A 56,364-nucleotide genomic window follows, 5' to 3' on the forward strand; every position below is an offset into this window, starting at 1 on the left:
CGCAATGCCGCTCGCGGCCGCCTTCTCGAGCCCGGCGGCATCGGCACGGTTCGAGATCACAGCCACGATCTCGGCCGGGAAATCCTCAGCCTTCGCAGCCTCGATCAGCGCGGCCATGTTGGAGCCGCGGCCGGAGATCAGGATGGCGACGCGGCGCTTCATCGCGAGAGATCGAGATGACCGTTATAGACCACGCGTTGCTCGCCTTTGGCCTCGATCACCTCGCCGAGCAGCGTCACGGTCTCGCCGCCGGCGGTGAACGCCTCGGTCACGGCGTCGACCGCATCAGCCTTGACGATCGCGATCATGCCGATGCCGCAGTTGAAGGTGCGCAGCAGCTCGAGCTCGGCGATGCCGCCCTGCTCGGCCAGCCATTTGAACACCGGCAGCACCGGCAGCCGCGCCAGATCGATGCCGACGCCGAGATGCTTCGGCAGCACGCGCGGAATGTTGTCGGTGAAGCCGCCGCCGGTGATGTGGGCGAGCCCCTTCACCGCGCCGGTGTCGCGGATCGCGCGCAGGCAGGATTTCACATAGAGCCTGGTCGGCGTCAGCAGCGCGGCGCCAAGCGTCATGACCGGCGCGAACGGCGCCGGCGCGTCATAGGCAACGCCGGACTGCTCGACGATCTTGCGCACCAGCGAATAGCCGTTGGAGTGCACGCCGGAGGAAGCCAGCCCGATCACGGCATCGCCCGCCGCGATATCCGCGGTCGGCAGCAGCGTGCCGCGCTCGGCCGCGCCGACCGCAAAGCCGCCGAGGTCGTAATCGCCATCCTTGTAGAGGCCGGGCATCTCGGCGGTTTCGCCGCCGATCAGCGCGCAGCCGGATTCGCGGCAACCCTCGGCGATACCAGCGACGATCTGCGCGGTGGCCTCCGGGTGCAGCTTGCCGCAGGCGAAATAGTCGAGGAAGAACAGCGGTTCCGCGCCCTGCACGACGAGGTCGTTGACCGACATCGCGACCAGATCGATGCCGATGCCGCCATGAATGCCGGTCTCGATCGCGATCTTCAGCTTGGTGCCGACGCCATCGGTCGCGGCCACCAGGACCGGATCCTTGAAGCCGGCGGCCTTGAGGTCGAACAGCCCGCCGAAACCACCGATCTCGGCGTCCGCGCCAGGCCGCGCGGTGGCCCGCACCATCGGCTTGATCAGATCGACCAGTCGATTGCCGGCGTCGATATCGACACCCGAATCCGCGTAAGTGAGCCCGTTTTTGCGCTCGGTCATGCCCAATTCCAGATGATCAGGGGCTGGTTACGAGGAATTCCGCCCCCGCGCAATGGCTCGCGGCGCTGCTGCCGCGATACTATGTAGATAACACAAGGCGGCTGCGCAAAAGAGCCGGATATCGAGTAAAATCAGGCTTCTAGCCGGGAAGCGATCCAAGTTGAGCATTCCGAACATCATCACCCTCGGCCGCATCATCCTGGTGCCGGTGATCGTCTGGGCCATCGTGTCCAGCCAGATGGAGATTGCGTTCGCGATCTTCGTGATCGCCGGCGTCTCGGACGCGGTCGACGGTTTCCTCGCCAAGCGCTTCAACATGACGAGCGAGCTCGGCGCCCTGCTCGATCCGCTCGCCGACAAGGCGCTCCTGGTGTCGATCTATGTCGCGCTCGGAATCTGGGGCGCGGTGCCGCGCTGGATCGTGATTCTCGTAGTGTCACGCGACATCATGATCGTCTCCGCCGTGATTGTGTCATGGTTGTTCGACAAGCCAGTCGAGATGAAGCCGCTGATGGTGTCGAAGCTGAACACGGTGGCGCAGGTCGCGTTCGCAGCGCTGGTGCTGGCCTCGCTCGGCTTCGGCTTTCAGCCGCACCCTTACGACCTGATCCTGATGGGCCTGGTCACGATCTTTACTTTGGGTTCGGTGTCCCTCTATCTCGTGGAGTGGGTGCGGCACATGAGCACGATCGAAGCTCGGTAGGCGGGATCCGGAAAAGTGGAAGCCGGTTTTCCCGCGACAAACGCAACGCGTTTACGCATAGCTAGATAAAGTGGTTTGGAGACCTGCGTGGCCAGTAGCGTTCAACCTCGTCAATTGGCCTTGGCCCTGCCGCACGAGGAGAAGCTGACCCGCGACGATTTCCTTGAGGGCCCTGCCAATGAGGCGGCGCTGGCGCTGATCGACGGCTGGCCGGACTGGCCGAACCGAATCATGCTGCTGGTCGGGCCTGGCGGCTCCGGCAAAAGCCACCTCGCCGCGATCTGGGCCGAGAGCGCCGGCGCGCGCTCGACCGCGGCGCATGCGCTGACGGCCGACACGGTGCCGACCGCGCTTGCGACCGGCGCGCTGGTGGTCGAGGATCTGAGACCGTCGGATTTCGACGAGCGCGCGATGTTTCATCTTTTAAATCTGGCGCGCCAGGACGATGCCTACGTGCTGATCACGGCGCGCATTCCGCCCTCGGCGTTCGAGACCGAATTGCGCGACCTGCGGTCGCGGCTCCGCGCGGTGCCGACCGTGACGCTGCTGCCGCCGGACGACCAGCTGTTCCGCGGCCTGATCGTCAAGTTCTGCGCCGACCGCCAGATGAGCGTGGACGAACCGCTGGTCAGCTATCTGAGCAACCGGATCGAGCGTTCCTACGTTGCCGTCCGGCAGGCGGTCGAGCTCCTGGATACCGAGGCACTCCGGCTCGGCCGTCCGGTCACGCGGGCGCTGGCGGCGGAGTTGTTGCGCGATGCCTGATCCATCCCCGCGGCTTGACGGCGCAGGCGAGCGGAACATCAATGTCATCGAAACGTCATCGCAATATCACATGGTCTCTGCGGCTCTCGGCTACACCGCCCGGGCCCCTGCCCTGAATTGGACCAGCACTTGATGGACTCGGCACAAGCTACTGAAATCAAAGAAAAAGAGGCGGAATTTCCCGCCATTCCCGCAATCGCGACCAGCCCCGAACGCTTCATCAACCGGGAGCTCTCCTGGCTGCACTTCAACCGGCGGGTGCTCGAGGAATCGGTCAATCTCGGCCATCCCGTGCTGGAGCGGGTCCGCTTCCTGTCGATTTCGGCGAATAACCTCGACGAGTTCTTCATGGTCCGTGTCGCCGGCATCAAGGCGCAGGTCCGCGAGGGCATTACCGAGCGCAGCCCGGACGGCCTGCTGCCGGCCGATCAGCTCGTGATGATCAACAAGACCGTCTCGCAGCTCGCCTCCGACCAGCAGGCGATCTGGAGCGACCTGCGGGATATCCTGGCCAAGGTCGGCATCCAGCTGGTCGACGGCCGCGACGTCACCAAGTCAGAGCGCAGCTGGATTGAGGATCACTTCCTCCACAGCATCTTCCCGCTGCTGACGCCGCTGGCGATCGACCCGGCGCATCCCTTCCCGTTCATCCCGAATCTCGGCTTCACGGTGGCGCTGCAATTGTCGCGGATCTCCGACGGCAAGGCGATGAACGCGCTGATCCGCATGCCCGGCAAGATCGACCGCTTCATCCGCATCCCCTCCACCAAGGAAGGCGCGCCGGCGCGGCTGATCACGCTGGAGCAGGCCACCGGTCTCTTCATCGGCCGCCTGTTCCCCGGCTACACCGTCAAGGGCCAAGGCGCATTCCGCATCATCAGGGACTCCGAACTCGAAATCGAGGAAGAGGCCGAAGACCTCGTTCGCCTGTTCGAGACCGCGCTCAAGCGGCGACGCCGCGGGTCGGTGATCCGGCTCGAGATCGAGGCCACGATGCCAGAGGAGCTGCGCATCTTCGTGCAGCACGCCTTGTCGGCCGCAGACGACGAAGTGATCCTGGTCGACGGCGTGCTGGCGATGAACGAGCTGTCGCAGCTCACCCGCCTCAATCGCCCCGACCTCGAATTCCCGCCCTATGTGCCGCGCCACCCCGAGCGGGTGCGCGATCATGGCGGCGATATCTTCGCCGCCATCCGCCAGAAGGACCTCGTGGTCCATCACCCCTACGAATCCTTCGACGTCGTGGTGCAGTTCCTGCAGCAGGCGGCACGCGATCCCGACGTGGTCGCGATCAAGCAGACGCTCTATCGCACCTCGAACAATTCGCCGATCGTGCGCGCGCTGGCGGAAGCCGCCGAGGCCGGCAAGTCGGTGACCGCGCTGATCGAGCTGAAGGCGCGCTTCGACGAGGAAGCCAATATCCGCTGGGCCCGCGACCTCGAACGCGCCGGCGTGCAGGTGGTCTACGGCTTCATCGAATTGAAGACGCATGCCAAGCTGTCGATGGTGGTGCGCCGCGAGGGCGGCAATCTCACGACCTATGTGCACACCGGCACCGGCAACTATCACCCGGTCACCGCGCGCATCTACACCGACCTCTCCTACTTCACTTCGGATCCGATCATCGGCCGCGACGTCGCGCGGGTCTTCAACTACATCACCGGCTATGCCGAGCCGAGCGACATCGAGAAGATGGCGGTGTCGCCGCTGACGCTGCGCAAGCGGATCATCGAGCACATCCACGGCGAGATCGCCCACGTCAAGCACGGCCGGCCCGGCGCGGTCTGGATGAAGATGAATGCGCTGGTCGACCCTGATATCATCGACGCGCTGTACGAGGCCTCGCAGGCCGGCGTCTCGGTCGAGCTCGTGGTGCGCGGCATCTGCTGCCTGCGGCCGGGGCTGCCGGGACTGTCGGAGAACATCCGCGTCAAATCGGTGATCGGCCGGTTCCTGGAACACGGCCGAATCTATTGCTTCGGCATGGGTCAGGGCCTGCCGAGCACAAAAGCTGCTGTGTATATCTCGTCCGCTGACATGATGCCGCGAAACCTCGACCGCCGCGTCGAGGTTCTCTGTCCGCTGCAAAATCCCACGGTGCATCAGCAGGTTCTCGAACAGATCATGGTCGCGAACCTGAAGGACACCGAGCAAAGCTGGCAATTGTTGCCGGATGGGTCGTCAACGCGTATGAAGGCCGCGAAAGGCGAAGAGCCCTTCAATCTGCATGACTACTTCATGACAAATCCGAGTCTGTCCGGCCGTGGTAAGTCTCTCAAGGAATCTTCACCGCGCCGTCTCACGCGTCGCAACGAGCGTCAGCAGCCATCGTCTTAAGGGGGCCTTACGGTGAAGCGGCCGCGGAAGCGCGCTTCCAGCGTCGCTGTCATCGATATCGGCTCGAACTCGGTTCGTCTCGTGGTCTACGAGGCGATGGCGCGCAGCCTCATCACAATCTTCAACGAGAAGGCGCTGTGCGGGCTCGGGCGCGAGGTGCAGAGCACCGGCCTGCTCGCAACCGATGCCGTCAACAAGGCGCTCACCGCGCTGCGCCGTTTTCGTGCGCTGTGCAGGATCCAGCAAGTCGGCCGCGTCTACGCGATCGCGACCGCGGCCTGCCGCGACGCCAAGAACGGTCCGGACTTCATCGCCAAGGCCGAGCGCATCTGCGGCGCCAAGATCGAGATCCTCACCGGGCCGCGTGAAGCGAAGCTATCCGCGCTCGGCGTCGTCTCGGGCGTGCACAATCCGAACGGCATCGTCGGCGATCTCGGCGGCGGCTCGCTTGAACTGATCGATGTCAAGGGCAGCCGCGTGCGCAGCGGCGTGACGCTGCCGCTCGGCAGCCTCGCGCTGCAGGACCTCTCCAACAAATCGCTCAAGCGCGCCGAACGCATCGTCAAGAACGAGCTGCTCGGCGTCGCCCAGCTCAAGACCGGCCGCGGCCGCACCTTCTATGCCGTCGGCGGCACCTGGCGTGCGCTGGCGCGCATTCACATCATCCAGAGCGGCTACCCGCTCAAGGTGATGCACGGCTATTCGATCCCGGCGGCCGACGCACTCGACTTCGCGCAGCGGCTGCGACGGCTGGCGGCCACCAACATGCTGGCCAATATCGAGTCGGTCGCCGACGCGCGGCGGCCGCTATTGGCCTATGCCGCGCTCGTGCTCGAATACATCATCCGCGTGGCCCAGCCGAAGACCATCGTGTTCTCGACCTTCGGCGTACGCGAGGGCCTGCTCTACGAGATGCTGCCGCAGGCCGAACGCGCCAAGGACGGACTGCTCTGCGCCGCGCAGAATCTCAACGAATTGCTGTCGCGCTCGGCCCGCCACGCCCAGGAGCTGACGGCGTGGACCGACCGGCTGGTGCGCGTCGTCAGGCTACGCGAGACCGAGGAAGACCGCAGGCTGCGGCACGTCGCCTGCCTGCTCTCCGACATCGGCTGGCGGGTGCATCCCGATCATCGCGGCGAGGAAACCCTCAGCCTGATCATGAACGGCAATTTCGGCTCGATCACGCATCAGGGCCGCGCCTTCGTCGCGCTCTCGGTGTTCTATCGCTACGCCGGGCTCAGCGAGGAAAACGAGCCGCCGCCGCAGATCCGCGCGCTGGTGACGCCGGCGATGGACGAGCGCGCCCGCGTGCTCGGCGCCGCATTCCGCGTCGCGCATCTGATCACGGCGGCGCGCACCGGCGTGCTGCCGGCAACCCATTTCCGCACCCAGGGCCGCAAGCTGATGCTGGTGTTCGAGCACCGGATGGTGGATCTGGTCGCCGACCGCGTCGGCAGCCGCTTCAAGCAATTGGCGCGGCTGGTCGGGCGCGCCGGCTCGATCGTGCGGCGCTAGACCTCACGCCGCCTTGGCGGCGTGCTTGGCCTTGCGGAGTGCGTGGCGGCGCCAGATCGACCCCACGACCAGCACCACGATGATGCCGAGCACCGCGAGCGCGATCTCGCCGCCATTGCCGCCATGGGCGAATTGCGGCGACATCCCGACCGACGTCAGCCAGGAATCGAGCTTGGTACCGAGCGGTCCGGCGAACAGCGCGTCCAGCTTCGGATGCACGGCGGGATCGGTCGCGATGACGTCGCCCGCGATCCAGCCGAGCAGCGCGGCGCCGGCCCAGACCAGGACCGGCAGCTTGGTGAGCAGCGCCATGATCAGCGCCGCGCCGGCAACGATCAGGGGAACGCTGATCGCAAGTCCGAGCACCAGCAGCGGCACGCTGCCGTTGGCGGCGGCGGCCACCGCGATCACATTGTCGAGGCTCATCACGATGTCGGCGACGACGACGATCTGAACCGCGGCCCACAGATGCGCGGCCGCGTGCACGCTGTCCTCGTCCTCCTGCTCCGGCACCAGCAGCTTGGCGGCAATCACGATCAGCGCCAGTCCGCCGACCAGCTTCAAATAGGGAAGCTCCATCAGGCTGGCGACGATGCCGGTAAAGATGACGCGCAGCAGCACTGCCGCGGCGGCGCCGAGAATCATGCCCCACAGGCGCTGGCGCGGCGCGAGCCCGCGGCAGGCGAGCGCGATCACGAGCGCGTTGTCGCCCGACAGCAGGACGTTGATCCAGATGATCTTGCCGACGGCGACCCAGAACGTCGGCGTCGCCATCTCGTTCTTGAATTCGGTGAAGAACGCGCCGATGTACGCCGGATCAAAGATCTGCCACAGCCAGTCCACAGCGAGTCCTATTCGGCCTTGCGGCCGCCCCTGGCGGCGGTCGTCCGCCGCTCCCCGGTTCTACTTCGACGCGGTCTCCTCGGCAGACCGCGCCACTTTCAGCAATACGGTGTCAGCCGACGATCTCGTTGCCGGCGAAGAACTGCGCGATCTCGATCACCGCGGTCTCCGGCGCATCCGAACCGTGCACCGAGTTCTCGCCGATCGACTTCGCATAGAGCTTGCGGATGGTGCCTTCAGCGGCCTTCGACGGGTCGGTCGCGCCCATCACGTCGCGATATTTCAGGATAGCGCCCTCGCCTTCCAGCACCTGGACCACAACCGGGCCCGAAGTCATGAAGTCGACCAGCTCGCCGAAGAACGGACGCGCCTTGTGGACGGCGTAGAAGGTCTCGGCCTGGCCGCGGGTCATGCGGATGCGCTTCTGCGCCACGACCCGCAGGCCCGCCTTCTCGATCACCGCATTGACCGCGCCGGTCAGGTTGCGCTCGGTGGCGTCGGGTTTGATGATCGAAAAGGTGCGTTCAATCGCCATGATTTCGTCCTTGTAAACTTGGCTGGGAGTTGCCGGGGCTTATATCGGCGCGATGGGATAACGGCAAGCGACCCTGTGACGCGTTAGCCTTTAGTTTTGACGCATTTTCACGACGAAAACCGTCGTTAGGGCGCCCTCCGGACAGCGGCCGGCTCGGCCAACTTACCGCGATTTCACCTAGGTGAACCCATTCTGTCAGCGCCGTGCCGCTGCCGTTCAGCTCAAGTCACATAGGCTCTGCAGCGATCGGACGCCTTGCTGGCCCCCCATCCGCAAGCCTCACAGGACGTCTCGGGAAATGTCACCGCGGGCGCGTCGCGCGCGCCCATACCTCGAGGAGACGATCATGTTACGCAAACTCTCGCTTGCCGCCGTCGCCGCGGTTTCGCTCGGTGCCGCCGCGCTCGCCCCGACCTCCGCTTCTGCGTGGGGTGGTTGGCATGGCGGCTGGCACGGTGGATGGCACCACGGCTGGTGGGGCGGTCCGCGCGTCATCGTCGGCGGCCCGGCCTATTACGGCGGTTATGGCTACGGCGGCGGCTGCTACGTGCGCCGCGTGGTGCCGACCCCGTGGGGGCCCCGCTGGCGCCTGGTCAACCGCTGCTACTGATCCATCGAATCTACGACTGCTCCCCTGACTTGCTTCTCGCCCCGGCCCTCGCGCCGGGGCTTTTTTCGGGTCCGCCGGGGGAACCCGGGCATATATGGGACCCACTACCTCAAGGCGAGAGCAAGGCGCGGAAACCAAATTCGGGGTCGCGACTTGTCATGGCGAGGAGCTACTCGAACATGCGAGGTGGAACTCGCCAAGAGACATGCCATGACGATGACAATGAGCAAGATCGACAAGGACGCCGATCAGATTGATCACAAGACCTGCCGTTACATCTGCGATGCCGTAGGCGAACGGCTTCAGCAAAGCATGCGGCCAGAGCCCCCACTTTCGTCTCGCCTGCAGCAACTCCTCGATGAGATGCAACGACGGGAAGGCGATCGCCATTAGATGTTGAGGGCTGACCAGCAGCCCAATTGCGTTTTTGCAACAGCTCCGGGAGAGATTTTACGAACAGACGGGGTTGCGTTTGGCGGCGGGTCCGGTGACAACGCTGCATGCTCTCCATCACTGACATCTCGGTCCGGATCGCCGGACGGCTGTTGATCGATCACAGTTCGGTGCAAATTGTACCCGGAGCCCGCGTCGGATTTGTCGGCCGCAACGGCGTCGGCAAATCGACGCTGTTTCACGCCATCCGGGGCGACATCCCGACCGAGAGCGGCAGCATCGCGCTGCCGCCGCGCTGGCGTATCGGCAGCCTCGCGCAAGAAGCGCCCGACGGGCCCGAAAGCCTGATCAACGTCGTGCTGAAGGCCGATCTCGAGCGCGACGCGCTGCTGCGCGAGGCCGAGACGGCGCACGATCCGCACCGGATTGCCGAAATCCAGACCCGGCTGGTCGACATCGACGCCCATTCCGCGCCCGCCCGTGCCGCGGCGATCCTCTCCGGCCTCGGCTTCTCGACATCAGACCAGGCGCGGCCGTGCGCGGAATTTTCCGGCGGCTGGCGCATGCGCGTGGCGCTGGCGGCGACGCTGTTCTCCGCGCCCGACCTCCTGCTGCTGGACGAGCCGACCAACTATCTCGATCTCGAAGGCACCTTGTGGCTCGAGAACCACCTCGCCAACTATCCGCGCACCGTGATCGTGATCAGCCACGACCGCGACCTGCTGGACACCTCGGTCGATCAGATCCTGCACCTCGATCGCGGCCGGCTGACGCTCTACAAGGGCACCTATTCCTCGTTCGAGGACCAGCGCGCCGCGCGCGAATTGCTCGACGCCAAGCACGCCAAGCGGCAGGCCGATGAGCGCAAGCGCTTGCAGGACTTCGTCGACCGCTTCAAGGCCAAGGCCTCGAAGGCGCGGCAGGCGCAGTCGCGCGTGAAGATGCTGGAGCGGATGAAGCCGATCACCGCGCTGGTGACCCAGGATGTTCATGAGATCTCGTTCCCGGCGCCGGAGAAGCTGCTGTCGCCGCCGATCATCGCGGTCGATGACGTCTCGGTCGGCTACGAGCCCGGCAAGCCGGTGCTCAATCGCGTGACGCTGCGCGTCGATACCGACGACCGCATCGCGCTGTTAGGGGCCAACGGCAACGGCAAGTCGACGCTGGTCAAGCTGCTGGCGGGCAAGCTCGCGCCGTTTGCCGGCCGGATCACGAGGGCCGACAAGCTGTCGGTCGGCTATTTCGCCCAACACCAGGTCGACGAGCTCAATCTCGACGGCTCGCCCTATGATCACATCCGCAAGCTGATGCCGGAGGCGCCGGAGAGCAAGGTGCGCGGCCGCGTCGGTGCGATCGGCTTCTCCGGCAAGGCCGGCGACACGCTGGTGAAGAGCCTGTCGGGCGGCGAGAAGGCGCGGCTGCTGCTGGGGCTTGCCACGTTCTACGGCCCGAACATGATCATCCTGGACGAGCCGACCAACCACCTCGATATCGACAGCCGTGCGGCGCTCGCGGAGGCGATCAACGAATTCCCCGGCGCCATCATCATGGTCTCGCATGATCGCTATCTGATCGAGGCCTGCGCCGACCGCCTGTGGGTCGTGGCCAACCAGACCGTCACGGCCTATGACGGCGATCTCGACGAATATCGACGCATGATCCTGTCGGCCAATGACGGCCGGCCGGCCTCGCGCGAGCGCGTCAAGGAGGCCGCGAAGCCGGAGCGCATCCGCAACGAGAAGCGTGCTTCACCCAGGCAGCGGGTCGCGCAAGCTGAGGCCGAGATCGAGCGCATCAACGCCATCATCGCCAAGATCGATACCGCACTCGCATTGCCCGATATTTTTACCCGCGACCCCAAGCAGGCCGCGCAACTGACCAAGGCGCGCGCCGGCGCCGAGAGCGCGTTACAGCGCGCCGAGGAAGACTGGCTGGAAGCCAGCGCCGAACTCGACGAAGCGGCGAGTTAGACCGGGCGGAGCCACATATCCGATGTCGTCCCTGCGAAAGCACTAGCGTATATACATATCCTCCGCAGTCTTTCCGGAGTCTTCTCAAAGAGTTGGCCGAAAACCGCAGAGAACTTACTCATCTGCACTAGGGTTGCGCCCGCCGATGCGAAAGCAGGGACCCATAACCACAGATGGTCGTTGCTGCACGATCGTCGAACGACGAGTCCCCATAACCACATCCGCCGCGGCGTATGGGTCCGTGCTCCCGTGCACAATTGCGCACTAGGCAGGGACGACCCGTGGAGGGAGCCGAGGCTCTCATTCTATCCGGTGTGATGTCCGCGCGTCCGGTATCATGCCCGCGCATGCAGGCATTGGCCTGCCGCTGCGGCGAAAACGCTCTAGCCGTGCGAGGTCTTTTTCTTCTTCGGCTTCGCCTGCTTCGGCTCGGGCACGGGATCCGGGCCGCGCTCGACGGACGACAGGCGCCCCGAGGTAAAGGTGTAGATGCCGGCGCGCGCGCCGCGCGACCAGGTCACGACCGCAACGCGCCCGCCGCCCGGAGCGCTGGACAGGTTGACGCTGTCGGGCGCGCCGATGCCGCGCACGACGTCGCATTCAGTGTGGCCGAGTGCAACGCTGCCGCCCGTTGGCTGCGGCGGTGGTGCACCGCCGGCCTGTGCGTTGGCATCGGTGGCGCCCGGCGGCGGTGCCATGCCTGGACAGCTGCCGTCGGCACTGACGAGATCGTCGTTCGTCACCGGCTTGTCCGGCGTCAGTGGCGGCGATTCGATCGAGATGTTGCGGATGAACACCCGCCCGGGACGCGAGAACCATTCCGCATCGCGCGAAAACAAGTCGGATCCGGCGCCCGAACAGCCGGCAAGTCCCGGTGCAAGCACCAGCAACGCCAGCAGCGACTTCCGACTGAATGTTCCGTCCCGCACGATCGACAAAGCTCCTACCCCTTACCTAAGGGCTTGTCCGAACATCACTTTGCGGCATGACCGTGGCCCGCCCCAAGAAACGTCGAATTATCATTAATTAGTAGCTATCGCTATTGGCGCCGCTGCCAGCGTCCCCGCTCGTCGGTCTGCCAATAGGTGACCTCGAAGCCGCGCGCCTTGCAAGCGGTCCAGCTTTCCCTGGCCGAGGCCACCGCGTCGGGGTCGTCGCCGTTGAACACGAGGACCACCCGCTCGTAGCTGTCGCAGTCGGCCGGCAGCGCCGCATTGTCGACCAGGAAGCGGACATTGGCCCGATTCGGGTTGCCCTCCTCGATCGACAGGATGATCGGCTGGTCCTGCGCGTCGGCAACGCGCGAAGTCGCGTGCGGCAGGAACGAATCGTCGCTGTAGGTCCACAGATGCGCGTCGAGCGTCTCGGCACGCTCCTGTGACGTCGATTGCACGACCACGCGCCAGCCGCGCTCGAGCGACTTCTCGAGCAGCGGCGGCAGCACGCTCTCCAGCGTCATGTTCTGCAGGTGGTAGAACAGAACCTCGGTCATGCGCCGGCCGACACTCTATTTCCTGGCTTCATAATAGTCGGAGACCAGCCGCTCGAGCAGCCGGACTCCATAACCCGAACCCCAGCTCTGATTGATCTCGGTCTTCGGCGCGCCCATCGCGGTGCCGGCGATGTCGAGATGCGCCCACGGCGTGCCGTCGACGAAACGCTGCAGGAATTGCGCTGCCGTGATCGAGCCGCCGTTGCGCCCGCCGGTGTTCTTCATGTCGGCAAATTGCGAATCGATCTGCTTGTCGTATTCGGGACCGAGCGGCATGCGCCACACCTTCTCGCCGGTCTCGAGCCCGACCTTGGCCAGCCGCTCGGCGAGTTCGTCATTGTTGGAGAACATGCCGGCGTGATCGGTGCCGAGCGCGACCATGATCGCGCCGGTCAGCGTGGCCAGATCGACCATGAATTTCGGCTTGAACTTCTTGGCGACGTACCAGAGCACGTCGGCGAGCACGAGGCGTCCCTCGGCGTCGGTGTTGATGATTTCGATGGTCTGGCCGGACATTGAGGTGACGATGTCTCCCGGACGCTGCGCATTGCCGTCGGGCATGTTCTCGACAAGGCCGATGGCACCGACCGCATTGACGCGGGCCTTGCGCGCCGCCAGCGCGTGCATCAGCCCGACCACGCAGGCCGCACCGCCCATGTCGCCCTTCATATCCTCCATGCCGCCGGCCGACTTGATGGAGATACCGCCGGTGTCGAAGCAAACGCCCTTGCCGACGAACGCGACCGGCGCCTCGCTCTTCTTGCCGCCGTTCCAGCGCATGATCACGGTGCGGCCGGGTCGCGCCGATCCCTGCGCGACGCCGAGCAGCGCGCCCATGCCGAGCTTGGTCATCGCCTTGACGTCGAGCACCTCGACGCTGACGCCGAGTTTGCGGAGCTGGCTGGCGCGGCGTGCGAATTCCTCGGGATACAGCACGTTCGGCGGCTCGTTGACGAGCTCACGCGCCAAATACACACCGTCGACGACGGACGCTTCAGGCGCGTAGGCCTTCCTGGCGGCGGCAACATCGTCGACGGCGATCGAGACGTCGGCCCGCAGGGCGCCGTCCTCGCCGTCCTTCTTCTTGGTCTTGTAGCGGTCGAACTTGTAGGCGCGCAGACGGATGCCGGTGGCGATCGCGGCGGCCTGGCCGGCGGCCATCGCGGCTTCGGGCAGTTCCGCGACCACGGTCATCGAACCGCTGCCGGCATTGAGCTTGCCGGCCGCCACGCCGCCAAACTTGAGAAAATCCTTCTCCTTGAGGTCGGCCGCCTTGCCGGTGCCGATCACGATCAGCCGCTCGACCTTGATTCCCTCCGGCGCCAGGATGTCGAGGACCGCCCCGCTCTTGCCCTTGAACTGGTTGGCGGCCGCGGCCCGCTTGACCGTCTCGGCGGCAGCTCCCAGCGCCTTCCGGGCGGCGGCTCCCAGCTTCAATTGGTCGTCGCAAAAGACCACCAGAATACCGCGAGCGGACGCGGAGATCGGAACAAAGCCGACCTTGACGGCGTCGGACATAGGAAAATCCTCCAGAACTCAGGGTGTTGCTCGGACCTGAGGCGGTCCTTCCGGCACGCGGGGTGAGCATTGCATGGCGGTCCGAAACCAGCCCGGACCGGGCTTGTCATACACTATGACCTGCCGGCTGCGCCGCTGCCAAGCGCCGGAGTGGCCGGAAGGCCACAAAAGCGATTAATTAACCATAAATTAAGCGTGCCTTGGCCCGGCCATTTTGTTGACGGATCAAAGGGATGGTAGTGAGAGAGTGACTAGAGAGTGAGCCGGACGGGTCCGCGGCTCGACCATAGGGGAACCCGGGTTGACGGGGATGGTCGAAGCCGTGCGTTTGGTTGCGTGCAGGGGGCCTTGGGGGTCGTGCGGTAGCGATGGGGTCGATCGACAAGTACATCTTTAAAACGACGCTGGCGTCGTTTGCGCTTGTCCTGGTCAGCCTCACCGGCGTGATCTGGATTACGCAAGCGCTGCGCGGCATCGACCTGATGACCAGCCAGGGTCAGACCATCCTCACCTTCCTTGGCATCACCGGTCTCGTGATTCCCGCCCTGGTGCTGATCATCGCCCCGATCGCGCTGATGATCGCGATCTCCCACACCCTGAACAAGCTCGCCACCGATTCCGAAATCATAGTCATGAACGCGGCGGGCTTCTCGCCGATCCGGCTGTTCCGGCCGTTCTTCCTTGCCACCTGCGTGGTGGCGGCGCTGGTCGCCTTCATCGGCGCCTATCTCGCCCCCGACGGCATGCGCCGAATCAAGCAGTGGGACGCCGAGATCACCGCCGACGTGCTGACCAACATCCTGCAGCCCGGCCGCTTCGCCCAGCTCGACCAGAACTTGACGATCCGGATCCGCGAGCGCCTGCCCGGCGGCGTGCTCGGCGGCGTCTTCGTCGACGATCGCCGCGATCCGCAGGAGCGCGTCACCATCATCGCCGACCACGGCACCGTGCAGAAGACCGACCGAGGCTCGTACCTCGTGCTCTATGACGGCAATCTGCAACGGTTCGAGGTTGGCAAGCGTGATCCGGCGCTGGTCGCGTTCGCCCGTTACGCCTTTGACATGTCGAAATTCTCGCAGGGCCGCGACGTCACGCTCGGGATTCGCGAGCGCTATCTCTGGGAGCTGATGTGGCCGGACGAGGAAGACAAGACCTATCAGCAGCTGTCGGGCCAGTTCTTCGCGGAGCTGCATGATCGCTTCATGGCGCCGATCTATCCATTTGCGTTCGCTGCCCTCACCTTCGCCTTCCTCGGCGCGCCGCGCACCACGCGCCAGAGCCGCAATTTCTCGATCGGCGGCTCGGTATTCGCGGTGTTCGGCCTGCGCATGGTCGGGTTCGCCTGCTCTGTCATGGCGGTGAAGACGCCGCTCGCGGCGCTGGTGCAGTATCTGATGCTGTTCGGCGGCATCGGCGTCGGCGTCTGGATGATCGTCGGCGGCGTGGTCGTCGAACCGCCGCCGCGGCTGATGGAAGCGATCAACAGGAACAACGAGCGCATTGCGCGCCTCTTCCGGAGGCCGGCAACCGCATGAGCATGGTCACAAACACGCTCGGGCGTTATTTCGCCGGCCGCTTCGTGGTCGCGGCGGTGGGCGTGTTCGCGGGCATCTTCGTGCTGCTCGTGCTGGTCGACTACATCGAGATGGTGCGCAAGACGTCGGGCCTCGTCTCGGCCTCCGCGATCACGGTCGCGGAAACTTCGCTATTCCGGGTGCCGCAGCTGCTCGAGAAGCTGATGCCGTTCTGCGTGCTGATCGGCGCCATGACCTGCTACCTCGCCTTGTCGCGTCGGCTGGAGCTCGTCGTGGCCCGCGCCGCCGGCGTCTCGGCCTGGCAATTCATCTCGCCGGCGCTGGCCAGTGCGATCATGCTCGGCATCTTCGCGACCACCGCCTACAATCCAGTATCGGCCAATCTGCGCGAGCTGTCCAAACGGATGGAAGCCGAGCTGTTCGGCTCGGCGCCCGGCGGCGGCATTCAGGACGCGTCCGGCTTCTGGCTAAACCAGATCAACGACGAGGGTCAGGCGATAATCAATGCGGCCCGCAGCGAGCAGCAGGGCGTCCGGCTGACCGGCCTCACCGTGTTTCGATTCGATACGGCGCTCCAGTTCAAGGAGCGAATCGAAGCGCGCGAAGCGGCGCTCGAAGACGGCCGTTGGGTGTTCAAGGGCGTGCGCCGATTCACCCTCGATAAGCCTCCGGTGGATCAGGACACCTTCTACCTGACCACCACCCTTACCCCGGCACAGGTGCGCAACAGTTTCTCCACCCCGGAAACTGTGTCCTTTTGGCAACTGCCGAACTACATCCGTTCGTCGGAGAGCTCAGGGTTCGCGACGGCTGGCTATCGCTTGCAGTATCACAAGCTCATCGCACAGCCGTTTTTGCTGGCTGCGATGGTGATGTTGGCGGCTTCTGTGAGCCTCCGCTTCTTTCGGATGGGCGGCGTGCAGAAGATGGTTTTGAGTGGCGTGGGCGCAGGCTTTCTGCTCTACGTGCTGTCGAAAGTAACTGAAGATTTGAGCAAGGCTGAGTTGATGCATCCCATCGCTGCGGCGTGGTTGCCTGTCGTTGTGGGCAGCCTCACCGGTTTCTTAGCCTTGCTGTACCAGGAGGACGGGTAGTGGCTATCGTCGCCGCCCGCCAGTTGAGGTCGCCTGCTCTCGGGCGGCGCAGTGTCCTGCGCCGTCAACGGAGCCGCATGGCCGCGTTTGGCGTTTCGATCTCAGCTCTCCTCGCCGCGTTCGTCGTGGTCAGCGCGCTCGATGTTGTCGCGTCGACGCCGGCTGCCGCGCAGGCCTTCACCTACAATCCGCGTCCGCCGAAGCCGCCCCGCCCGCCGGCCAAGAATGACGGGCAGATGCTGGTTCAGGCGACCGAGGTCGATTACGACTACAACAACCAGCGCGTCTCGGCCGTCGGCAACGTCCAGATGTTCTACAACGGCACCAGCGTCGAGGCCGACAAGGTCATCTACGATCAGAAGACCAAGCGTCTTCATGCCGAAGGCAACATCCGCATGACCGATGCGGAAGGCAAGATCACCTACGCCAACATCCTTGATCTCAGCGACGACTACCGCGACGGGTTCGTCGATTCGCTGCGCGTCGACACCGAAGACCAGACCCGCATGGCGGCGACCCGCGCCGATCGGTCCAGCGGCAATTACACGGTGTTCGACAACGGCGTTTATACCGCCTGCGCGCCCTGTAAGGATGATCCGAAGAAGCCGCCGCTCTGGCAGGTCAAGGGCGCGCGCATCATCCATAACCAGACCGAGAAGATGCTCTATTTCGAGAACGCCCAGCTCGAATTCTTCGGCGTTCCGATGGCGTATCTGCCCTATTTCTCGACGCCCGATCCGACCGTGAAGCGCAAGAGCGGCTTCCTGATGCCGGGCTTCACCACGTATTCGGCGTTCGGCGTCGGCGTCGAAATCCCCTATTACTTCGCGCTCGCGCCGGACTTCGACGCGACGTTCAATCCGCGCATCACCTCGAAGCAGGGCGTGCTGTTCCAGGGCGAATTCCGTCAGCGCCTGTCGAACGGCGCCTATCAGATCCGGCTCTACGGCATCGACCAGCTTGATCAAGGCGCCTTCGCCGGCCAGCCCGGTGACCGCCAGTTCCGCGGCGGCATCGAGACCAAGGGTCAGTTCGCGCTGAACGACAAATGGACCTGGGGCTGGGACGGCGTGCTGCTGTCCGACTACTACTTCATGTCCGATTACCGGCTGGCCCAGTACAAGGATCCGTTCGGATCGTTCCTGTCGCTGCCGACCGAGGCGATCTCGCAGCTCTATCTGACCGGCGTCGGCAACCGCAGCTTCTTCGACGCACGCGCGATCTATTATCTCAGCTACTCCGGCAACCAGAACCAGGTTCCGGTGGTCGCGCCTGTCATCGACTACAACAACGTGATCAACAGCCCGATCTTTGGTGGCGAGTTCAGCTACAAGGTGAACTTCACCAACCTGACCCGCGAAACCGCGGTGTTCGACCCGATCACGACGACGGCCAACACCAACGGCCTGTGCCTGACCACATCCGCGGACCCGATGGCGCGCACGCCGTCGCAGTGCCTGCTGCGCGGCGTGCCCGGCACCTACACAAGGCTGACCGCCGAGGCGCAGTGGCGTAAATCCTATACCGACCCGCTCGGCCAGATCTGGACGCCGTTCGTCGGTGTCCGCGCCGATGCCATCAACGCCGACATCTCGAACCAGCCGGGCGTTTCCAACTTCCTGCCGGTCGGCGACACCCAGACGGTCCGCCTGATGCCGACCGTCGGCTTCGAATACCGCTACCCCTTCATCAACGTGCAGCCGTGGGGCACGACGACCATCGAGCCGATTGCGCAGGTCATCATCCGGCCCGACGAACCCAGCGCCGGCAAGCTTCCGAACGAGGACGCGCAGAGCCTGGTGTTCGATACCTCGAACCTGTTCGCGATCGACAAGTTCTCCGGCTACGACCGCGTCGAAGGCGGCAGCCGCGCCAATGTCGGCGTGCAGGCCACCACGCAGTTCGATCGCGGCGGCAGCGTCAAGGCGATGTTCGGACAGTCCTACCAGATGTTCGGGTTGAACTCGTTCGCAGTCGCGGACGTCACCAACACCGGCATCGATTCCGGCCTGCAGAATCCGCGCTCGGACTATGTCGCGAGCCTCGCCTACTCGCCCAACCGCACCTACACGTTCAGCGTCCGCTCGCGGATGGACGAGGCGACCTGGAACATCAACCGGTTCGAGGCCCAGGCCAGCGCGAACTTCGACCGCTGGTCGGTCAGCCTGATGTACGGCGACTATGCCGCGCAGCCGGAGCTTGGCTATTTGACGCGCCGCGAAGGCATCCTCGCCAGCGGATCGATCAAGGTGGCGGCGAACTGGGTGGTTCAGGGCGCGGCGCGCTGGGACCTTGAAGCGAACAAAATCAACCAGTACGCGTTCGGCGCGGGCTATGTGGACGACTGCTTCGTGCTGGCCGCCAACTATGTCACGTCCTATACCTATCAGGCCGGCTCGACGCCGCCCGTCCTCAGCCACGCGTTCATGTTCCAGATCGGGCTGCGGACGATCGCGCAGACCTCCACGTCCAGCAGTTCGGCTGGCATGCAGTAGCGAGCGGTCTGGCGGGGTGCTTGGATTGCCTGCGGGCCTGTGGCTCCGGCTTGAATTGGTTTAAACGGCTGACATGACGATAATGACGACCGGTAGCCTGCCAACGCGCCGCCATCAGCTAGTGTTGAGTTCCCTGCTGGCTCTTTTCCTCCTGCTCGGAGGCGGTGCGCGACTGCATGCCCAGACCATCGCCGTGATGGTCAATGGCGAGCCCATCACCAATTACGACATCGAGCAGCGCGCCAAGCTGAACGCCCTGACCGGCGGCAAGACGCCTGATCGGAAGACCGTCCTCGACGAGCTGATCGATGAGAAGCTGAAGATCAAGGAAGCCAAGAAATTCGGCGTCGATCCCTCCGCCGGCGATATCGACCAGTCCTTCGGCGGCATGGCGCAGCGGATGCGGCTTTCCGGCGACCAGCTCACCAAGGTGCTCGAGGGCAAGGGCATCCGCCCGGATACGCTGAAGCAACGCATCAGGGCCGACATGGTCTGGACCAGCCTGGTCCGCGGCCGCTTCAAGGAAAGCCTGCAGGTTGGCGAAAAGGACGTGGCCAACGCGGTCAAGGAGGCCGGAGGCGCGGCTGAGGCCGAGGCATTCGAATACAGGATGCAGCCGGTCGTTCTGATCGTGCCCCGCGGCGCGCCGCAGTCGGAGTTCGAGGGACGCCGCAAGGAAGCGGACAGCCTGCGCGAGCGCGTCACCAGTTGCGAGGAAGCCAACACCTTCTTCAAGTCGATGCGCAACGCCGCGATCCGCGAGATCGTCGTGAAGACCTCGGCCGACCTGCCGCAGTCGCTGCGCGACATCCTGGACAAGACCCCGGTCGGCCACCTCACCCCTCCCGAGGTCACCAAGCAGGGAGTTGAAATGGTCGCCCTCTGCGGCAGGAAGGCAACCACCGTCGACACGCCGAAGAAGCGTGAGATGCGCGACAAGATGTACGTGCAGAAGTACGAGGCGAAGTCGAAGGCCTACCTGCAGGAAGTCCGAAAAGCCGCGATGATCGAATATCCAGGCGGGCGATGATCGACTATCGTTGACGCATGGCTCAACCTCTCGCACTTACATCCGGCGAGCCTGCAGGCATCGGCCCCGACATCACGCTCGCCGCATGGCTGCGCCGCCGCGAACTCGATCTCCCGCCGTTCTATCTGCTGGGCGACCGCGCCGCGCTTGCCGAACGCGCCAAGACGCTCGGGCTTGCCGTCGAGTTGGCCGAGGTCAGCGCCGCGGAGGCATCCACGACGTTCGCACGCGCCCTTCCCGTGGTTGCGACCGGCAAGACGGTGACGGCGCGACCGGGCCAGCCCGACGGCACGAGTGCCGATGCGGCGCTGGCATCGATCCGGCAGGCCGTCGCCGATGTCGCCGCCGGCAAGGCCAGCGCCGTCGTCACCAATCCAATCGCCAAGAACGTGCTGTACCGCGCCGGCTTCCGACATCCCGGCCATACAGAGTTCTTGGCCGAGCTTGCCGCAAACGGCGGGCGCGCGCCGCAGCCGGTGATGATGCTGTGGTCGCCGGCGCTCGCCGTCGTCCCGGTGACGATCCATGTGTCGGTCCGCGAGGCGCTGGCGCAATTGACGACCGACCTGATCGTGTCGACCGCGCGGATCGTGGTCGCGGACATGAAGGCGCGGTTCAGCCTCGCGGCGCCGCGGCTCGCCATTGCCGGCCTCAATCCGCATGCCGGCGAAGACGGCACGCTCGGCATGGAAGACGTCGAGATCGTCGCGCCCGCGGTCGAGATCCTGCGCCGCGACGGCATTGCCGTCCGGGGCCCGCTGCCGGCCGACACCATGTTCCACGCAGCCGCGCGCAAGACCTACGACTGCGCGATCTGCATGTATCACGACCAGGCGCTGATCCCGATCAAGACCGTCGCGTTCGAGGACGCCGTCAACGTCACGCTGGGGCTGCCCTTCATCCGGACCTCGCCCGATCACGGCACCGCATTCGATATCGCCGGCACCGGCAAGGCCAATCCGTCGAGCCTGATCGCCGCCCTCCGGCTCGCCGCGCGCATGGCCGCGGCATCAAGCTAAGTGAGCACGATCGACGATCTGCCGCCGCTGCGCGACGTCATTCGCGAGCATTCGCTGTCGGCGCGCAAATCGCTCGGCCAGAATTTTCTGCTCGATCTCAACCTCACCGCGCGCATTGCCCGCGCCGCGGGCCCGCTGGAAGACTCCACCGTGATCGAGGTCGGCCCCGGTCCCGGCGGCTTGACGCGCGCGCTGCTTGCGCTGGGTGCCAAGCGCGTGATCGCCATCGAGCGCGACGAGCGGGCGCTGGCTGCGCTCGACTATATCGCCAAGCGCTATCCCGGCCGCATCGAGATCGTGCATGGCGACGCGCAGCGCTTTGACCCGCGTCCCTTGCTCGATGGCGCCAAGGCCAAGATCGTCGCCAACCTGCCCTACAACATCGCGACCCAGCTGCTGGTCGACTGGCTGTCGATCGAGCCGTGGCCGCCCTGGTACGACATGATGGTCCTGATGTTCCAGCGCGAGGTCGCCGAGCGCATCGTCGCCCATGAGGACGAGGAGGCGTATGGCCGGCTCGCGGTGCTCGCCAACTGGCGCGCCGAGACCAAGATCCTGTTTGACATCTCGCCCGCGGCCTTCGTGCCGCAACCGAAGGTCACGTCCTCGGTGGTACGATTGATACCGCGCGCCGCGCCCGAGCCGTGCGACCGCCGCATGCTCGAGCAGGTCGCAGCCGCCGCCTTCGGCCAGCGCCGCAAGATGCTGCGCCAGAGTTTGAAATCGCTGTCGGTCGATCCGGCGCGGCTTGCTGCCGCAGCCGATATCGACGCGACACGGCGCGCCGAAACCATTCCGGTCGCGGGCTTTGTTGCCATGGCCCGGGAATTGGCCGATATACGGGCCACAAAATAGAACAACAGGAGAAAACGTAATGGCGCGTATGGTTCGCCAATCCCTCGTCAAATTCGATGCACCGCTGTGCGAAACCATCGTCGACACGCCGAAGCCCCAGGGACGCGAAGTGCTGGTGCGCATCGAGCGCTGCGGCCTGTGCCATTCCGATCTCCACATCCAGGACGGCTACGCCGATCTCGGCGGCGGCAAGAAGCTCGACACCACCCGCGGCGTGACCCTGCCCTTCACGCTCGGCCATGAGATCGCGGGCGTGGTCGACGAGGTCGGCCCCGATGCGCCGAAGGATCTGATCGGGACGAAGAAGGCCGTCTTCCCCTGGATCGGCTGCGGCCAGTGCCGCGACTGCCTCGCCGGCGACGAGAACCTCTGCGTCAAGCAGCGCTTCCTCGGCGTCTCGATCGACGGCGGCTTCGCCACCCACGTGCTGGTGCCCGACGCAAAATACCTGCTCGATTACGATCCGCTGCCGGTCAACCAGGCCGCCACCCTGATGTGCTCCGGTGTCACCGCCTATGGCGCGCTGAAGCGCCTGGTCGATCGTCCGCGCCAACGCAATTTGCTGCTGATCGGCCTTGGCGGCGTCGGCATGATGGGCCTGTCATTCGCGCAGGCGATGTTCAAGCAGCCGATCACGGTTGCCGATCTCAGCCCCGCGGCGCGCGAGACCGCGCTGAAAAACGGAGCGGCGGCCGCCTATGACCCGGCAGAGCCCGATGTCGTCAAGCGCATGCTGAAGGAGAGCGACGGCGGCTTCGACGGCGTCGTCGACTTTGCCGGCAACGAGAAGTCGATGGCGTTTGCGGTGTCGACGGTCGCGCGCGGCGGCAAGATCGTGGTGTCCGGCCTGATGGGCGGCCAGTTCACGCTGCCGATGGTGCAGTGGGTGTACAAGCGCATGACCATCGAAGGCTTCATGGTCGGCACGCTGGCCGAAGGTCAGGAATTGATGGCGCTCGCCCGCGCTGGCAAGATCAAGCCGACGCCGATGAAGGAAGAGCCGATGGCCGACGTCCAGAAATGGATCGACGAGCTGCGCGCCGGCAAGGTCGTCGGACGCATCGTCCTGAAGAACTAGAGCATGATCCGGAAGAGCGTGACGCGGTTTTCCGAAAGATCACGCTGAGACATGACGTCCCGCCGGTGCTGCTACCGCCGGCGGGACGCGGCCGCTCCGATGGAACCTGACGGTCGAACCAAGTCCGCGGCCTCGGGCTCGCCGCAATTGCGGCACGCCGCGAGCCCCAATTAAGCCCCACCCGTTCCGGATTTGCGGCGCATTGCGACCCAACTCTTTGCCGAGATTGGGATCTCCAGCGTTTGCGTTAAAAAAGAGATACCGGGGACGCGTATGTCAAATCGTTCAGCGAAATTCGCTGCGGCGCTTGCCGCCAGCATCCTGGCCGGCGCCAGTTGCAGCGCCATGGCCCAGACCGCCGCCAATACGGCCAATAGCACCAACAACACGGCGGACACCTGCCTGGCCGCGCCCAAGGGAACCGCGCCTGCGGGAAGCCACTGGTTCTACCATCTCGATCGCAGCAAGAAGAAGTGCTGGTATCTCGGCGAGGCCAAGAACGAGGCCAAGAACAAGGCCGCCAAGACGGCGACGACGAGCACGCAGCAGCCGCCAGCGGCAGCGGCGCCCGATACCACAACGGCCGACGCGACGCCGCCACAGAGCCAGCCGACGCCGCAGAGCCAGCCCGCGCCGCAGCAGCCGGCGATGCGCAGATCAGTCGCCGATGCCCATGCCGAATGGCCCTCGCCCCAGGTCGCAGCCGTACCTGCGCCAAGCGCCGACGCCGGCCAGGCCGGCGGAACGGCAGCGACGCTCGACCCGGCAGCCACGCCCACCGGTACCAACGCGCAGCCGTCCGACGTGAACGCCAGATGGCTGGATGCATCGAGCATGGCCGGAACCAACGGAACCAGACGCGCCGCAGACCAGCCGACCGCGGTTGCGCAGGCAGACACGACGCCGCAACCGGCGGCCGCGCCGGCGCCTGCCGCCCCCGCCACGGCCGAAGCGTCCGTGGAGAAGTCACCGTCGTCGACGCAGATGCTGCTGATCGTGATGGTTGGAGCCCTGGCGCTGGCCGGCCTGGTCAGCACGCTGGTTTTCCGGCTGACCCGCACGCGTACGCCGCCTTACGAGACCGAGGATGAGTGGCAGGCGCCGTGGGATTCGCTGCACACCGAGCCGGCGCCCCCGATGGCAGTTGTCAGCCGGGATCGTCCGCTGCGGCTGTCCGAGGCTGCGCCGCGCCGCGCCGAGACGCCCGTTCCGCGCCGTGCGGAGACGCCCGCTCCACGTCGCGCGGAGACGCCCGCTCCACGCCGCGCCGAGAAGCCTGCTCCACGTCGCGAGACTACGCGTGATCGGGATCAAAGGGAGCAGGACAACAAGCAGATCGCCGCGATGCTACAGCGGCTTGCGCGCAGCGCGACGAACTAAGGTCCGCTTAGGAAAAAATGCAAACGGACGTGATGCGCTCGCATCACGTCCGCAACGCGCTACTTCTCGAGCTGACGCTGCAGGCCGCGCACGAATTCGGTAAGGCCGGTGCGGCGCTCGCGCTTGAGGCGCTCGGCCTTCAGGATCGACTGCACCTCGGCAAAGGCATCGTCGACGTTGTGGTTGACGACGATGTAGTCGTATTCCGCCCAATGGCTCAGCTCATGACTGGCGCGGCTCATCCGTCCGCGGATGACCTCTTCCGAATCCTGCGCCCGGGTATGCAGCCGCCTCTCGAGATCGGCGGCCGACGGCGGCAGGATGAACACCCGCACCACATCGGCGCTGGCTTTCTGGTGGAGCTGTTGCGTGCCCTGCCAGTCGATATCGAACAGAACATCCTGCCCCACCGCTAGGGCGGCCTCGACCGGCGCACTCGGCGTGCCGTAGCGGTTGTCGAATACGGTGGCCCATTCGAGCAGTTCACCCTGCTCGACCATCTTCTCGAATTTCTTCTTGTCGACGAAGAAATAGTCGCGGCCCTCGACCTCGCCCGGCCGCATCGGCCGCGTGGTCGCCGACACCGACATCTTCAGGCCCGGCTCGCGCTCCAGCAGCATGCGCGACAGCGTCGTCTTGCCGGCGCCCGACGGCGACGACAGGACGAACATCAGTCCGCGCCGCTCAACGCCGTCAAAACCCTGCGCCGTCATCATTCACTCCAGATTCTGGACCTGTTCGCGGAACTGCTCGACCACGTTCTTCATTTCAAGCCCGGTGTTGGTCAGCTCGACGTCGTTCGACTTCGAGCAGCAGGTGTTCACCTCGCGATTGAATTCCTGGGCGAGGAAGTCGAGCCGGCGCCCGACCGGACCGCCCTTGCCGATCATCTCGCGCGCCTGGGCGATGTGCGAGGCGATGCGGTCGAGTTCCTCGCGGATGTCGGCCTTGGTGGCGATCAGGATCGCCTCCTGGTTCAGGCGGTCGGCATCGAAGCGGTCGGACGTCTCGAGCAGGGCCGCGATCTGCTCGGCCAGCCGCGCCTTGATCGCCTCGGGCTTGCGGCCGGGAGCGGTCTCGGCGCGCCTGGCGAGCCGCTCGACCTCGTCCATCCGCTGCATCAGGATCTGCCCCAGCGCATCGCCCTCGCGGCGGCGCATCTCGACAAGGCTGCCGAGCGCCTGCTCGAAGGCCATCGCCGCCGCCTCGCGCGCCGCCTTGTCCTCGTCCTCGTTGCTCTCGGGCTCGACCACCTCGATGACGCCCTTGATGCCGAGCAGTCCGTCGATGCTCGGCGCCACCGCGTCGATCCGCTGCGCGAGCGTGCCGGCGACCTTCACCACGGCGGCGAGCACGTCATCATTGATCCGGATCGTCTGCGCCGCGTCGGTGCGCTTGACGCTGAGATTGGCGTAGACCGTGCCGCGCGACAGCAGCTCGCCGGCCCGCTTCTTGGCAAGCGCTTCCAGTTCGTCCCAGCCCGGCGGAAGCCGCAACCGCAGGTCAAAGCCCTTGGCATTGACCGATTTCAGCTCCCACTCGAACGTATAGGGACCGCTTGCGCCATGGCTTCGGGCAAAGCCAGTCATGCTCGACAGCGCCATCGCGTGAACTCTCCAACAGAAGGATATGGGACTCACCCGGAGCCTGCGAGACTCGTGGGGAGCCGGTGCGACCTTAAAACGGATTCCGTGAAAGTGGAATTACGTTCCACCACCGGAAAATGCAGAGCTACAGCATGATCCGGAAAAGTGTATGGCGGTTTTCCGAAAGATCATGCTCAAACAAGAAGCTAAAGCGCGATGACGATCGCGCTTTAGCGCTGCACCACCGGCGGCGAATTGGTCTGTTGGGCTGCGCCCTGCCGACCGCGCGGCGGCTTCTTTTGATTGGTGGGCTTCGGCGTCGTCGCCGTGGGATTGGTGTCGGCGCCGGGCGTCGCGGCGGCGGGCGCCGGATCATCCGCGGGCTCGACGGTGTCGTTCTGGATTTGCTTTTCCGACGCGCGCAGCTTGGCGACGTTCTTCGCGTGCTGGTCGTAGGTTTCGGTGAAGGCGTGGCCGCCGGTTCCGTCAGCGACGAAGAACAGGTCGCGGGTGCGCGCCGGATTGGCGGTCGCCTCCAGCGAGGCGCGGCCGGGATTGGCGATCGGTCCGGGCGGCAGGCCGTCGATCACATAGGTGTTGTAGGGCGACGGCTGCGTGATTTCGCTGCGCTTGATCGGACGGCCCAGCGTTCCCTTGCCGCCCACCAGTCCGTAGATGATGGTCGGATCGGACTGCAGCTTCATCCGCTGGCGCAGGCGGTTCACGAACACGGCGGCGACGCGGCTGCGCTCGTCGGCGCGGCCGGTTTCCTTCTCGACGATCGAGGCCAGCGTGACCAGCTGGTCCGGCGATTTCAGCGGCGTGTCGGTGTTGCGGCGTTCCCAGATTTCGGCGAGCACGCGCTTCTGCGCCTGCTGCAGGCGCTGGATCACCTGGTCGCGCGTGGTGCCGCGCGGGAATTTGTAGGTCTCCGGCAGCAGCGTGCCCTCGCGCGGGATCTCGCGCACCGAGCCGGTGAAGATGTCGTTGTCGGAGAGCCGCGTCACGATCTGCTCGGAAGTCAGGCCTTCCGGTATCGTGATGGCGTGCTGCACCACCTTGCCGTCGACGATGGTGGCGATGACGTCGCGCAGGCTGGCGTTCTTCTGGAACGAATATTCGCCTGGCTTGAGATCGGAGCTTGCCTTCAGCGCGAACACGCCACCGATGAAGACCCACGGATTGACGTTGATCACGCCCTCACGCGAGAGCACGTCGGCAATGTCACGCTTGCCGGCGCGCGCCGGGATGTTGACGATCTTGTCTTCCTGCAGCGGTCCCGGCGATTCCAGCGCCTGCTTGCCGTAGTAATACGTCGCGCCGGCGCCGATCATCAGGATGATCAGGATGGTGAAGATGGCATTGCCGACGATCACGAAGGGATTGCGGGCGCGATCCGAGCGCTTGGGCGGCGGCGGAAGCTGTTCGGGCTCCAGCGCGGCGCGTGGACTCCTCGGTGAAATGGGCGGCCTCTCACTCATCGATGCAAACCAATATCCTGCCGGTTGAATCGTGGCCGGGCAAACCCCTGCCCTGCCAATAGCATACGCCCGCTATTAGGAGTCACCGCGGAATACGGCAAAACGGTGGACTAGTTCTAACGACCTACTAATTGGTCACGCGCTGCACGATCACGGAAGCGTTGGTGCCACCGAAACCGAAGGAATTGGACAGCGCCACATTGACGTCACGCTTGCGCGACGTATGCGGCACAAGATCGATCGCCGTTTGCACCGACGGATTGTCGAGATTGATGGTCGGCGGCACCACGTTATCGCGAATCGCCAGGATCGCGAAGATCGCCTCGATCGCACCGGCCGCACCGAGCAGATGTCCGGTCGCGGACTTGGTCGACGACATCGAAACCTGCGAGGCCGCATTGCCGAGCAGACGCTCGACCGCGCCGAGCTCGATCTCGTCGCCGACCTGCGTCGAGGTGCCGTGCGCATTGATGTAGTCGAGGTCGGATGCCGCGAGGCCGGCGCGCTTCAGCGCCATGGTCATGCTGCGGAAGCCGCCATTGCCGTCCGGCGGCGGCGAGGTGATGTGGAAGGCATCGCCCGACAGTCCATAGCCGGTCACCTCGGCATAGATCTTCGCGCCGCGGCGCTTCGCGTGCTCGTATTCCTCGAGCACGAGGACGCCGGCGCCCTCGCCCATCACGAAGCCGTCGCGATCCTTGTCGTACGGCCGCGATGCCTTTTCCGGGGTCTCGTTGAAGCCGGTGGACAGCGCACGCGCCGCGCAGAAGCCGGCGATGCCGATGCGCGAGATCGGCGATTCGGCGCCGCCGGCGACCATCACCTCGGCGTCGCCGAGCGCGATCAGCCGCGCCGCGTCGCCGACCGCATGCGCGCCGGTCGAGCACGCCGTGACCACCGCATGATTGGGCCCCTTCAGGCCGTGCTCGATCGAGACATAGCCGGAGGCCAGATTGATCAGGCGGCCCGGAATGAAGAACGGAGAGACCCTGCGCGGTCCGCGCTCCTTCAGCAGCACCGCAGTCTCGGCAATGCCGGTGAGGCCGCCGATGCCGGAGCCGATCATCGTGCCGGTGGCGAACTGGTCCTCATCCGACTTCGGATGCCAGTCGGCATCGTCCAGCGCCTGCTTGGCCGCGCACATCGCATAGACGATGAAGTCGTCGACCTTGCGCTGGTCCTTCGGCTCCATCCACTGATCGGGATTGAAGGTGCCGCCAGTGCCGTCGCCGCGCGGAATGTAGCAGGCGACCTGGCTCGGCAGGTCGGACACGTCGAACGTGTCGATCTTCTTGCCGCCGCTGTCTCCGGCGAGGATGCGCGCCCAAGTTGCGTCAACGCCGCAGCCGAGCGGTGTAAGCATGCCCAGCCCCGTGACGACAACTCGTCTCATTTCCACCTCTCCGGCCAGCAATGCGCGGCTGATAATAAGAAGCCGGGGGACCGCTCGATCACGGTCCGTCCGGCCCCGTCAACTTCGCGATCGGCGTCAGCTCTTCGCGTTCTTCTCGAGAAACTTGGTCGCGTCGCCAACGGTCAGAATCGTCTCCGCCGCGTCGTCGGGAATCTCGCAACCGAATTCTTCTTCGAATGCCATCACGAGCTCGACGGTGTCGAGGCTGTCGGCGCCGAGGTCATCGATGAAGCTCGCGCTATCGACCACCTTCTCGGGTTCGACACCAAGGTGCTCGACCACAATCTTCTTAACCCGCTCGCCAATCTCACTCATCGTTCAACCTCGTTGTTCCATTGGACCCGACCCCAAGACGATACGAGCCATCGTGGTCGTCTCGATTACTCAGTCGCGCATAGTCTTGATTCGGCCCGGTCGTAGCCGATTAAAGCCCCGGCGAACGGCAGGCGTCGCCACGCCAATATACAGGGTTTCAAAATCCTGCAATGGCGTTCTTCGCCCATCCACGGGGGCTTCAGCTACCATACTTCCAAAGCCTTGACTACACGCCTGAACCGGCTCCCGAAAACGGCTTTTCGCCGCATTGCGAGAGGCGGCCAGTAGCTCAAATCATAGCCATCCCGCCGTTGACGTGGATCGTCTGTCCGGTGACGTAGGCGGCCTCGTTCGAGGCCAGATAGACCGCCGCGGCGGCGATGTCCTCGGGCGTTCCGAGCCGCGCCGCAGGAACCTTCGCCAGGATGGATTCGCGCTGCTTGTCGTTGAGCGCATCGGTCATCGGCGTCTTGATGAAACCCGGCGCGATGCAATTGGCGGTCACGCCGCGCTTGGCGTATTCGGCGCCCAGCGTCTTGATCAGGCCGATGATGCCGGCCTTCGACGCGGTGTAGTTGCCCTGCCCCGGATTGCCGGTGACGCCGACGATCGAGGTGATCGCGATGATGCGGCCGAAGCGCTTGCGCATCATCAGCTTGGTCGCCGCGCGCGCCAGGCGGAACGTCGCGGTCAGGTTGACAGCGATCACGTCGTCCCAATCCTCGTCGCGCAGCTGCACGAACAGGTTGTCGCGGGTGATGCCGGCGTTGGCGATCAGGATGTCGACCTGCCCCATCGCAGCTTCCGCTGCCGGCACCAGCGCCTCGACATCATCCTTGCTGGAGAGATTGCACGGCAGGACATGCACGCGCTCGCCGAGCTTGGCCGCAAAGCCGTCCAGCACCTCGCGCCGCGTCCCCGAGATCGCTACCGTCGCGCCCTGCGCATGCAGCGCCTGCGCGATCGCGCCGCCGATGCCGCCGGTTGCGCCCGTGACGAGCGCCGTCTTGCCAGTCAGATCAAACATCGAATTCTCCTTCCGGCTGCTTCAAGCCGAAGCCGCGAGCGCGTCCTTGGCCACAGCGATATCGTTCGGACCGCCGACGGACACGCCGACCGCGCCGTCGGCAATGCGCTTGACGAGGCCGCTCAGCACCTTGCCGGCGCCGATCTCGAAGAACCGCGTCACGCCCTGCCCTGCCATATAGGCAACCGACTCGCGCCAGCGCACGGTGCCCGTGACCTGCTCGATCAGGCGGCGGCGGATCTCGTCGGGATCGGTGATGGCGGAGGCCAGCACGTTGGAGACCAGCGGCGCCGCGGGCGCCTTGATGGTCACCCCCGACAGCGCCTCTGCCATCGCATCGGCCGCCGGCTGCATCAGCTTGCAATGGAACGGCGCCGACACCGGCAGCAGCATGGCGCGCTTGGCGCCCTTGGTCTTGGCAATTTCGACCGCGCGATCGACGGCGGCCTTGTCGCCGGAGACCACCACCTGGCCGCCGCCATTGTCGTTGGCGGCGTGGCAGACTTGTCCCTGCGCCGCCTCGTTGGCGACCGCCACGGCGGTTTCGTAGTCGAGACCGAGCAGTGCGGCCATCGCACCGACGCCGACCGGCACCGCCTTCTGCATCGCGAGCCCGCGGGTGCGGAGCAGCCGCGCGGTGTCGCTGACGGAGAGGCTCCCGGCGGCGGCCAGCGCCGAATACTCGCCGAGCGAGTGTCCGGCAACAAAGGCCGCATTGCGGCCGACCGAAAAGCCGGCCTCGCTCTCGAGCACGCGCAATGTGGCGATCGACACCGCCATCAGGGCGGGCTGGGCATTTTCGGTGAGCTGCAATGTCTCGCCGGGACCATCCCAGATGATCGCGGTCAGCTTCTCGCCCAGCGCGGAATCGACCTCGTCGAACACCGCCCTGGCCGCCGGAAAGGCGTCGGCCAGGGCCTTGCCCATGCCAACCGCCTGCGAGCCCTGCCCGGGAAACGTAAATGCTGCCGTCATCGGCGATCCCTACCTTGTTGAGCGTGATCTCCGCGCAGGCGCTTTACGCCTGCCGCAGGGGAAAACGGTATCCGCGTCGCGCAAAACGCGCCACAGCGGGTCCGGGCCAATCCCTTGCAACCAAGCCTTGGCAATCAGGCCTTGGCAACCAAGCCTTGGCAGCCCAGGCTTGGCAGCCCAGCCTTGCAACCGGCCCCGGACCGGGCCGTAAGACACTGACGGAGGCGGTGCTGTCAAGCCGCGCCAGAGGAACCCTGGGGATGCCGGTCCCGGCTCCGGGCTAGAACCCGCCGGCATTCTGGTCGGCGTTAACCTCGGCGCCGGCCCTCGCCCGGCGTGCGCTGTTGACCAGCTGGCCCGGACGATCCTCGTTGGCGGGCCTGGCGGTCGCCAGCCGCAGCACGGCGGCGTAGCCCGGCTGCACTTCCATCCGGCCGGCATAGCGGCTTTCGCTGAGGATGCGGTGGACGCGCGGCAGGTTGTAGCAGGGCACGTAGAACAGCAGGTGATGCTCGAGGTGATAGTTCACGTAGTACGGCGCGATGAAGAGACGCTCGAGGACATTGGCCCGCGTGGTGCGGGTGTTGCGCAGGGGATCGGAGCTGTCGGGCACGACGGCGTGTTCGGCAATGTTGCGGATGCGCGTGATCACCATCATCCAGGTCAGCAGCGGCACCAGCCACAACAGCGGATAGGCCCACCACACACCGGCGGCGGCGAGGCCCGCGAACAGCAAGGCGTTGGTGACGCATTGCGGCCCGAGCTTCTGCCAGAAATTGGCGGCGCGCCGCGACAACGGCCACTCCTTCGGCCCGATCGCATTGAGCAATTGCGCCTTGCGCTGCTGGTAGCCGGTCTGCCCGGTGATATCGCGGAAGAACTTCCGGCGGTAGCTCAGCTTCGTGATCGGAAACGGCGCCGACAGCACGAGATCGGGATCATCCTCCTGCTGCGTCCGCGCATGATGCTGCAGATGATAGCGGCGATAGCCGCGGGTCTCCGCGAAGATCGGATAGGCGCAGAACCACTGGCTCAGCGTCAGGTTGGTCCTCTCGTCCGCCGACAGACAGCCGTGCGCCCCGTCATGCATCAGGATCGCAAGCCCGAGCTGGCGCGAGCCGATGATCGCAACGGCGAGCAGATAGGTCAGCGGATTGGGCCACCACGCGACCAGCGCGATCGCGCCCAGGATCAGCGCCCAGGCATGCACGATCAGGGCTGCGCCCTTCCACGTCGTGCGCTCGCGCACCGCAACCAATTCGTCCTCGGTGAGGAAATCGCGGGCTCGCATGCGAAGCGCGGTCATGTGCTTGTCTCGCCGTCCGTTGAGGATGAAGTGTCGTGATCGCCGACCAGGCGCAGCCGCGTCCCGTCATTGGCCGACGTCGAAGTTGATGTCGCCTGCTCGCCGAGCGCGCGCAGCAATTCGCGGCACATCTCGTCGGCAGCGCGGCCCATCGCAAAACCTTCGACGATCACGCCGATCGCGATCGCCCAGAACCGCCGCGAGCTCTCCTCGGGAGCGCGCAGCGAGCGCCAGCCGTGCCGCTCGACCTGGCCCGCATAGGCGCGCGCGCCCTCGCTGTGCAGACGTTCGATGGTGCGCTCGACGAGGGGCGCGAGGTCCTGCCGGCGCCGCGTGAGGGTCAAGGCCTCCGCGAAGAAAGCGACCGTGTCGGTCGCGGTCACGGTCTCGGCCAAAGCGTGGGTGTAGGCGCGCGGGGTGTGGGCATTCAGGGCGGCCTGCTCGGTCGCGCGCGCGAGATAGAGCATGTCGCGGCTGGCCGCTTCGACGAACAGCGCTTCCTTGGTGCGGAAGTAATAGGTGATCTGGCTCGGAAAGGCGTCGGCGGCCGCGGCGATATCGGAGATCGATGTGCCCGAGAGCCCGCGCTCCTTGAACAGGCGGCTGGCGGCGTCGAGCAGCAGCGAGCGCATCTTGCGCCCCGCCGACCGCGTCGCGCGGACCGCATGCTTTGGATCGGGCGCAGACATGCCGCTGGCGGTCTCCGAACCCATATCTCGTCCTCCCAAAGATGTTTGTATGACATACAAACAAAGAAATCAACGGGAAATCACCCGAGGTTGCGTCAAACGGCCTGGAGGGCCACGACACCTCGCACATCCGGGGGCCGAGAACCCTTGCTTTCGCGGCCAAAATCCGTATAAGCGCGCCATTCGTGGGCTCCGGCCGGGAGCTGAACGGACGGTCTCAGCAAATTCACCCGTTGATTTTGATGTGGCAGGGCCAGTCGGCCCGTCGTCCCGTGCTCCCGCCTTCTGAGCAGCTCGAGTCCTTTCCGAAGGTCTCGAAGGGCTTGTCGCCGGAACCCGCGCCAACACAGGAAAGGACAACCATGCCTCTTTACGAGCATGTTTTTCTCGCGCGTCAGGATGCGAGCACCCAGCAGGTGGATGAACTGACGGCCCAGATGACGGGCATCGTCGAACAGGGCGGCGGCAAGGTCACCAAGACCGAGAGCTGGGGCGTGCGCTCCCTCACCTACCGCATGAACAAGAACCGCAAGGCGCATTTCGTGCTGATGAACATCGACGCGCCGTCGGCTGTCGTCACCGAGATCGAGCGCCAGGAGCGGATCAACGAAGACGTCATCCGCTACCTCACCGTGCGCGTCGAAGAGCACGAGGAAGGCCCGTCCGCGATGATGCGCAAGGCCGACCGTGACCGCGAGCGCGATGACCGTGGTGGTGGCTTCCGTGGCGACCGCGAAGGCGGCTTCCGTGGTGACCGCGATGGTGGCGGTTTCCGTGGCGACCGTGGCCCGCGCCGTCCGCGCGAAGAAGAAGCTGCGACCGAGGAGTAATGAATCATGGCTGATGCTGGTGCCCGCCGTCCGTTTTTCCGCCGGCGCAAGTCCTGCCCGTTCACGGGCGCGAATGCGCCGAAGATCGACTACAAGGATTCCAAACTGCTGATGCGTTACGTCTCCGAGCGCGGCAAGATCGTGCCGAGCCGCATCACGGCCGTGTCCGCCAAGAAGCAGCGTGAGCTCGCCCGCGCCATCAAGCGCGCGCGCTTCCTCGGCTTGCTGCCTTACGTGATCAGGTAATCGTTTCCGGCCGGCGGCATACGTCGCCGGCCGCTCATTCTCATAAGGCTTCCGGGTCGTCCGGTCGCCGATGGTTGGGGTTCTCGAAGCAGGACCCCTAACCGCTCAAAGGGGGCGGGACAGCTGATGATCGGGATACTCATTGTTGCACTTGCCGCCGGCGCCGCGTCGGCGCTGATGTTCGCCTCGATCAGTTCGGGCGCGCTGATCTCGATATTGCTGTTCTATCTCGCATCGCTGCCGATCATGGTGGCGGCGCTCGGCTGGGGTCCCCTCACCGCCGCTATTGGTGGAGTGGGTGCGGCATCCGTGCTCGGCACGATCTTCGGCCTTCCCTACAGCATCGCGTTTGCCATGATGGTCGCCGTACCCGGCTGGTGGCTCGGCCACCTCGCCCTGCTCGGACGGCCGATCGCAGGCGCAGCCGGCGACAGCGCCAAGCAGCAGCCGCCTGTACTTGAATGGTACCCCGTCGGCCGCATCCTGCTCTGGATTGCAGCCTTCGCCATCGTTACCACGACCGCCGCGCTGCTCACGCTCGGCACCGATACCGACACGATCACCGGCACGCTGCGGCGCGGCCTGCTCAAGATGCTCAGCGCCGACGAAGCGCAGCCCAGCGGTGACATCGAACGGCTGGTCGACGCGTTGGTGATCTTCGCGCCGCTCGCGGCGACCGTCATCTCCATGGTGACGCTGACGCTGAACCTTTGGCTCGCCGGCAAGATCACGCAAACCTCCGGGCGGTTGAATCGGCCGTGGCCGGATTTCCGCACCACGGCCCTTCCCGCCGTGACGTTGGTCGCGCTGCTGGCGGCGGTCGCCGTCAGCTTCATCGGCGGCATGCTTGCGCTGCTGGCGCAGATCGTCACCGCGGCACTTGTAATCGCCTATGCGCTCGTCGGCTTCGCCGTTCTGCACACCTTGACGCTGTCGCTCACCAATCGCGGCTTCTGGCTCAGTGGCATCTATGCGGTCGTCGTCATGTTCGGCTGGCCGATCGTGGCGATGTTCGCGCTCGGCATCGCCGACGCCGTCTTCGGGCTGCGCCAGCGCTATCTGCAAACCAGACCGCCGCCTTTGCCGGCGGCTTGAGATTCGATCCAACCACTTAAACCCGTACTTTGCATCTAAAGGAGAACGAAAATGGAAGTCATTCTGCTCGAACGCGTTGCCAAGCTTGGCCAAATGGGCGAAGTCGTGCGCGTCAAGGACGGGTTCGCCCGCAACTTCTTGCTGAAGCGCGGCAAGGCGCTGCGCGCCACCGAGGCGAACCGCGCCAAGTATGACGGCATGAAGGCCGAGCTCGAGGCCAACAACATCCAGGCCAAGGGCGAAGCCGCCAAGGTCGCCGAGAAGATCGACGGCCGCGACATCGTCATCATCCGCCAGGCCTCCGAATCCGGCCAGCTGTTCGGCTCGGTGACGGTGCGCGACATCGTCGCCGCGCTGGCTGCCGACGGCGTGACGGTGTCGCGCCCGCAGGTCTGGCTCGACTCGCCGATCAAGGTGATCGGTGCGCAGAAGGTGACGATCGCCGTCCACCCCGAGGTCGAGACCAGCGTCACCGTGACGGTCGCCCGCTCCGCCGAAGAGGCCGAGCGGATCAAGCGCGGCGAGGACATCTCGACCCGCCAGGAAGACCAGGACGCTGCCGCCGAGGCGCTCGCCGCCGCCGGCGAATTCTTCGATCCGGAAGCCCAGCACGACGAGGAAGCCGCGCCGGCTCCGGCCGCCGAAGAGAAGTAAGCTTCTCTCCATCGTCCAACCGACTAAACGCTACGAAGCCCGGCCTCGATCAGGCCGGGCTTTGGATTCGTGCCGCCGCCTTGTCGTCGAGCATGGCGATCGACGCCAATGCGGTCGCGGTGTGCTTCTCCTTGCCGTCGATGACGCAGAACACGTCGGCTGCAACGACGGCGACCTGACGTCCCGGCTTGATCACGCGCGCCCGGCAGATCAGACGATCGCCCGAGGCCGGCGACAGCAGGTTCAGCTTGTATTCCGCCGTCAGCGCCGGCTGGCCGCGCGACGTCGCCGCTGCGATCGTGGTGGCGTTGTCGACCAGAAACGCCGTCACTCCGCCGTGAAACAGGCCATGCTGCTGCAACAGCTCCGGCCGGCGGTCGACCGCGAGCGTGCAGGTGCCGCGCGACAGCTCGGCTACCTCGGCACCGACAAGACCCATGAAGCCCTGCCGGCCGACATTGTCGCGAATTCGCGTCGCGATCGGTGCAAAGTCCGGATCGGTCTCGCTCATGAAGTCTCTCCTGTTCGTTCTGGCGCACCCGGCGCCACCACCGCGCGGACCGCGCAGGCGATCAGCGTCTCGACCTGTTCGCGCGGATCGCCGGTATGGCGGCCCGATAGCCAGGCGCGGCAGAAGATTTGCGCCGGCCCGACGATCTGGCTGAAGAACAGCACGGCGCTCATCGGCAGCAATTCGCCGCGCGCGAGCAGTGGCGCGCGCCAGCGCTCGATGCCATCGGTGAGCCGCGAATTCTCGCTGCGCTGCGCGCCGCGCACCTCCTCGCCCCACTCGCTGCGCGAAATCTCGAACAGGAAGCGCGCCTCGCGCCGGTTGCTCACGACCCAATCGAGATGGGCGTGGATCAGCCGCTCAACGCCCTCGCCCGCCCCGCAGCTGGCGTCGACCGAGCTGATGATGGCGGCGTGATAGGCCTGCAGGATTTCCAGGAACAGGGTGCCGGCGAGCGCCTTCTTCGAGGTGAAGAAGTGGAAGAAGCTGCCGTTGGACGCGCGGGCGCGGGAGCGAATCTCGGCCACCGTCGCGCCCTCAAATCCGTCGCGGTCGAACACCGCCAGTCCCGCTGCCAGCAGATCTTCGCGCGCCGTGCCCAAGTCGTCCTCCTGACTAGATTAACACTCTAGAGCGCTGCTCTAATGATGGTCAAACAAATACGCCGGACCTTGCGGCCCGGCGTTGGCGATTACTTCGAGGTCGGAGCTTCCGGCGGGCCGGAGCCTGGCGTCGTGGGCGGTGGCGGCGGCGGCGCCGTCGCAGTCACCGGCGGCGCGGCTGGCGCCGGAGCGGGAGATGCGGCTGCTGCCGGCTCGGACGCCGCAGGCGCAGCCGCGGCAGGCGCCGGTGTGACCTGCGGAACCGGATCGGATCGCACGGCAGCCGGCTCGCCGCCGCCATTGCTCTTGGGCGCGTCGACCTTTGCCGTGTCGGGCTCGGCGGCAGGCTTCGCCGGCTTCTCGGCTTCACCCTTGTCATCATGCCGGGTGGATGTCTTGGGGTCTGTCTTGGGCTCGTCGCTGGTCGCCGCGCCCTTGGGCGCCTCCTCGGACTTCGGCTCCTCGACGGGCTTACCGCGACGGCCGTGCTTCTGACGCGACGGCTTGCCCTCGCCCAAGGCCTGCGGCGTCTGGCCGTCGTCCGGCTTCGCGCCATCCGGCGCCTCGCTCGGGCGGGCCATCCGCTTGCCGCGGTGAGCTGGACGTCCTTCGGGATTCAAGCCATCGCCGTCGGGTTTGGCCCCTTCCTGCGGCGCGGCATCCTGGTGCCGTCGGCGGGCCGGACGCTCGGACGGCTGCTCCGGGGACTGGTTCGCCTCCTGCCTGCCTTCCCTACCGCCCTTAGTCCCCTTGGGCTGATCCTTGGCCTGGTAGCGCGGGTCGTTGGCACCATTCGAAATCAGATAGGACGCAAGCACGCCGGCCATGTCGCTGGACGTCGTATAGTGCTGGCGCAGGAAGCCCGGCAGCGAACCGGCCGGCACCGATTTCAGCAGGCCGCGCGGGCTCTTGTGGCAAGCTGCGCAGGTGCTTGCGAAGATCTGGGAGGGGCTCTTGCCGGCCTCGAGGTTTTGCGCCTGCGTCGATACGGCTGACAGGCAGCCAATCAGAAGCGCCACCGTCGCCAGACTGAGGGCTCGGCTCAACATTCCTTAAGTCTCCAGATTCCGGAAAAATCGCCGCCAGCGCCTGATGGATCGGCCGCGGCGGTCACCTTTTAGCCGATTATCGCGCGAATGGAAGCGCGCCCATGACGCATCCACGCAATTGTCACATTTTGGAATATCGGCTTTGACCACAACGCTATAGCGCGATCTAATTCCCTGCCTATCTTGAGGTTGGGGACACATTGGAGTGATCAACTCCGGTGGTGTCGGTGTGCAGCTTGCCGTTCCGTTGGTGTTTCGATGGACCGATTGTTGCGATACTTCTTGGGGCGCTTCATCCGCCGCGGTTCGATCACGTTCACGACCGCGAGCGGCGCTCAGTTCATCTGCGGTGATGGCACGGGTGTACCGGTCGCCGTGCGCTTCATGACGCGAGGGGCGGAACTCCGCATCCTAGTCGATCCCGAGCTTTATCTCGGCGAAGCCTTCATGGACGGCACGTTCGTGGTGGAGCAAGGCACCGTCGCCGACGTGCTGGCGGTCCTGATGGGTCAGGCAGCCATGCTGCCGAACTTTGCCAGGCTGCAGGCCTGGGTACGCTTCCTCGGACGCCGCGCCCAGCAGATCAATATGCGCGGCCGATCCAGAAGCAATGTCGCCCGTCATTACGATCTCGACGGCCGCCTCTATTCCCTCTTCCTCGACGCGGACAAGCAATACAGCTGCGCCTATTTCGAGACGCCGGACGCGACGCTGGACGATGCCCAGCTCGCCAAGAAGCGTCACCTCGCCGCAAAACTCCTGATCAAGCCCGGGCACCGCATCCTCGACATCGGTTCCGGCTGGGGTGGCCTTGGGCTCTATCTCGCCGAGATGAGCGGCGCCGACGTCACCGGCGTCACGCTGTCGACCGAGCAGCTGCAAATTTCCAACGCCCGGGCGGCGGAGCGGAACCTGGCGCAATCGGCGCGCTTCCTGCTGCAGGACTATCGCGACATCCCCGGGCCGTTCGACCGCATCGTCTCGGTCGGCATGTTCGAGCATGTCGGGGTCGCCTACTATGAAACCTTCTTCGCGCGCTGCGCCGAACTGCTGAGCGACGACGGTGTCATGGTGCTGCACTCGATCGGCCGCTCGACCGGCCCCGACGTCACCAGCCCCTGGATCCGGAAATACATCTTCCCCGGCGGCTACATTCCGGCGCTGTCCGAGGTCATGCCGGCGATCGAGAAGGCCGGATTGCTGATCTGCGACATGGAGATCCTCCGCCTGCACTATGCCGAGACGCTGAAGGCATGGCGCGAGCGCTTCATGGCGCGGCGCGAGGAGGCCGTGCGGCTCTACGACGAGACCTTTGCCCGGATGTGGGAATTCTACCTGGCTGCGTCGGAGATGTCGTTCCGCGTGCAGAACATGATGAACTTCCAGCTCCAGCTCACCAAGCGCCAGGGCATCGTCCCGATAACCCGCGACTATATCGGCGGCGAAGAAGCCCGCCTGCGGCTGAAGGAGGCCGGCGCGACCAAGCCCCGGCTGCAACTCGCCGGCGAATAGGTCTGAAGGAACGGGTGCTGCTAGTTGCGCAGGCTGTAGGCCGACCCGCAATGGCCAAAGGTCGGCGCCGGACGCGCCAGATGGGCCGCGGCGGCCGAAATCAAGCTGGCATCGCAGGGAACATTGCGGACCTCGGGACGCGCCGCCTGCTCCATGGCATCGACAAGCGCCGCCAGCCAGCGGCGGTCCATGCCATCTGCCCGGCCAAGCCTTGATCGCGCTGTCTGAAACTCTCGAGCCATCGCCGCCGTATCTTGCCTGAGCGTAGACAACCTGGAATCCGCCGGGTCGTTCCCGCGAACCTGCCGCAAAAAAAGTGCGGCGCATGTGATCTGCTTCACAGAGGTCTGTCCCGGACTGTCGTAGTGGTCCGGAATGACCCGAGAAACACACCAGACGATGTTGGACCCGCAGCGCGATATCGCGACTGACTACGCCCTGATCGCCACTGGCGTGGTGGCCGCCTTGATCGCGCTGGCCTTCCTCATCCTGGTCTGAGAAATCGACGCCAACAGCCGCCTCGCCTCTCCATGGGTCCGCTCGCCTGGCAAAAGGTTCAGGCGGCGTCCAATTTTTGCCAACGACCGTGCTGATCGGCCGGCTCCCGCCCGGTTTCGGACAAAACCCCAGTCAAGCGGAATGCATCCGGCTGTTTCGGATTCACACCTCGCGTTGTGTGAATCGTGCATAAGAAACATCCGTCCTTTCGCTTCGTGCCGGGCTGGCGCTTCATCGCCGCCCCACAGCCGAAAATCTCAGTAACGACGAAATCAGAAGAATAAGCTCGTCCATGGCCTTAATTGATTCGAACGTCCACAAGCTCGCGCCCGACGCCGCATCCCCGGCCTACCGAAGTGCGCCGCACAACATCGAAGCGGAACAGGGCCTGCTGGGCGCGATCCTGGTCAATAACGACGCCTTCTACCGGGTCTCCGATTTCCTGGAGCCGAAGCACTTCTTCGAAACCATCCATCAGCAAATCTATGAGACCGCCGGAAGCCTGATCCGGATGGGCAAGGTCGCGAACCCCGTGACCCTGAAGACGTTCCTGCCGGCCGAGCTCGACATCGGCGGCATGACGGTCGGCCAGTACCTCGCCCGGCTTGCCGCCGAAGCGACCACCATCATCAACGCGCAGGACTACGGACGCACCGTTTACGATCTCAGCCTGCGCCGCAACCTGATCCAGATCGGGGAGGACATCGTCAACGTCGCCTATGACGCGCCGGTCGACTTCGCGCCGCGCGCCCAGATCGAGGATGCCGAGCGGCAGCTCTACGGCCTTGCTGAAACCGGCCGCTATGACGGCGGCTTCCAGCGCTTCGCGCAGGCACTGACGATCGCCGTCGACATGGCGGCGAAGGCGTTCCAGCGCGACGGCAAGCTGTCGGGCATTTCGACCGGTCTGCGCGACCTCGACGCCAAGATGGGCGGCCTGCAGCCGTCCGACCTCATCATCCTCGCCGGCCGTCCCGGCATGGGCAAGACATCGCTCGCCACCAACATCGCCTACAACATCGCCAAAGCCTATGTGCCGGAAGTCCAGGCGGACGGCACCACCAAGGCAGTCAATGGCGGCTGTGTCGGCTTCTTCTCCTGCGAAATGAGCGGCGAACAGCTCGCCACCCGTATTCTCGCCGAGCGCACCGGCATCCCCTCGAGCTCGATCCGTCGCGGCGGCATCTCCGAGCTCGATTTCGAGAAGATCCGCGACTGTTCGATCGAGCTGCAATCGCTACCGTTCTACGTCGACGAAACCGGCGGTCTCTCGATCTCGCAGCTCACCGCGCGGGCGCGACGGCTCAAGCGCCAGAAGGGCCTCGACCTGATCGTGATCGACTATATCCAGCTGCTGCAGGGCTCGGGCAAACGCGGCAACGACAACCGCGTGCAGGAAATCACCGAGATCACCACCAACCTGAAGGCACTTGCCAAGGAACTGAACGTTCCGATCATCGCGCTCTCGCAGCTGTCGCGTCAGGTCGAAAACCGCGACGACAAGCGGCCGCAGCTGTCCGACCTGCGTGAATCCGGCTCGATCGAGCAGGACGCCGACGTCGTGATCTTCGTCTATCGCGAGGAATACTACCTCGCCAACAAGGAGCCGCGCGCGGGCACGCCGGAATATGAGAAGTGGCAGATGGACATGGACCTTGCCCACGGCAAGGCCGAAGTCATCATCGGCAAGCAGCGACACGGCCCGACCGGCACGGTCGATCTGCACTTCGAGGCCAGCGTCACGCGCTTCGGCGACCTCGCACCCGACGGTCAGGTTCCGGATCACGGCCACTGAGATCCGGACTCGGTTGAACGACGCAGGGCACCCGCGTACAACTGAGCCATGAACATCGTGACTGACGCGAAATCGCAGCTGACATCCGAGGCCAGTTTGCTGGCGGCCCACCCGACCGCCAGCGGTATCCTCACCATCGACCTCGACGCCATCATCGCCAACTGGCGCAAGCTCGAGAAGACCGCGGTGCCGGCCGAATGCGCCGCCGTGGTCAAGGCCAACGCCTATGGCTGTGGCGCCGCGCAGGTTGCGCGGGCGCTGGCCAAGGCCGGCTGCAAGACCTTCTTCGTCGCCAGCGTCGAGGAGGCCGCCGCGGTGCGCGCGGCCGCTCCCGAGGCGACGGTGTATTCGCTCGGCGGGTTCTTCCAGAACACCGGCGATGCCTACGCCAGGATCGATTGCAAGCCGGTGATCGGCGATCTCAACGAGCTCGCCGAATGGGACGTGTTCTGCCGCCGCTCCGGCTGGTCCGGCGGCGCCGGCATCCATATCGACACCGGCATGAACCGGCTGGGGCTCACGGTCAGCGAGGCGCAGGGCATCATCCCGCGGATCAATGCCGGCGACCACGGCATCACGCTGGTCATGAGCCACCTCGCCTCCGCCGAATTGCTCAACAATCCCGCCAACGCCAAGCAGCTTACGAGCTTCCGCGAGATCGCGAGCCTGTTCACCGGCGTGCCGGCCTCGCTGGCGAATTCTTCCGGCGTGTTTCTCGGCGCGCAATTCCAGTTCGAGATGGTGCGGCCGGGCTGCGCGCTCTATGGCGTCAATCCGACGCCGGAGGCCGACAACCCGATGCAGCAGGTGGTCGATCTCAAGGCGCGCATCGTGCAGATCCGCAACATCGACCGCGGCGAGACCGTCGGCTATGGCGGCACCTGGACCGCGCGCCGGCCGACCCGGCTTGCGATCGTCGCCGCCGGCTATGCCGACGGCTATTTCCGCGCCGCCAGCGCCAATGACGGCACCCGCGGCGCCGAGGTCGTGGTCGCCGGCAAGCGCTGCCCGATCGCCGGCCGCGTCTCGATGGACCTGATCGCGGTCGATGTCACCGACCTCGACAAGAATGCCGTGCGGCGCGGCCACATGGTGACGCTGATCGGCGAAGGCATCACAGTCGACGAGGTCGCGCATCATTTCGGCACCATCGGCTATGAGGTGTTGACCAGTCTCGGCCGCCGCTTCGTGCGCATCTACAAGGGCGGCGATGCCGTCGCCGCGAGAAGCGACGCGGTCGCCGAGACGAGCGAGCCGGCTGCCACGCCCGCAGCACCGCCAGCCTTGCCAACAGCAGCGCCCGCTGCGCCGCCGCCACTGCCGGCCGCCGAGCCAACAGCGACGTCCACCTGACATGATCAAGGTTCGCGATTGCCGGTGCGCATGAAGATCGCGACCTTCAACATCAACAACGTCAACCGCCGCCTGCCCAACCTGTTGCGCTGGCTGCAATCGGCCAGGCCCGACATCGTCAGTCTGCAGGAGCTGAAGGCCAGCGACGCCGAGTTTCCCGCGGCCGCGATCGAGCAGGCCGGCTACGGCGCGGTGTGGCAGGGACAGAAGACCTGGAACGGCGTCGCCATCCTCGCGCGCAAGGCCGCGCCGGTGCTGATCCGCACCGCCCTGCCCGGCGATGCCGGCGATCACGAAGCGCGCTACATCGAGGCCGCGGTGCGCGGCATCGTCGTCACCAGCCTCTATCTGCCGAACGGCAATCCGCAGCCCGGGCCGAAATTCGATTACAAGCTCGCCTGGTTCAAGCGGCTGCGCGCCCATGCCGCCAAGCTGCTCAAGCAGGACGTCCCGGTGGTGCTTGCCGGCGACTACAATGTCGCGCCGACGCCGTTCGACATCTACCCAACGCGGTCCTGGGACAAGGATGCGCTGATCCAGCCGAAGAGCCGCGCCGCCTTCAAGGCGCTGGTCGATCAGGGCTGGTGCGATGCGATCCGCGCCCTGCATCCGGACGCGCCGATGTTTACCTTCTGGGACTACAAGCGCCAGCGCTGGCCACGCGATGCAGGCCTGCGGCTCGATCATCTCCTGCTCAGCCCCGCAGCGGCGCCGCGGCTCGTGAAAGCCGGCGTCGACCGCGCCATCCGCGGCGAGGACGGCGCCAGCGATCACGCGCCGGCGTGGGTGGTGTTGAGGTGACGGGTTTGCGTGTCGCGCTCGCGCCACAATCACTCTGTCGTCCCTGCGAAAGTGTTCGGTCCCGTGTGATTGGCGAGGGCCTGGATTGGCGCCAGGTAGCCGAGGCATTTGAGGCGGGTCCGATTGTAGTCGTGGACGAACTTGGCGATGAAGGTGTCGCGGTCGGCGTGGTCGACAAAGGTACGGCGCGCGCTGCCCCGTTTGTGTTCGCGGCCAATGGCTTCGGCGATGCGCCGGTTGAAACGTTCGACGAGTCCGTTGGTCTGCGGATGGTAGGGCTTGGTCAGGCGATGCTGGATGGCGCACTGTCGGCAGAGTTGATCAAAGGGGTGGTCGCCGGAAGGCTTCCCGGGCGGCTTGTTCTTCTTGTCGACGGCGAAGCGGTCGGTGAACTCGGCACCGTTGTCGGTGAGGATAGTGTGAACCTGGTGCGGAAAATCAGCCAGGAAGCGCTTAAGGAAACCGGTCGCGGTCGCTCCGTCCCGCCTGGAATGGACCTCGACAAAGACGTAGCGGGTGGCTCGGTCGATGGCGACAAAGGCATAGCTGGTGCGGCGCTGCAGTGCCGGCAGATACTTCACGTCGATATGGATGAAGCCGATACTGGCATTCTCGAAGACGCCGGCTTTGGGCTTGTCAGGCTTGGCAAGCCGGCTGATGCCATTGCGCTGCAGGCAGCGGTGAATAGCACTACGGGACAGCTTGGCGTTGATGCATCGCCGCATCACCTCAACGATGTCGTCCAGCGGCAATTGGAGCGATGTCCGTAGTTCACAAACGGCCCTTTCTTCAACCGCGGAGAGGCTGGTCGTGAGGTTCTTCGGCCGGTGCGAGCGGTCTTCGACCGTCGTGCGGCTGCGCCAGCGATAAATCGTGGTCTCGCTGACCCCCAGTTCGGCCGCCAACTGAGCGACCGACTTCCGGCTGCGCTGGATGTAGGCACGTGTCTTCGGCGTCGTCGTGGCGTTCGCGTGCAAGCTCAGTTCCATGACACGAGGCGCTCCCTAACAAAGGCCACGCCTCGTTCTACACCGATTCCATCCAACCAATCTGCAGGGACCAAACACGAAAGCAGGGACGACATAAAATGTGTTGCGCGGTCTATGAGTCATACCACCGCATTCTCGCGACATGATTGTCCAAGTCTTGCTGCGCTGCGCACGATGGCGTGTCGATGGCTCGGCGGCGCCCTTGCGCCGTCTCGAACCATGAGGTCACACTGAGCCCCTCTCCCGGGGCACGCATTCAGCATGGCTCGGGATCACCTCACCGGAGCGCGCAGGTGGGCTTCCTCTTCGTCCTCATTGTCGGCCTGGTCGCCGGCACCATTTCCGGCATCGTCGGCACCGGCTCGTCGATCATGCTGATGCCGGTGCTGGTCTATCAGTACGGGCCGAAGCAGGCGGTACCGATCATGGCCGTCGCCGCCGTGATGGCCAATCTGTCGCGCATCCTCGCCTGGTGGCGCGAGGTCGACTGGCGTGCCTGCATCGCCTACTCGATCACCGGCATTCCGGCCGCCGCGCTCGGCGCGCGCACCCTGCTCGCGCTGCCCTCGCATGCGGTCGATATCGCGATCGGCGTATTCCTGATCGCGATGGTGCCGGTGCGGCACTGGCTGGCGCGGCACAGGCTGAAGGCCAATCTCTGGCATCTCGCAATCGGCGGTGCGCTCATCGGCTACCTCACCGGCATCGTGGCCTCGACCGGCCCGCTCAGCGTGCCGCTGTTCCTGTTCTACGGTCTCAGCAAGGGCGCGTTCCTCGCCACCGAGGCGGCGAGCTCGCTCGGGCTCTATGTCAGCAAGTCGGTGACGTTCGAGCGTTTCGGCGCGCTGACGCCGGACATTGCGCTGAAGGGCCTGATCGCCGGCGCCTCGCTGATGGCCGGCGCTTTCATCGCAAAGCGCTTCGTGCTGCAGCTGAAGCCGGAGTCGTTCCGCCTGATCATGGACGGCATCATGCTGGCGGCGGGCACGGCGCTATTGTGGTCTGCAATGACGCAGTAAAATTCCGACATCGACCAGGCCCTGGGCAAACGGATTTCACCGTGACGAACACCAACATCCTCCCGATGGTGTCGTAATTCTACGGGGCTTTGCGCATCGGGTGGCGCGTACCCCGAAAGAGTTTTGTTGAGCGCTCACCTTCCGTTGTTATCCGGATTGCCATCGTCCGGCCGCTGCGTTTATGACAATCTCATTACTTGCACTTGATCGTTTGCGGAAAAGAACTTTGCTCCAGCAGGCATCACAGGGTTGATCGACGACCCGGATGCGAGTCCCGAGAGTTCAGGCGACACGAGTTCAGCGAAACATGGCGTGCAGATCGGGCGCAGAGCCCGGCGCCTGATGTCGCCGATGTCGGCCTGACGAATGCGGGATCGCAAGTCGAAGCATTGGGGAGTCGCGGGTCGTCAAAGCCCACGACAGGCGGGAAAGGCAGGCGCGCGATGCGCAAGATGATGATCACGACTGCGGCGATTGTGACGTTCGCTGTTGCCGGCTCGGCGTTCTGGCCGACGGCAAGGCCCGATGTCGCGCAGTTCGGAGACAGCGTCTACGAGACGATCTGGGTCTGGCGCATTCCGGCCTACGCCAACAATCCGTCGTGGCGGGTTCGCTGGAGCTGGAGCGATCCGTTGCGCGCGCAGGCGAGATGCTGCCGCGCTCTGCCGACGAGTCTGACGCCGCGCGAGAAACCGCCGCTGCTGCTGTCGCGGCGGGACATCCACGTTTGACCGCGCGTACAAACGAGAGAGCAGTTCCCTTGCGCGAAGCGCATTTGATTCAAATTCGCGCTGTAGTTGAACTTACTTTTTATCCTTAACCAGAAACCTGATCTTTGATTTACATCTGCAAGATGCGGTTTACCTTGTCTCCGCGAGCACAGCGGATTCAGGGACAACAACAATATGCGCCAACCAAGCCTCACCCTGTGGTTGACCGTTGTTCTGGCGACGCAGGGTTTGAGCGTCGCGGCAGACGAGACAAGACCGGGCCAACCGGGTGCTGTTGCCGCCGCTGACCGCGTTGCATGTTCCTTGCAGCCGAAAAGTGAGGAACCGTCCGATCCGTCGTCGACCTCGGCAATTCCCCACGCCGAAAAATTCGTCGCGCGGGAACATTTCAAGGAGGACATCGCCTCGAGCGCGCCGGTCAGGATTTCCTGGTTAGGCGCGACCTTCGCGCAGCGCTTCACGAACAAGATCGAGGACGATAGCGGCGGCGCATCCTTGCAGACCTTCATCCTGAGCGCAGCCTCGAGCGACAAGGAGATCCTCGCCAAACTGGGTCAGAGCCACGAGAGCAGACTGGCCGACGTCTGGTGCGCGTTGAGGCGACAGCCCAGCGGCAGCAACGGCCCGCTGGAGGTCAACGCCAAGCCGAACGTGTTTTACGTCCGCGACAGCGCCGGAGAGCTTGGTGCCGTCGACGTGCTGTGGGGCGGCGTCGGCTGGGAAATCGGCGCAAGCCCGGTCGGCGACAAGCCGCGCTGGCCGGGCGGAACACGGGTGTTCTCGCGCTGAGCCGGCCCCGCCATCTGGCACTCCGTCTTCGATGGATCGCGCGCGGCGGCCGAACCGTGTTATGCATCGTGCTCGATAGCGCGACTCACCTGCTCCATGGCCAAATCCACCCTCTCCTTCGTCTGCCAGAACTGCGGCGCGGCGTATAATCGCTGGCAGGGCAAGTGCGATTCCTGCGGCGAGTGGAACACGCTGACCGAGGAGGACACCACAGGCTCGGTGCCGGTCTCGATCCGCAGCAAGCGCAAGGGGCGGACGTTTGCGCTGGAATCGCTGTCCGGCAAGACCCAGGACGCGCCGCGGCTGTCGTCCGGGATGGCCGAGCTCGACCGCGTCACCGGCGGCGGCTTCGTCCGCGGCTCGGTGCTTTTGGTCGGCGGCGATCCCGGCATCGGAAAATCGACGCTGCTGACCCAGGCGACCAGCATGATGGCGCGCGCCGGCCACCGCGCGGTCTATATCTCCGGCGAAGAGGCGGTCGCCCAGGTGCGGCTGCGCGCCGAACGGCTCGGGCTCGCGGACGCGCCGGTGCAGCTGGCTTCGGAAACGTCGGTCGAGGACATCGTCGCGACGCTATCGGAAGGCGCGGTGCCGCGCCTGATCGTGATCGACTCGATCCAGACCATGTGGACCGACACGGTGGAATCCGCGCCCGGCACGGTGACCCAGGTCCGCGCCTCGGCGCAGGCCCTCATTCGCTTTGCCAAGAAGACGGGTGCCGCGATCATCCTGGTCGGCCATGTGACAAAGGACGGCCAGATCGCCGGTCCCCGCGTGGTCGAGCACATGGTCGATGCGGTGCTGTCGTTCGAGGGCGAAGGCTCGCAGCAGTTCCGCATCCTGCGCTCGGTGAAGAACCGTTTTGGCGCGACCGACGAGATCGGCGTATTCGAGATGACCGGCCTCGGCCTGCGCGAGGTCACCAACCCCTCGGAATTGTTCCTCTCCGAGCGCGAGCTCGGCAGCCCCGGCACGGCGGTGTTCGCCGGCATCGAGGGCACCCGTCCGGTGCTGGTCGAGTTGCAGGCGCTGGTGGCACCGACCTCGCTCGGCACGCCACGCCGCGCCGTGGTCGGCTGGGACCCGAGCCGGCTGTCGATGGTGCTCGCGGTGCTCGAAGCGCATTGCGGCGTCAAATTGTCCGGACATGACGTCTATCTCAACGTCGCCGGCGGCCTGCGCATCCAGGAACCGGCCGCGGACCTTGCCGCGGCGGCCGCGCTGGTCTCCTCGCTGGTGAACGCGCCGCTGCCGACGGATGCGGTCTATTTCGGCGAGATTTCGCTATCGGGCGCGATCCGCCCGGTGGCGCAGACCCCGGCCCGGCTCAAGGAGGCCCTCAAGCTCGGCTTCGCCCGGGCCATCCTGCCCGAATCGGCCCGCGGCGAGAGCGGCGGCGATTCAGGGCTCACCCTTAACAGCGTCGGCAATCTCACCACGCTGGTCGCCGAAATTGCGGCACGCGGGACGCCCCGGGGCGGCCGGCGCGACCAGGGCAGCTCCGGAGGCCCTGATGCGGCTGAGAAAAATGCCACACCGGCCCGATTCCGTCGCGAGACCAGCTAAAGCGGGCGTGACGTATCAGCCCCCCGCCGCTATACATCCGCCGCGCGGGACAGGTGGCGCTCTGGCCTTGCCGGATGCCCCCAATGCGCCTCAGTTAGGACGGCACCGACTTCGCCGATTCGCGAGAGCCCTTAAGCAGCGTAAGCCCTTAACAACGTAAGCCCTTAACAGCGTACCGAAAACGTACCAGCGGACCTGACCAGCCGATGCCCATAACGATACTTGATCTCGTCCTGCTCGGCGTGATGCTGATTTCGGGCCTGCTCGCGATGGTGCGCGGCTTCATGCGCGAGATCCTGTCGATCGCGGCCTGGGGCGCCGCCGCTTTGGTCACGCTATATGCGTTCTCGAAGCTTCTGCCGACCGCCAAGACCTATTTCAACAACGACACGGTAGCCGCCGTGGTCGTGGTGGCCGGCGTCTTCATCGGCACGCTGATCGTGGTCTCGATCGTCACGGTGCGGATTTCGGACATGATCCTGGATTCCCGGATCGGCGCGCTCGACCGCACCCTCGGCTTCCTGTTCGGGCTCGCCCGCGGCCTCCTGATCGTGGTCGTGGCGTTCATGTTCTTCACCTGGCTGGTTCCGGACAAGCAGCGGCCCGATTGGGTGACCGGGGCGAAGTCCCGCGTGGTGCTGCAGGGAACCGGGGATTGGCTGATGTCGCTCTTGCCCGACGACCCCGAGAACACCATCTTAAAGAAGTTCAAGAAGAATAAGCCAGACGACGATTCTGCGGCCGATACCAATGATCAGGCGACGCCGGCGTCGGGCGATGGCTATAGCAAACCTGCGCGTGACAGCTTGAAGAAGCTGATCGAGAAACCCGCGGGCCGATAAACTATTTGGGCCCTTACGAGAGGCGATGAACGAGATGCAGACCCCTTCGGATCATACCGACCAGATGGATCTCGACCTCGGCCCGATCGAACTGCAAGACGACCCTAAAAACGACCCTCTCAGATACCACCCCGACCTCGATGGCGACACGCTCCGCGAGGAATGCGGCGTGTTCGGCATCTTCGGCCATCCCGAGGCCGCCGCGATCACCGCACTCGGCCTGCACGCCCTGCAACACCGCGGCCAGGAAGCCGCCGGCATCGTCTCCTTCGACGGCAGCCGCTTCCACAGTGAACGCCGCCTCGGCCTGGTCGGCGACGCCTTCTCCCGCCGCGAGGTGATCGAGCGCCTGCCGGGCAACGCCGCGGTCGGCCATGTCCGCTACTCCACCACCGGCGGCACCATCCTGCGCAACGTGCAGCCACTGTTCGCCGAGCTCAGCGCCGGCGGATTTGCGGTCGGCCACAACGGCAACCTCACCAATGGCCTGACCTTGCGCCGCGAGCTGGTCAAGGGCGGCGCCATGATGCAGTCGACCACCGACACTGAGGTGATCCTGCATCTCGTGGCGCAGTCCAAGCGCACCCGCTTCATCGACCGCTTCATCGAGGCGCTGCGCACCATTGAGGGCGCCTATGCGCTGGTCGCGCTGACCAACAAGAAGCTGGTCGGCGCGCGCGACCCGCTCGGCATCCGCCCGCTGGTGCTCGGCGATCTCGACGGCTGTCCGATCCTGACCTCGGAGACCTGCGCGCTCGACATGATCGGCGCGAAATACGTCCGCGACATCGAGCCCGGCGAGATCATCGTGTTCGACGAGCGAGGGGCTCACAGCCACAAGCCGTTCCCGCCGAAGCCGGCCCGGCCCTGCATCTTCGAATACATCTATTTCGCGCGCCCGGACTCGATCGTCGGCGGCCGCTCGGTCTACGACGTGCGCAAGGCGTTCGGCGCCCAGCTGGCGCGCGAGAGCCATCCCGAGGTCGACGTCGTGGTGCCGGTGCCGGATTCCGGCGTGCCCGCCGCGGTCGGCTACAGCCAGTATTCCGGCGTGCCGTTCGAGCTCGGCATCATCCGCAACCACTATGTCGGCCGCACCTTCATCCAGCCGACCCAGAGCGTGCGCGAGCTCGGCGTGCGCATGAAGCATTCGGCCAACCGCGCCGCGATCGAGGGCAAGCGCATCATCCTGATCGACGACAGTCTGGTGCGCGGCACCACCTCGAAGAAGATCGTGCGCATGATGCGCGACGCCGGCGCCCGTGAGGTGCATTTCCGCCTCGCCTCGCCGCCGATCCTCTATCCCGACTATTACGGCATCGACCTGCCGGACCGCGGCGGCCTGCTCGCCGCGACCCATTCGCTCGAGGAGATGCGCGACATCATCGGCGCCGACTCGCTCGCCTTCCTGTCGATCGACGGCATGTACCGCGCGATGGGCTATGAGGGGCGCGACCCGGCAAATCCGAGATTCGCCGACCATTGCTTCACCGGCGCCTACCCGACCCACCTCACCGACCAGAGCGAAACCGAGGCCCCGCCGCGCCAGCTCTCGCTGCTGGCGGAGGCGAGCTAGCCACATCCGCGCTGTCGTCCCTGCGAAAGCAGGGACCCATAACCACCGGCCTATCTGGCTGGGCAGCGTTAGACACAAGCACCGTTTTCCATTACCGCCGTCACGGCGTATGGGTCCCTGCTTTCGCAGGGACGACGATTTGTTAGAGTCCCTTCCATGACAAAACCCCTCGCCTCCCGTATCGCCCTCGTGACCGGCGCCTCGCGCGGCATCGGCTATGCGACCGCGGTCGCACTGGCCAAGGCCGGCGCGCATGTCGTGGCGGTGGCGCGCACGCAAGGCGGGCTGGAAGAGCTCGACGACGAGATCCGCACGGCCGGCGGCAGCGCCACCCTGGTGCCGCTCTCGCTCACCGATTACGACGGCATCGCGCGGCTCGGCCTTGCGCTGCATGAGCGCCACGGCAAGCTCGATATCCTGGTCGGCAATGCCGGCACCGCAGGGCCGTCGTCGCCGCTCGGCCATATCGAGCTGAAGCCGTGGAACGACGTGTTCGCGATCAACGTCACCGCCAATTTTCAGCTGATCCGCTGCATGGACCCGCTGCTGCGGCAATCCGACGCCGGCCGCGCGGTGTTCGTGACGTCGGGTGTGGCCCACAAGGCCAACGCCTATCTCGGCCCCTATGCGGCCTCGAAGGCCGCGCTGGAGGCACTGGTGCGCTCCTGGGCCAACGAGACCGCCAACACAAAGCTCCGCGTCAACCTGTTCAGCCCCGGCCCGATCCGCACCCGGATGCGCGCGCAGGTATTTCCCGGCGAAGACCCGATGACGCTGGATACGCCCGACATGGCCGCCGAATTCATCGTGCCGATGTGTTCGCCCGCATGGACCGAGACCGGCAAGCTCTACGACTACAAGGCGCGCACGCTACGCAGCTTCCAGCCGCCGGCGTGAGCCCGGCTCTCTCTCTCGTAGCCCGGATGGAGCGAAGCGCAATCCGGATAATCTCTACGCCGAGTAACCGGCCCCGGATTTCGCTTCGCTCCATCCGGGCTACGCACCTCCTTGCGATTGACTCGCTCGCGTCCCCACGATTGACTGCCCTTCCCAGCGGGACGCCCGCCAAGAAAAATTTCGGGAGGCAACATGACGCCGTCGTTCAATCGCGCGCGCTTCATTCTGTCCGGATTGTTTCTCTCCGCCTGCATCGCATCATCAGCCCTTTTTGCTCAGCCAGCGCCCGCCAAGGCCAGTGACGTCCCGACGTTTGCGGTCGATGCGTCCTGGCCGAAGCAACTTCCCAACAACTGGATCCTCGGCCAGGTCGGCGGCATCACGGTGGATTGGCAGGGCCACATCTGGGTGATCCACCGGCCGCGCTCGCTGACCGACGACGAGAAGGGCGCGAGCCTCAATCCGCCGCGCTCGAAATGCTGCGTCTCGGCGCCGCCGGTGCTCGAATTCGACGCTGACGGCAATCTACTGCGGTCCTGGGGCGGTCCGGGTGACGGCTATGAGTGGGTTGGCCGCGAGCACGGCATCGAGGTCGACGAGCGCGGCTTCGTCTGGATCGGCGGCAACGCCGACAATGACAATGCGATCCTCAAGTTCACCTTCGACGGCAAGTTCGTCTCGCAGATCGGCTCGATCGCACCGAGCAAGGGCAGCAACGACACCACCCAGCTCGGCAAGCCCGCCGAGACCGCGATCGACAAGGAGGCCAACGAGATCTACGTCGCCGACGGTTACGGCAACCGGCGCGTCATCGTGTTCGATGCCACCACCGGCGCCTACAAGCGGCACTGGGGCGCCTATGGCAACAAGCCCGACGACGCCAAGCAGCCACCCTACGATCCGAAGGCGCAGGTCGCGCAGCAGTTCGGCAATCCCGTGCACTGCGTGAAGATCGCCGATGACGGACTGGTCTATGTCTGCGACCGCATCAACAACCGCATCCAGGTGTTCAGGAAGGACGGCAGCTTCGTGAAGGAGTTCTTCTTCGAGAAGAGCACGCTCGGCAACGGCGCGGTGTGGGACATCGCGCTGTGGCCCGATCCCAAGCAGACCTACCTGCTCTCCGCCGACGGCGAGAACAACGAGATCCGCATCATCAGGCGTGACGACGGCGCGGTGGTCGGCAGCTTCGGCCGCAACGGCCGCAACGCCGGGCAGTTCCACTGGGTGCACGCGCTCGCGGTCGACGCCAGGGGCAACGTCTATACCGCCGAGGTCGACACCGGAAAGCGGATCCAGAAATTCAAGCTGACCTCCGACGCGCTCAAGTAAGGGTTTCACCGGATGACGCTTCGACGCAGGCCCACCCGGCTTTAGGCGGATTGCCGCCTCCCCCCGGAAAGGGTAAGCGGGAACCTGAGCGACCGGCAAAAAGGCTCCGCAAGAGGGCTGCCCGGGCTTTAGACAGTGGAGGGAATTTCATGACAATGACGTTTGCGCGGCGCTGCGCCGCGCTTCTTGCTTGCGCCGCTCTCGGCCTTTCAACTTCTGCGTTCGCGCAGGACAAGACCGTCAAGATCGGCGTGCTCAACGATATGTCGAGCCTCTATGCCGACATCGGCGGCCCGAACTCCGTGGTCGCGATCAAGATGGCCGTGGAGGATTCCGGCCTGCTCAAGAAGGGCTGGAAGATCGACGTCCTCAGTGGCGACCACCAGAACAAGCCCGACGTCGGCGTCAACATCGCTCGGCAATGGGTCGACAACGAGAAGGTCGATGCGATCGCCGACACGCCGAACTCCGGCGTGGCGCTTGCGGTCAACAATCTCGTCAAGGAAAAGAACATCGTCCTGCTGAATTCGGGCGCGGCGACCGCCGACCTCACCGGCAAGGCCTGCACGCCGAACACGATTTCATATACCTACGACACCTACATGCTGGCCAACGGCACCGGCAAGGCCCTGACGAAGGCCGGCGGCGACACCTGGTTCTTCCTGACGGCCGACTATGCATTCGGCCACGCGCTTGAGCGTGACACCACCGCGGTCGTCAACGCCAATGGCGGCAAGGTGCTCGGAAGCGTCAAGCATCCGATCAACACCGCCGATTTCTCGTCGTTCCTGCTGCAGGCACAATCGTCCAAGGCCAAGGTGGTCGGCCTCGCCAATGCCGGCGGCGACACCACCAACGCGATCAAGCAGGCGGCCGAATTCGGCATCGTTTCCGGCGGCCAAAAGCTCGCGGCGCTGCTGCTGTTCATCAACGACGTGCATTCGCTCGGGTTGAAGACCGCGCAAGGCCTGACGTTCACGGAATCCTTCTATTGGGACATGAACGATCAGACCCGCGCCTGGTCGAAGCGGTTCGCCGCCCTCGCCAGCAAGAACGCGATGCCGTCGATGACCCAGGCCGGCAACTACGCGATGGTGCTGCACTATCTCAAGGCGATGGAAGCGCTCGGCGGCAATCCGCATGACGGCGCCAAGGTCGTCGCCAAGATGAAGGAATTGCCGACCGACGATCCGCTGTTCGGCAAGGGCCCGCTGCGCGCCGACGGCCGGCGCCTGATTCCGGCCTATCTGTTCGAGGTGAAGAAGCCCGAAGAGTCCAAATATCCCTGGGACTATTACAAGCTGATCGCCACGATCGCGCCGGAAGACGCCGCAAAGCCGCTTGAGGCCAGCGACTGTCCGCTGCTGAAGAAGTGACCGCGTAGCGGTCATTCCGGGGCGCGCAACGCGCGAACCTCAGATGCGCAATTGCGCATCGGGGAATCTCGAGATTCCGGGGTTCGATGCTGCGCATCGCCCCGGAATGACTTTTTGCACCTTCTTACTTCGCCGCCGACTTCGCCTTGACGGGCGGCGGCAGCGATGCCCATTCCCTGTCGGCGCGCGGGCCGCCGACATCGCCGGTCAGGCCGACGAGCTGGCCCGGCTGCACGTCCAGCGTCTGCGTCCAGGTCTGGGTCTGGCACAGCAGCTTGAGCAGGCATCCCTTGAGCTTCAGCCGGTCGGATTTGTCGCGCCACAGCGAGACCGCATAGGACTTGCCGTCCTCGGCGTTGTAGATGTCGCCGTCGAACCTGCCCTCCGGCGTCAGCTTCAATCCGAGGATCAGCTGATGGCCGAGCAGCGCACGCGTCCGCTGGTCGGGGTCGGGATTGAAGCTGTCGCGGAGCGGCTGGCCGTGTGAATCGAGCGGATCCTTCATCCACACGATGAAGCCGCAGACGCGGTCACGCGCCGTGCCGCATCGCTCGAGGCGGATGCGTGCGCGGCCGTCTTCGGTCAGCCAGGTGCCGCTGGGATCGACTGGCGCAATCGTCTCGGCGCGGCCGGTCGAGCTCATCAGCAAGGCAGCGACGAGGCTGCGCAGAAACATGCGAACCAGAAAGTTCATGGTAAAGGACCTTTCAGCGTCGGGATGGTTTGCGGACGCGCGCGGCGCGCCTCACTTCAATTGCGCCATGAAGGCATCGGCACCCTTGTCTATGCCGGCGGTGGCCGCGGCGAGATCGCCGACGCTGGCCTTGATGTCGTAGGCGTTGGGATATTGCTTGCTGACATAGGCGCCGAGCAGGCGCGAGGTCGAGCTGTCGAACATCTCGACGGCATAGATCACGGAGCCCGTCATCGTGCCCTCGCCGTCGCGCGCGGCCTGCACGCCGTTGTAGACCGCGCCCGCCAGATCGAAGCGCGACAGCGTGCCGAGCACCGGCGTGTTGGCGACCGCGCCGGTCAGCGTCAGCCGCAGGCGGAACGTGTTCGGCCCGCGCGTGTTCACCAGCGTGAAGCGGCCGCGCAGTTTGTCGGCG

At 65.3% G+C, this 56,364-nt stretch carries 56 protein-coding genes (2 of these 56 cut by a window edge); 33 read left to right on the forward strand and 23 right to left on the reverse strand.

What is annotated here, in order from left to right:
* Both purN and purM read right to left on the reverse strand, forming a co-directional pair.
* Positions 1-162, reverse strand: partial view of a phosphoribosylglycinamide formyltransferase gene (purN, locus tag J2R76_RS09275; RefSeq protein ID WP_057019894.1) — the 5' end (the start) only. 489 nt of this gene lie to the left of the window's left edge; 162 of the gene's 651 nt are visible here — the first part of the coding sequence; the start codon lies at positions 160-162; the stop codon falls past the left edge of the window.
* A complete protein-coding gene (gene purM / locus J2R76_RS09280) occupies positions 159-1,232 on the reverse strand; it encodes a phosphoribosylformylglycinamidine cyclo-ligase (protein ID WP_057019893.1) in 1,074 nt (357 codons plus the stop codon). Before purM ends, purN begins: the two co-directional genes overlap by 4 nt.
* Positions 1,233-1,392: 160 nt before the next feature.
* On the opposite strand from purM, the gene J2R76_RS09285 reads away from it, so the two are divergent.
* The 4 genes from J2R76_RS09285 (at position 1,393) to ppx (ending at position 6,552) form a co-directional block, all read left to right on the forward strand.
* Positions 1,393-1,935: a CDP-alcohol phosphatidyltransferase family protein gene (locus J2R76_RS09285; protein WP_028332358.1), complete on the forward strand. Its 543-nt coding sequence runs from the start codon at positions 1,393-1,395 to the stop codon at positions 1,933-1,935.
* Between the two features lie 87 nt (positions 1,936-2,022).
* Positions 2,023-2,700: a DnaA ATPase domain-containing protein gene (locus J2R76_RS09290; RefSeq protein WP_076832205.1), complete on the forward strand. Its 678-nt coding sequence runs from the start codon at positions 2,023-2,025 to the stop codon at positions 2,698-2,700.
* 132 nt (positions 2,701-2,832) lie between these two features.
* Positions 2,833-5,037: an RNA degradosome polyphosphate kinase gene (locus tag J2R76_RS09295; protein ID WP_076831991.1), complete on the forward strand. Its 2,205-nt coding sequence runs from the start codon at positions 2,833-2,835 to the stop codon at positions 5,035-5,037.
* 12 nt (positions 5,038-5,049) lie between these two features.
* A complete protein-coding gene (ppx, locus tag J2R76_RS09300; RefSeq protein WP_057019891.1) occupies positions 5,050-6,552 on the forward strand; it encodes an exopolyphosphatase in 1,503 nt (500 codons plus the stop codon).
* A gap of 3 nt (positions 6,553-6,555) precedes the next feature.
* Here the strand turns inward: ppx and J2R76_RS09305 are convergent, their stop codons facing one another.
* On the reverse strand, positions 6,556-7,395 hold the full coding sequence (locus tag J2R76_RS09305) for a TerC family protein (protein WP_076831988.1): 840 nt from the start codon (positions 7,393-7,395) through the stop codon (positions 6,556-6,558).
* Positions 7,396-7,507: 112 nt separating this feature from the next.
* A complete protein-coding gene (gene ndk, locus J2R76_RS09310) occupies positions 7,508-7,930 on the reverse strand; it encodes a nucleoside-diphosphate kinase (RefSeq protein ID WP_016847423.1) in 423 nt (140 codons plus the stop codon).
* A 346-nt stretch (positions 7,931-8,276) separates the two neighbouring features.
* Here ndk and J2R76_RS09315 point away from each other — a divergent pair, with 346 nt between their 5' ends.
* From J2R76_RS09315 to J2R76_RS09325, 3 genes are all read left to right on the forward strand, one after another.
* The gene (locus J2R76_RS09315; protein WP_018271306.1) at positions 8,277-8,540 is read left to right on the forward strand and encodes a hypothetical protein; all 264 of its coding nucleotides are present in this window, start codon (positions 8,277-8,279) and stop codon (positions 8,538-8,540) included.
* Positions 8,541-8,750: 210 nt separating this feature from the next.
* Entirely contained in the window at positions 8,751-8,933 is a 183-nt protein-coding gene (locus tag J2R76_RS09320) for a hypothetical protein (RefSeq protein ID WP_253623931.1), read from the forward strand.
* A 107-nt stretch (positions 8,934-9,040) separates the two neighbouring features.
* On the forward strand, positions 9,041-10,903 hold the full coding sequence (locus tag J2R76_RS09325; RefSeq protein WP_076831987.1) for an ABC-F family ATP-binding cassette domain-containing protein: 1,863 nt from the start codon (positions 9,041-9,043) through the stop codon (positions 10,901-10,903).
* 383 nt (positions 10,904-11,286) lie between these two features.
* On the opposite strand, the gene J2R76_RS09330 is transcribed toward J2R76_RS09325, so the two are convergent.
* The 3 genes from J2R76_RS09330 to J2R76_RS09340 all read right to left on the reverse strand — a co-directional run bounded on the left by J2R76_RS09330 (position 11,287) and on the right by J2R76_RS09340 (position 13,913).
* Positions 11,287-11,841, reverse strand: coding sequence for a hypothetical protein (locus J2R76_RS09330; protein ID WP_083715152.1), 555 nt, complete (start codon positions 11,839-11,841; stop codon positions 11,287-11,289).
* 101 nt (positions 11,842-11,942) lie between these two features.
* Complete coding sequence (locus J2R76_RS09335; RefSeq protein WP_028335176.1) at positions 11,943-12,395, reverse strand: DNA polymerase III subunit chi; 453 nt, start codon at positions 12,393-12,395, stop codon at positions 11,943-11,945.
* 15 nt (positions 12,396-12,410) lie between these two features.
* Positions 12,411-13,913, reverse strand: coding sequence for a leucyl aminopeptidase (locus J2R76_RS09340; RefSeq protein ID WP_076831984.1), 1,503 nt, complete (start codon positions 13,911-13,913; stop codon positions 12,411-12,413).
* Between the two features lie 368 nt (positions 13,914-14,281).
* Between J2R76_RS09340 and lptF the strand changes: the two genes are divergently transcribed.
* The 8 genes from lptF (at position 14,282) to J2R76_RS09380 (ending at position 24,399) form a co-directional block, all read left to right on the forward strand.
* A complete protein-coding gene (gene lptF, locus J2R76_RS09345; protein WP_076831981.1) occupies positions 14,282-15,448 on the forward strand; it encodes an LPS export ABC transporter permease LptF in 1,167 nt (388 codons plus the stop codon).
* Positions 15,445-16,542: an LPS export ABC transporter permease LptG gene (lptG, locus tag J2R76_RS09350; RefSeq protein ID WP_028335173.1), complete on the forward strand. Its 1,098-nt coding sequence runs from the start codon at positions 15,445-15,447 to the stop codon at positions 16,540-16,542. Before lptF ends, lptG begins: the two co-directional genes overlap by 4 nt.
* Positions 16,543-16,619: 77 nt before the next feature.
* Positions 16,620-19,037, forward strand: a complete 2,418-nt coding sequence (locus J2R76_RS09355; RefSeq protein ID WP_244558938.1) for an LPS-assembly protein LptD — start codon at positions 16,620-16,622, stop codon at positions 19,035-19,037.
* Between the two features lie 82 nt (positions 19,038-19,119).
* Positions 19,120-20,067 (forward strand): SurA N-terminal domain-containing protein, encoded by a 948-nt coding sequence (locus J2R76_RS09360; RefSeq protein WP_143271139.1) that lies wholly within the window; start codon positions 19,120-19,122, stop codon positions 20,065-20,067.
* 17 nt (positions 20,068-20,084) lie between these two features.
* Positions 20,085-21,086, forward strand: a complete 1,002-nt coding sequence (gene pdxA / locus J2R76_RS09365; RefSeq protein ID WP_076831975.1) for a 4-hydroxythreonine-4-phosphate dehydrogenase PdxA — start codon at positions 20,085-20,087, stop codon at positions 21,084-21,086.
* Positions 21,087-21,941, forward strand: a complete 855-nt coding sequence (gene rsmA / locus J2R76_RS09370) for a 16S rRNA (adenine(1518)-N(6)/adenine(1519)-N(6))-dimethyltransferase RsmA (protein WP_057019884.1) — start codon at positions 21,087-21,089, stop codon at positions 21,939-21,941.
* A 19-nt stretch (positions 21,942-21,960) separates the two neighbouring features.
* Positions 21,961-23,019, forward strand: coding sequence for an alcohol dehydrogenase (locus tag J2R76_RS09375; RefSeq protein WP_076831972.1), 1,059 nt, complete (start codon positions 21,961-21,963; stop codon positions 23,017-23,019).
* Positions 23,020-23,292: 273 nt separating this feature from the next.
* A complete protein-coding gene (locus tag J2R76_RS09380) occupies positions 23,293-24,399 on the forward strand; it encodes a hypothetical protein (protein ID WP_253623932.1) in 1,107 nt (368 codons plus the stop codon).
* Between the two features lie 59 nt (positions 24,400-24,458).
* Here J2R76_RS09380 and gmk read toward each other — a convergent pair whose 3' ends face one another.
* The 9 genes from gmk to J2R76_RS09425 form a co-directional block, all read right to left on the reverse strand.
* Positions 24,459-25,112, reverse strand: a complete 654-nt coding sequence (gene gmk, locus J2R76_RS09385) for a guanylate kinase (protein WP_076832200.1) — start codon at positions 25,110-25,112, stop codon at positions 24,459-24,461.
* Positions 25,113-25,115: 3 nt separating this feature from the next.
* The gene (locus J2R76_RS09390; protein ID WP_076831966.1) at positions 25,116-26,003 is read right to left on the reverse strand and encodes a YicC/YloC family endoribonuclease; all 888 of its coding nucleotides are present in this window, start codon (positions 26,001-26,003) and stop codon (positions 25,116-25,118) included.
* A 212-nt stretch (positions 26,004-26,215) separates the two neighbouring features.
* A complete protein-coding gene (gene mltG / locus J2R76_RS09395; protein WP_076831963.1) occupies positions 26,216-27,466 on the reverse strand; it encodes an endolytic transglycosylase MltG in 1,251 nt (416 codons plus the stop codon).
* Positions 27,467-27,593: 127 nt separating this feature from the next.
* Positions 27,594-28,859, reverse strand: a complete 1,266-nt coding sequence (gene fabF / locus J2R76_RS09400; RefSeq protein WP_076831960.1) for a beta-ketoacyl-ACP synthase II — start codon at positions 28,857-28,859, stop codon at positions 27,594-27,596.
* Positions 28,860-28,955: 96 nt separating this feature from the next.
* A complete protein-coding gene (locus tag J2R76_RS09405; protein ID WP_002716125.1) occupies positions 28,956-29,195 on the reverse strand; it encodes an acyl carrier protein in 240 nt (79 codons plus the stop codon).
* Between the two features lie 289 nt (positions 29,196-29,484).
* Positions 29,485-30,222: a 3-oxoacyl-[acyl-carrier-protein] reductase gene (gene fabG, locus J2R76_RS09410; protein WP_076831958.1), complete on the reverse strand. Its 738-nt coding sequence runs from the start codon at positions 30,220-30,222 to the stop codon at positions 29,485-29,487.
* Positions 30,223-30,243: 21 nt separating this feature from the next.
* Entirely contained in the window at positions 30,244-31,197 is a 954-nt protein-coding gene (gene fabD / locus J2R76_RS09415) for an ACP S-malonyltransferase (RefSeq protein WP_076831955.1), read from the reverse strand.
* A gap of 280 nt (positions 31,198-31,477) precedes the next feature.
* A complete protein-coding gene (locus J2R76_RS09420) occupies positions 31,478-32,503 on the reverse strand; it encodes a fatty acid desaturase family protein (protein ID WP_076831952.1) in 1,026 nt (341 codons plus the stop codon).
* Positions 32,500-33,216, reverse strand: coding sequence for a TetR/AcrR family transcriptional regulator C-terminal domain-containing protein (locus tag J2R76_RS09425; protein ID WP_076831949.1), 717 nt, complete (start codon positions 33,214-33,216; stop codon positions 32,500-32,502). The genes J2R76_RS09420 and J2R76_RS09425 overlap by 4 nt, the downstream gene beginning before the upstream one ends.
* Before the next feature lie 338 nt (positions 33,217-33,554).
* Here J2R76_RS09425 and rpsF point away from each other — a divergent pair, with 338 nt between their 5' ends.
* From rpsF to rplI, 4 genes are all read left to right on the forward strand, one after another.
* Positions 33,555-34,022, forward strand: coding sequence for a 30S ribosomal protein S6 (gene rpsF / locus J2R76_RS09430; protein WP_026192679.1), 468 nt, complete (start codon positions 33,555-33,557; stop codon positions 34,020-34,022).
* A 6-nt stretch (positions 34,023-34,028) separates the two neighbouring features.
* Positions 34,029-34,268 carry a 30S ribosomal protein S18 gene (rpsR, locus tag J2R76_RS09435; protein ID WP_016844287.1) on the forward strand — a complete coding sequence of 80 codons (240 nt, stop codon included), beginning with the start codon at positions 34,029-34,031 and terminating at the stop codon, positions 34,266-34,268.
* A 126-nt stretch (positions 34,269-34,394) separates the two neighbouring features.
* On the forward strand, positions 34,395-35,363 hold the full coding sequence (locus tag J2R76_RS09440) for a hypothetical protein (RefSeq protein WP_076831946.1): 969 nt from the start codon (positions 34,395-34,397) through the stop codon (positions 35,361-35,363).
* Between the two features lie 51 nt (positions 35,364-35,414).
* Positions 35,415-36,017, forward strand: coding sequence for a 50S ribosomal protein L9 (gene rplI, locus J2R76_RS09445; RefSeq protein WP_057019875.1), 603 nt, complete (start codon positions 35,415-35,417; stop codon positions 36,015-36,017).
* A 49-nt stretch (positions 36,018-36,066) separates the two neighbouring features.
* On the opposite strand, the gene J2R76_RS09450 is transcribed toward rplI, so the two are convergent.
* The 3 genes from J2R76_RS09450 to J2R76_RS09460 all read right to left on the reverse strand — a co-directional run bounded on the left by J2R76_RS09450 (position 36,067) and on the right by J2R76_RS09460 (position 38,179).
* On the reverse strand, positions 36,067-36,528 hold the full coding sequence (locus J2R76_RS09450) for a PaaI family thioesterase (RefSeq protein ID WP_028344793.1): 462 nt from the start codon (positions 36,526-36,528) through the stop codon (positions 36,067-36,069).
* Positions 36,525-37,130, reverse strand: a complete 606-nt coding sequence (locus J2R76_RS09455) for a TetR/AcrR family transcriptional regulator (RefSeq protein WP_076831943.1) — start codon at positions 37,128-37,130, stop codon at positions 36,525-36,527. The genes J2R76_RS09450 and J2R76_RS09455 overlap by 4 nt, the downstream gene beginning before the upstream one ends.
* Before the next feature lie 89 nt (positions 37,131-37,219).
* A complete protein-coding gene (locus J2R76_RS09460; RefSeq protein ID WP_076831941.1) occupies positions 37,220-38,179 on the reverse strand; it encodes a hypothetical protein in 960 nt (319 codons plus the stop codon).
* Positions 38,180-38,437: 258 nt separating this feature from the next.
* Between J2R76_RS09460 and J2R76_RS09465 the strand changes: the two genes are divergently transcribed.
* Positions 38,438-39,691: a cyclopropane-fatty-acyl-phospholipid synthase family protein gene (locus tag J2R76_RS09465; RefSeq protein WP_057019872.1), complete on the forward strand. Its 1,254-nt coding sequence runs from the start codon at positions 38,438-38,440 to the stop codon at positions 39,689-39,691.
* Between the two features lie 20 nt (positions 39,692-39,711).
* Here J2R76_RS09465 and J2R76_RS09470 read toward each other — a convergent pair whose 3' ends face one another.
* The gene (locus J2R76_RS09470) at positions 39,712-39,882 is read right to left on the reverse strand and encodes a hypothetical protein (RefSeq protein ID WP_194295401.1); all 171 of its coding nucleotides are present in this window, start codon (positions 39,880-39,882) and stop codon (positions 39,712-39,714) included.
* A gap of 184 nt (positions 39,883-40,066) precedes the next feature.
* On the opposite strand from J2R76_RS09470, the gene J2R76_RS40600 reads away from it, so the two are divergent.
* The 4 genes from J2R76_RS40600 (at position 40,067) to J2R76_RS09485 (ending at position 44,138) form a co-directional block, all read left to right on the forward strand.
* The gene (locus J2R76_RS40600) at positions 40,067-40,189 is read left to right on the forward strand and encodes a hypothetical protein (RefSeq protein ID WP_256520498.1); all 123 of its coding nucleotides are present in this window, start codon (positions 40,067-40,069) and stop codon (positions 40,187-40,189) included.
* A 292-nt stretch (positions 40,190-40,481) separates the two neighbouring features.
* The gene (locus J2R76_RS09475) at positions 40,482-41,984 is read left to right on the forward strand and encodes a replicative DNA helicase (protein WP_057019871.1); all 1,503 of its coding nucleotides are present in this window, start codon (positions 40,482-40,484) and stop codon (positions 41,982-41,984) included.
* Positions 41,985-42,032: 48 nt separating this feature from the next.
* On the forward strand, positions 42,033-43,337 hold the full coding sequence (gene alr, locus J2R76_RS09480) for an alanine racemase (protein ID WP_076831938.1): 1,305 nt from the start codon (positions 42,033-42,035) through the stop codon (positions 43,335-43,337).
* Between the two features lie 30 nt (positions 43,338-43,367).
* Entirely contained in the window at positions 43,368-44,138 is a 771-nt protein-coding gene (locus J2R76_RS09485; protein WP_076831936.1) for an exodeoxyribonuclease III, read from the forward strand.
* 29 nt (positions 44,139-44,167) lie between these two features.
* Here J2R76_RS09485 and J2R76_RS09490 read toward each other — a convergent pair whose 3' ends face one another.
* The gene (locus J2R76_RS09490) at positions 44,168-45,127 is read right to left on the reverse strand and encodes an IS481 family transposase (protein ID WP_076831933.1); all 960 of its coding nucleotides are present in this window, start codon (positions 45,125-45,127) and stop codon (positions 44,168-44,170) included.
* Between the two features lie 293 nt (positions 45,128-45,420).
* Here J2R76_RS09490 and J2R76_RS09495 point away from each other — a divergent pair, with 293 nt between their 5' ends.
* The 9 genes from J2R76_RS09495 (at position 45,421) to J2R76_RS09535 (ending at position 55,255) form a co-directional block, all read left to right on the forward strand.
* Positions 45,421-46,146 (forward strand): sulfite exporter TauE/SafE family protein, encoded by a 726-nt coding sequence (locus J2R76_RS09495; protein ID WP_028335150.1) that lies wholly within the window; start codon positions 45,421-45,423, stop codon positions 46,144-46,146.
* A 443-nt stretch (positions 46,147-46,589) separates the two neighbouring features.
* Entirely contained in the window at positions 46,590-46,877 is a 288-nt protein-coding gene (locus J2R76_RS09500) for a hypothetical protein (RefSeq protein ID WP_076831930.1), read from the forward strand.
* 303 nt (positions 46,878-47,180) lie between these two features.
* Positions 47,181-47,666, forward strand: a complete 486-nt coding sequence (locus J2R76_RS09505; protein WP_244558937.1) for a hypothetical protein — start codon at positions 47,181-47,183, stop codon at positions 47,664-47,666.
* A gap of 96 nt (positions 47,667-47,762) precedes the next feature.
* Positions 47,763-49,232, forward strand: a complete 1,470-nt coding sequence (gene radA / locus J2R76_RS09510) for a DNA repair protein RadA (RefSeq protein WP_076831924.1) — start codon at positions 47,763-47,765, stop codon at positions 49,230-49,232.
* Between the two features lie 206 nt (positions 49,233-49,438).
* The gene (locus tag J2R76_RS09515) at positions 49,439-50,074 is read left to right on the forward strand and encodes a CvpA family protein (protein ID WP_026192677.1); all 636 of its coding nucleotides are present in this window, start codon (positions 49,439-49,441) and stop codon (positions 50,072-50,074) included.
* Between the two features lie 25 nt (positions 50,075-50,099).
* A complete protein-coding gene (gene purF, locus J2R76_RS09520) occupies positions 50,100-51,650 on the forward strand; it encodes an amidophosphoribosyltransferase (RefSeq protein ID WP_371852170.1) in 1,551 nt (516 codons plus the stop codon).
* Positions 51,651-51,806: 156 nt separating this feature from the next.
* Complete coding sequence (locus J2R76_RS09525; protein WP_076831921.1) at positions 51,807-52,547, forward strand: SDR family NAD(P)-dependent oxidoreductase; 741 nt, start codon at positions 51,807-51,809, stop codon at positions 52,545-52,547.
* 192 nt (positions 52,548-52,739) lie between these two features.
* Positions 52,740-53,879, forward strand: a complete 1,140-nt coding sequence (locus J2R76_RS09530; protein WP_076831919.1) for a hypothetical protein — start codon at positions 52,740-52,742, stop codon at positions 53,877-53,879.
* Positions 53,880-54,028: 149 nt separating this feature from the next.
* Positions 54,029-55,255, forward strand: coding sequence for an ABC transporter substrate-binding protein (locus J2R76_RS09535; protein ID WP_076831917.1), 1,227 nt, complete (start codon positions 54,029-54,031; stop codon positions 55,253-55,255).
* 124 nt (positions 55,256-55,379) lie between these two features.
* Here J2R76_RS09535 and J2R76_RS09540 read toward each other — a convergent pair whose 3' ends face one another.
* Both J2R76_RS09540 and J2R76_RS09545 read right to left on the reverse strand, forming a co-directional pair.
* A complete protein-coding gene (locus J2R76_RS09540) occupies positions 55,380-55,949 on the reverse strand; it encodes a DUF2147 domain-containing protein (RefSeq protein ID WP_076831914.1) in 570 nt (189 codons plus the stop codon).
* Positions 55,950-56,000: 51 nt separating this feature from the next.
* On the reverse strand, positions 56,001-56,364 hold the 3' portion of the coding sequence (locus J2R76_RS09545; protein WP_076831911.1) for a DUF3313 domain-containing protein. The gene runs 296 nt beyond the window's last position; the window shows 364 of its 660 coding nt (coding positions 297-660); its start codon lies beyond the right edge, outside the window; the stop codon is at positions 56,001-56,003.

Origin of the sequence: Bradyrhizobium sp. USDA 4532 (genome assembly GCF_024171315.1) — a bacterium.
GTDB lineage: Bacteria > Pseudomonadota > Alphaproteobacteria > Rhizobiales > Xanthobacteraceae > Bradyrhizobium > Bradyrhizobium australafricanum.

Bases quoted from the DNA above. Each gene is read 5' to 3' on its own strand.
- purM (WP_057019893.1), bottom strand. From the start codon at position 1,232: ATGACCGAGCGCAAAAACGGGCTCACTTACGCGGATTCGGGTGTCGAT.
- J2R76_RS09295 (WP_076831991.1), top strand. From the start codon at position 2,833: ATGGACTCGGCACAAGCTACTGAAATCAAAGAAAAAGAGGCGGAATTT.
- ndk (WP_016847423.1), bottom strand. From the start codon at position 7,930: ATGGCGATTGAACGCACCTTTTCGATCATCAAACCCGACGCCACCGAG.
- J2R76_RS09315 (WP_018271306.1), top strand. From the start codon at position 8,277: ATGTTACGCAAACTCTCGCTTGCCGCCGTCGCCGCGGTTTCGCTCGGT.
- J2R76_RS09320 (WP_253623931.1), top strand. From the start codon at position 8,751: ATGACGATGACAATGAGCAAGATCGACAAGGACGCCGATCAGATTGAT.
- J2R76_RS09325 (WP_076831987.1), top strand. From the start codon at position 9,041: ATGCTCTCCATCACTGACATCTCGGTCCGGATCGCCGGACGGCTGTTG.
- J2R76_RS09335 (WP_028335176.1), bottom strand. From the start codon at position 12,395: ATGACCGAGGTTCTGTTCTACCACCTGCAGAACATGACGCTGGAGAGC.
- J2R76_RS09340 (WP_076831984.1), bottom strand. From the start codon at position 13,913: ATGTCCGACGCCGTCAAGGTCGGCTTTGTTCCGATCTCCGCGTCCGCT.
- lptF (WP_076831981.1), top strand. From the start codon at position 14,282: ATGGGGTCGATCGACAAGTACATCTTTAAAACGACGCTGGCGTCGTTT.
- lptG (WP_028335173.1), top strand. From the start codon at position 15,445: ATGAGCATGGTCACAAACACGCTCGGGCGTTATTTCGCCGGCCGCTTC.
- J2R76_RS09355 (WP_244558938.1), top strand. From the start codon at position 16,620: ATGGCCGCGTTTGGCGTTTCGATCTCAGCTCTCCTCGCCGCGTTCGTC.
- J2R76_RS09360 (WP_143271139.1), top strand. From the start codon at position 19,120: ATGACGACCGGTAGCCTGCCAACGCGCCGCCATCAGCTAGTGTTGAGT.
- pdxA (WP_076831975.1), top strand. From the start codon at position 20,085: ATGGCTCAACCTCTCGCACTTACATCCGGCGAGCCTGCAGGCATCGGC.
- J2R76_RS09375 (WP_076831972.1), top strand. From the start codon at position 21,961: ATGGCGCGTATGGTTCGCCAATCCCTCGTCAAATTCGATGCACCGCTG.
- J2R76_RS09380 (WP_253623932.1), top strand. From the start codon at position 23,293: ATGTCAAATCGTTCAGCGAAATTCGCTGCGGCGCTTGCCGCCAGCATC.
- gmk (WP_076832200.1), bottom strand. From the start codon at position 25,112: ATGACGGCGCAGGGTTTTGACGGCGTTGAGCGGCGCGGACTGATGTTC.
- J2R76_RS09390 (WP_076831966.1), bottom strand. From the start codon at position 26,003: ATGGCGCTGTCGAGCATGACTGGCTTTGCCCGAAGCCATGGCGCAAGC.
- mltG (WP_076831963.1), bottom strand. From the start codon at position 27,466: ATGAGTGAGAGGCCGCCCATTTCACCGAGGAGTCCACGCGCCGCGCTG.
- fabF (WP_076831960.1), bottom strand. From the start codon at position 28,859: ATGAGACGAGTTGTCGTCACGGGGCTGGGCATGCTTACACCGCTCGGC.
- J2R76_RS09405 (WP_002716125.1), bottom strand. From the start codon at position 29,195: ATGAGTGAGATTGGCGAGCGGGTTAAGAAGATTGTGGTCGAGCACCTT.
- fabG (WP_076831958.1), bottom strand. From the start codon at position 30,222: ATGTTTGATCTGACTGGCAAGACGGCGCTCGTCACGGGCGCAACCGGC.
- fabD (WP_076831955.1), bottom strand. From the start codon at position 31,197: ATGACGGCAGCATTTACGTTTCCCGGGCAGGGCTCGCAGGCGGTTGGC.
- J2R76_RS09420 (WP_076831952.1), bottom strand. From the start codon at position 32,503: ATGACCGCGCTTCGCATGCGAGCCCGCGATTTCCTCACCGAGGACGAA.
- J2R76_RS09425 (WP_076831949.1), bottom strand. From the start codon at position 33,216: ATGGGTTCGGAGACCGCCAGCGGCATGTCTGCGCCCGATCCAAAGCAT.
- rpsF (WP_026192679.1), top strand. From the start codon at position 33,555: ATGCCTCTTTACGAGCATGTTTTTCTCGCGCGTCAGGATGCGAGCACC.
- rpsR (WP_016844287.1), top strand. From the start codon at position 34,029: ATGGCTGATGCTGGTGCCCGCCGTCCGTTTTTCCGCCGGCGCAAGTCC.
- J2R76_RS09440 (WP_076831946.1), top strand. From the start codon at position 34,395: ATGATCGGGATACTCATTGTTGCACTTGCCGCCGGCGCCGCGTCGGCG.
- rplI (WP_057019875.1), top strand. From the start codon at position 35,415: ATGGAAGTCATTCTGCTCGAACGCGTTGCCAAGCTTGGCCAAATGGGC.
- J2R76_RS09450 (WP_028344793.1), bottom strand. From the start codon at position 36,528: ATGAGCGAGACCGATCCGGACTTTGCACCGATCGCGACGCGAATTCGC.
- J2R76_RS09460 (WP_076831941.1), bottom strand. From the start codon at position 38,179: ATGTTGAGCCGAGCCCTCAGTCTGGCGACGGTGGCGCTTCTGATTGGC.
- J2R76_RS09465 (WP_057019872.1), top strand. From the start codon at position 38,438: ATGGACCGATTGTTGCGATACTTCTTGGGGCGCTTCATCCGCCGCGGT.
- J2R76_RS09470 (WP_194295401.1), bottom strand. From the start codon at position 39,882: ATGGACCGCCGCTGGCTGGCGGCGCTTGTCGATGCCATGGAGCAGGCG.
- J2R76_RS40600 (WP_256520498.1), top strand. From the start codon at position 40,067: ATGACCCGAGAAACACACCAGACGATGTTGGACCCGCAGCGCGATATC.
- J2R76_RS09475 (WP_057019871.1), top strand. From the start codon at position 40,482: ATGGCCTTAATTGATTCGAACGTCCACAAGCTCGCGCCCGACGCCGCA.
- alr (WP_076831938.1), top strand. From the start codon at position 42,033: ATGAACATCGTGACTGACGCGAAATCGCAGCTGACATCCGAGGCCAGT.
- J2R76_RS09485 (WP_076831936.1), top strand. From the start codon at position 43,368: ATGAAGATCGCGACCTTCAACATCAACAACGTCAACCGCCGCCTGCCC.
- J2R76_RS09490 (WP_076831933.1), bottom strand. From the start codon at position 45,127: ATGGAACTGAGCTTGCACGCGAACGCCACGACGACGCCGAAGACACGT.
- J2R76_RS09500 (WP_076831930.1), top strand. From the start codon at position 46,590: ATGCGCAAGATGATGATCACGACTGCGGCGATTGTGACGTTCGCTGTT.
- radA (WP_076831924.1), top strand. From the start codon at position 47,763: ATGGCCAAATCCACCCTCTCCTTCGTCTGCCAGAACTGCGGCGCGGCG.
- J2R76_RS09515 (WP_026192677.1), top strand. From the start codon at position 49,439: ATGCCCATAACGATACTTGATCTCGTCCTGCTCGGCGTGATGCTGATT.
- purF (WP_371852170.1), top strand. From the start codon at position 50,100: ATGAACGAGATGCAGACCCCTTCGGATCATACCGACCAGATGGATCTC.
- J2R76_RS09525 (WP_076831921.1), top strand. From the start codon at position 51,807: ATGACAAAACCCCTCGCCTCCCGTATCGCCCTCGTGACCGGCGCCTCG.
- J2R76_RS09530 (WP_076831919.1), top strand. From the start codon at position 52,740: ATGACGCCGTCGTTCAATCGCGCGCGCTTCATTCTGTCCGGATTGTTT.
- J2R76_RS09535 (WP_076831917.1), top strand. From the start codon at position 54,029: ATGACAATGACGTTTGCGCGGCGCTGCGCCGCGCTTCTTGCTTGCGCC.
- J2R76_RS09540 (WP_076831914.1), bottom strand. From the start codon at position 55,949: ATGAACTTTCTGGTTCGCATGTTTCTGCGCAGCCTCGTCGCTGCCTTG.